Origin of the sequence: Dactylosporangium sp. NPDC005555 (assembly GCF_040605635.1) — a bacterium.
Lineage (GTDB): Bacteria > Actinomycetota > Actinomycetes > Mycobacteriales > Micromonosporaceae > Dactylosporangium.
Genome location: NZ_JBEXDG010000035.1, coordinates 1 through 56,561, shown reverse-complemented (window position 1 = coordinate 56,561; position 56,561 = coordinate 1). Strand labels below are relative to the sequence as shown.

52 protein-coding genes, 3 pseudogenes and 1 riboswitch (1 of these 56 running past the window's edge) are annotated in these 56,561 nt (G+C 71.8%); of the genes and pseudogenes, 30 read left to right on the top strand and 25 right to left on the bottom strand.

Annotated elements, in window-relative coordinates:
* A protein-coding gene (locus tag ABZS58_RS32260; RefSeq protein ID WP_354787018.1) for a nitroreductase crosses the window boundary here: on the top strand, positions 1–146 show its final stretch. The gene continues 832 nt to the left of window position 1, outside the view; the window shows 146 of its 978 coding nt (coding positions 833–978); the start codon falls outside the window, past its left edge; its stop codon occupies positions 144–146.
* A 148-nt stretch (positions 147–294) separates the two neighbouring features.
* Positions 295–768 (top strand): hydrogenase maturation protease, encoded by a 474-nt coding sequence (locus ABZS58_RS32255; RefSeq protein ID WP_354787017.1) that lies wholly within the window; start codon positions 295–297, stop codon positions 766–768.
* A gap of 72 nt (positions 769–840) precedes the next feature.
* On the opposite strand, the gene ABZS58_RS32250 is transcribed toward ABZS58_RS32255, so the two are convergent.
* Positions 841–1,164 carry an STAS domain-containing protein gene (locus ABZS58_RS32250; RefSeq protein WP_354787016.1) on the bottom strand — a complete coding sequence of 108 codons (324 nt, stop codon included), beginning with the start codon at positions 1,162–1,164 and terminating at the stop codon, positions 841–843.
* A 324-nt stretch (positions 1,165–1,488) separates the two neighbouring features.
* Between ABZS58_RS32250 and ABZS58_RS32245 the strand changes: the two genes are divergently transcribed.
* Complete coding sequence (locus ABZS58_RS32245) at positions 1,489–2,055, top strand: CBS domain-containing protein (protein ID WP_354787015.1); 567 nt, start codon at positions 1,489–1,491, stop codon at positions 2,053–2,055.
* A gap of 128 nt (positions 2,056–2,183) precedes the next feature.
* Here the strand turns inward: ABZS58_RS32245 and ABZS58_RS32240 are convergent, their stop codons facing one another.
* Positions 2,184–2,936 carry an STAS/SEC14 domain-containing protein gene (locus tag ABZS58_RS32240; protein ID WP_354787014.1) on the bottom strand — a complete coding sequence of 251 codons (753 nt, stop codon included), beginning with the start codon at positions 2,934–2,936 and terminating at the stop codon, positions 2,184–2,186.
* Positions 2,937–3,326: 390 nt separating this feature from the next.
* Positions 3,327–4,232, bottom strand: coding sequence for a universal stress protein (locus ABZS58_RS32235; RefSeq protein ID WP_354787013.1), 906 nt, complete (start codon positions 4,230–4,232; stop codon positions 3,327–3,329).
* Between ABZS58_RS32235 and ABZS58_RS32230 the strand changes: the two genes are divergently transcribed.
* A complete protein-coding gene (locus ABZS58_RS32230; RefSeq protein ID WP_354787012.1) occupies positions 4,215–6,557 on the top strand; it encodes a CHASE3 domain-containing protein in 2,343 nt (780 codons plus the stop codon). The two genes, ABZS58_RS32235 and ABZS58_RS32230, sit on opposite strands and share 18 nt — an antisense overlap.
* Positions 6,558–6,579: 22 nt before the next feature.
* On the opposite strand, the gene ABZS58_RS32225 is transcribed toward ABZS58_RS32230, so the two are convergent.
* The 8 genes and pseudogenes from ABZS58_RS32225 to ABZS58_RS32190 form a co-directional block, all read right to left on the bottom strand.
* Positions 6,580–8,157 carry a sodium:proton antiporter gene (locus ABZS58_RS32225; protein ID WP_354787011.1) on the bottom strand — a complete coding sequence of 526 codons (1,578 nt, stop codon included), beginning with the start codon at positions 8,155–8,157 and terminating at the stop codon, positions 6,580–6,582.
* 85 nt (positions 8,158–8,242) lie between these two features.
* On the bottom strand, positions 8,243–9,046 hold the full coding sequence (locus ABZS58_RS32220; RefSeq protein ID WP_354787010.1) for an ATP-binding protein: 804 nt from the start codon (positions 9,044–9,046) through the stop codon (positions 8,243–8,245).
* A gap of 321 nt (positions 9,047–9,367) precedes the next feature.
* Entirely contained in the window at positions 9,368–9,994 is a 627-nt protein-coding gene (locus ABZS58_RS32215; protein WP_354787058.1) for a hydrolase, read from the bottom strand.
* Positions 9,995–10,111: 117 nt separating this feature from the next.
* A pseudogene (locus ABZS58_RS32210) lies at positions 10,112–10,732 on the bottom strand (phosphoribosyltransferase family protein); the annotation flags it as partial.
* Positions 10,733–10,803: 71 nt separating this feature from the next.
* Positions 10,804–10,930, bottom strand: a riboswitch (TPP riboswitch).
* A gap of 72 nt (positions 10,931–11,002) precedes the next feature.
* Positions 11,003–12,565 carry a hypothetical protein gene (locus ABZS58_RS32205; RefSeq protein WP_354787009.1) on the bottom strand — a complete coding sequence of 521 codons (1,563 nt, stop codon included), beginning with the start codon at positions 12,563–12,565 and terminating at the stop codon, positions 11,003–11,005.
* A gap of 11 nt (positions 12,566–12,576) precedes the next feature.
* On the bottom strand, positions 12,577–13,833 hold the full coding sequence (locus ABZS58_RS32200) for a glycosyltransferase family 2 protein (protein ID WP_354787008.1): 1,257 nt from the start codon (positions 13,831–13,833) through the stop codon (positions 12,577–12,579).
* The gene (locus tag ABZS58_RS32195) at positions 13,823–14,695 is read right to left on the bottom strand and encodes an NAD(P)-dependent oxidoreductase (RefSeq protein WP_354787007.1); all 873 of its coding nucleotides are present in this window, start codon (positions 14,693–14,695) and stop codon (positions 13,823–13,825) included. Before ABZS58_RS32195 ends, ABZS58_RS32200 begins: the two co-directional genes overlap by 11 nt.
* Positions 14,692–16,329 carry a GMC oxidoreductase gene (locus tag ABZS58_RS32190; RefSeq protein ID WP_354787006.1) on the bottom strand — a complete coding sequence of 546 codons (1,638 nt, stop codon included), beginning with the start codon at positions 16,327–16,329 and terminating at the stop codon, positions 14,692–14,694. The genes ABZS58_RS32195 and ABZS58_RS32190 overlap by 4 nt, the downstream gene beginning before the upstream one ends.
* Positions 16,330–16,436: 107 nt before the next feature.
* Between ABZS58_RS32190 and ABZS58_RS32185 the strand changes: the two genes are divergently transcribed.
* The 5 genes from ABZS58_RS32185 to ABZS58_RS32165 all read left to right on the top strand — a co-directional run bounded on the left by ABZS58_RS32185 (position 16,437) and on the right by ABZS58_RS32165 (position 20,465).
* On the top strand, positions 16,437–16,589 hold the full coding sequence (locus ABZS58_RS32185) for a hypothetical protein (RefSeq protein WP_354787005.1): 153 nt from the start codon (positions 16,437–16,439) through the stop codon (positions 16,587–16,589).
* A gap of 149 nt (positions 16,590–16,738) precedes the next feature.
* Positions 16,739–17,638: a hypothetical protein gene (locus ABZS58_RS32180; RefSeq protein ID WP_354787004.1), complete on the top strand. Its 900-nt coding sequence runs from the start codon at positions 16,739–16,741 to the stop codon at positions 17,636–17,638.
* Positions 17,639–17,683: 45 nt separating this feature from the next.
* The gene (locus ABZS58_RS32175) at positions 17,684–19,057 is read left to right on the top strand and encodes a ferric reductase-like transmembrane domain-containing protein (protein WP_354787003.1); all 1,374 of its coding nucleotides are present in this window, start codon (positions 17,684–17,686) and stop codon (positions 19,055–19,057) included.
* A 9-nt stretch (positions 19,058–19,066) separates the two neighbouring features.
* On the top strand, positions 19,067–19,534 hold the full coding sequence (locus ABZS58_RS32170; RefSeq protein ID WP_354787002.1) for an FMN-binding protein: 468 nt from the start codon (positions 19,067–19,069) through the stop codon (positions 19,532–19,534).
* Positions 19,535–19,700: 166 nt separating this feature from the next.
* Positions 19,701–20,465 (top strand): site-2 protease family protein, encoded by a 765-nt coding sequence (locus ABZS58_RS32165; protein WP_354787001.1) that lies wholly within the window; start codon positions 19,701–19,703, stop codon positions 20,463–20,465.
* A 91-nt stretch (positions 20,466–20,556) separates the two neighbouring features.
* On the opposite strand, the gene ABZS58_RS32160 is transcribed toward ABZS58_RS32165, so the two are convergent.
* Positions 20,557–21,192, bottom strand: a complete 636-nt coding sequence (locus tag ABZS58_RS32160) for a response regulator transcription factor (RefSeq protein ID WP_354787000.1) — start codon at positions 21,190–21,192, stop codon at positions 20,557–20,559.
* Positions 21,193–21,504: 312 nt separating this feature from the next.
* On the opposite strand from ABZS58_RS32160, the gene ABZS58_RS32155 reads away from it, so the two are divergent.
* Positions 21,505–22,146, top strand: coding sequence for a hypothetical protein (locus ABZS58_RS32155; RefSeq protein ID WP_354786999.1), 642 nt, complete (start codon positions 21,505–21,507; stop codon positions 22,144–22,146).
* Positions 22,147–22,527: 381 nt separating this feature from the next.
* Entirely contained in the window at positions 22,528–22,995 is a 468-nt protein-coding gene (locus ABZS58_RS32150; protein ID WP_354786998.1) for a hypothetical protein, read from the top strand.
* Positions 22,996–23,011: 16 nt separating this feature from the next.
* On the opposite strand, the gene ABZS58_RS32145 is transcribed toward ABZS58_RS32150, so the two are convergent.
* The 3 genes from ABZS58_RS32145 to ABZS58_RS32135 form a co-directional block, all read right to left on the bottom strand.
* Complete coding sequence (locus ABZS58_RS32145; RefSeq protein ID WP_354786997.1) at positions 23,012–23,281, bottom strand: DUF1876 domain-containing protein; 270 nt, start codon at positions 23,279–23,281, stop codon at positions 23,012–23,014.
* 320 nt (positions 23,282–23,601) lie between these two features.
* A complete protein-coding gene (locus ABZS58_RS32140) occupies positions 23,602–24,453 on the bottom strand; it encodes a universal stress protein (protein ID WP_354786996.1) in 852 nt (283 codons plus the stop codon).
* Between the two features lie 129 nt (positions 24,454–24,582).
* A complete protein-coding gene (locus ABZS58_RS32135) occupies positions 24,583–25,416 on the bottom strand; it encodes a universal stress protein (protein WP_354786995.1) in 834 nt (277 codons plus the stop codon).
* 398 nt (positions 25,417–25,814) lie between these two features.
* Here ABZS58_RS32135 and ABZS58_RS32130 point away from each other — a divergent pair, with 398 nt between their 5' ends.
* Entirely contained in the window at positions 25,815–26,831 is a 1,017-nt protein-coding gene (locus ABZS58_RS32130; RefSeq protein WP_354786994.1) for a zinc-dependent alcohol dehydrogenase family protein, read from the top strand.
* A 37-nt stretch (positions 26,832–26,868) separates the two neighbouring features.
* Here ABZS58_RS32130 and ABZS58_RS32125 read toward each other — a convergent pair whose 3' ends face one another.
* From ABZS58_RS32125 to ABZS58_RS32115, 3 genes are all read right to left on the bottom strand, one after another.
* On the bottom strand, positions 26,869–27,747 hold the full coding sequence (locus ABZS58_RS32125) for a universal stress protein (protein WP_354786993.1): 879 nt from the start codon (positions 27,745–27,747) through the stop codon (positions 26,869–26,871).
* A gap of 64 nt (positions 27,748–27,811) precedes the next feature.
* A complete protein-coding gene (locus ABZS58_RS32120) occupies positions 27,812–28,693 on the bottom strand; it encodes a universal stress protein (protein ID WP_354786992.1) in 882 nt (293 codons plus the stop codon).
* Positions 28,690–28,815, bottom strand: coding sequence for a hypothetical protein (locus ABZS58_RS32115; RefSeq protein ID WP_354786991.1), 126 nt, complete (start codon positions 28,813–28,815; stop codon positions 28,690–28,692). Before ABZS58_RS32115 ends, ABZS58_RS32120 begins: the two co-directional genes overlap by 4 nt.
* Positions 28,816–29,059: 244 nt before the next feature.
* On the opposite strand from ABZS58_RS32115, the gene ABZS58_RS32110 reads away from it, so the two are divergent.
* The 14 genes and pseudogenes from ABZS58_RS32110 to ABZS58_RS32045 all read left to right on the top strand — a co-directional run bounded on the left by ABZS58_RS32110 (position 29,060) and on the right by ABZS58_RS32045 (position 43,231).
* A complete protein-coding gene (locus ABZS58_RS32110) occupies positions 29,060–29,281 on the top strand; it encodes a DUF1918 domain-containing protein (protein WP_354786990.1) in 222 nt (73 codons plus the stop codon).
* A 189-nt stretch (positions 29,282–29,470) separates the two neighbouring features.
* Positions 29,471–30,379, top strand: a complete 909-nt coding sequence (locus ABZS58_RS32105; RefSeq protein ID WP_354786989.1) for a universal stress protein — start codon at positions 29,471–29,473, stop codon at positions 30,377–30,379.
* Positions 30,380–30,440: 61 nt separating this feature from the next.
* Entirely contained in the window at positions 30,441–31,370 is a 930-nt protein-coding gene (locus tag ABZS58_RS32100; protein ID WP_354786988.1) for a universal stress protein, read from the top strand.
* A gap of 133 nt (positions 31,371–31,503) precedes the next feature.
* Positions 31,504–31,908, top strand: a pseudogene (locus ABZS58_RS32095) (CoA-binding protein); the annotation flags it as partial.
* Positions 31,909–32,032: 124 nt separating this feature from the next.
* On the top strand, positions 32,033–33,085 hold the full coding sequence (locus ABZS58_RS32090) for a nitroreductase (RefSeq protein WP_354786987.1): 1,053 nt from the start codon (positions 32,033–32,035) through the stop codon (positions 33,083–33,085).
* A gap of 63 nt (positions 33,086–33,148) precedes the next feature.
* Positions 33,149–34,105: a universal stress protein gene (locus ABZS58_RS32085; RefSeq protein WP_354786986.1), complete on the top strand. Its 957-nt coding sequence runs from the start codon at positions 33,149–33,151 to the stop codon at positions 34,103–34,105.
* A gap of 73 nt (positions 34,106–34,178) precedes the next feature.
* Positions 34,179–35,645, top strand: a complete 1,467-nt coding sequence (locus ABZS58_RS32080) for an AMP-binding protein (RefSeq protein WP_354786985.1) — start codon at positions 34,179–34,181, stop codon at positions 35,643–35,645.
* Positions 35,642–36,655, top strand: coding sequence for a nitroreductase (locus tag ABZS58_RS32075; RefSeq protein ID WP_354786984.1), 1,014 nt, complete (start codon positions 35,642–35,644; stop codon positions 36,653–36,655). Before ABZS58_RS32080 ends, ABZS58_RS32075 begins: the two co-directional genes overlap by 4 nt.
* A 108-nt stretch (positions 36,656–36,763) precedes the next feature.
* Positions 36,764–38,158: a cytochrome ubiquinol oxidase subunit I gene (locus ABZS58_RS32070; protein ID WP_354786983.1), complete on the top strand. Its 1,395-nt coding sequence runs from the start codon at positions 36,764–36,766 to the stop codon at positions 38,156–38,158.
* Positions 38,159–38,170: 12 nt separating this feature from the next.
* Positions 38,171–39,175 carry a cytochrome d ubiquinol oxidase subunit II gene (gene cydB, locus ABZS58_RS32065; protein WP_354786982.1) on the top strand — a complete coding sequence of 335 codons (1,005 nt, stop codon included), beginning with the start codon at positions 38,171–38,173 and terminating at the stop codon, positions 39,173–39,175.
* Positions 39,172–40,812, top strand: coding sequence for a thiol reductant ABC exporter subunit CydD (gene cydD / locus ABZS58_RS32060; RefSeq protein ID WP_354786981.1), 1,641 nt, complete (start codon positions 39,172–39,174; stop codon positions 40,810–40,812). Before cydB ends, cydD begins: the two co-directional genes overlap by 4 nt.
* Positions 40,809–42,623: a thiol reductant ABC exporter subunit CydC gene (gene cydC, locus ABZS58_RS32055; RefSeq protein ID WP_354786980.1), complete on the top strand. Its 1,815-nt coding sequence runs from the start codon at positions 40,809–40,811 to the stop codon at positions 42,621–42,623. Before cydD ends, cydC begins: the two co-directional genes overlap by 4 nt.
* A gap of 39 nt (positions 42,624–42,662) precedes the next feature.
* Positions 42,663–42,902, top strand: a pseudogene (locus ABZS58_RS32050) (MFS transporter); the annotation flags it as partial.
* Positions 42,899–43,231 (top strand): LuxR family transcriptional regulator, encoded by a 333-nt coding sequence (locus tag ABZS58_RS32045; protein ID WP_354786979.1) that lies wholly within the window; start codon positions 42,899–42,901, stop codon positions 43,229–43,231. The pseudogene ABZS58_RS32050 and the gene ABZS58_RS32045, both read left to right, overlap by 4 nt.
* Before the next feature lie 77 nt (positions 43,232–43,308).
* Here the strand turns inward: ABZS58_RS32045 and ABZS58_RS32040 are convergent, their stop codons facing one another.
* Both ABZS58_RS32040 and ABZS58_RS32035 read right to left on the bottom strand, forming a co-directional pair.
* Positions 43,309–44,502 carry an HDOD domain-containing protein gene (locus tag ABZS58_RS32040; RefSeq protein WP_354786978.1) on the bottom strand — a complete coding sequence of 398 codons (1,194 nt, stop codon included), beginning with the start codon at positions 44,500–44,502 and terminating at the stop codon, positions 43,309–43,311.
* Positions 44,503–44,940: 438 nt separating this feature from the next.
* On the bottom strand, positions 44,941–45,792 hold the full coding sequence (locus tag ABZS58_RS32035; protein WP_354786977.1) for a universal stress protein: 852 nt from the start codon (positions 45,790–45,792) through the stop codon (positions 44,941–44,943).
* A gap of 253 nt (positions 45,793–46,045) precedes the next feature.
* On the opposite strand from ABZS58_RS32035, the gene ABZS58_RS32030 reads away from it, so the two are divergent.
* From ABZS58_RS32030 to pflA, 3 genes are all read left to right on the top strand, one after another.
* Complete coding sequence (locus tag ABZS58_RS32030; RefSeq protein WP_354786976.1) at positions 46,046–46,741, top strand: CBS domain-containing protein; 696 nt, start codon at positions 46,046–46,048, stop codon at positions 46,739–46,741.
* A 109-nt stretch (positions 46,742–46,850) separates the two neighbouring features.
* Entirely contained in the window at positions 46,851–49,109 is a 2,259-nt protein-coding gene (gene pflB / locus ABZS58_RS32025) for a formate C-acetyltransferase (protein WP_354786975.1), read from the top strand.
* Positions 49,106–49,921: a pyruvate formate-lyase-activating protein gene (pflA, locus tag ABZS58_RS32020; RefSeq protein WP_354786974.1), complete on the top strand. Its 816-nt coding sequence runs from the start codon at positions 49,106–49,108 to the stop codon at positions 49,919–49,921. Before pflB ends, pflA begins: the two co-directional genes overlap by 4 nt.
* Before the next feature lie 41 nt (positions 49,922–49,962).
* On the opposite strand, the gene ABZS58_RS32015 is transcribed toward pflA, so the two are convergent.
* The 4 genes from ABZS58_RS32015 to ABZS58_RS32000 are packed head-to-tail and all read right to left on the bottom strand — an operon-like array spanning position 49,963 to position 53,368.
* On the bottom strand, positions 49,963–50,877 hold the full coding sequence (locus ABZS58_RS32015) for a DUF1731 domain-containing protein (RefSeq protein WP_354786973.1): 915 nt from the start codon (positions 50,875–50,877) through the stop codon (positions 49,963–49,965).
* Positions 50,874–51,620: a DUF2071 domain-containing protein gene (locus ABZS58_RS32010; RefSeq protein WP_354786972.1), complete on the bottom strand. Its 747-nt coding sequence runs from the start codon at positions 51,618–51,620 to the stop codon at positions 50,874–50,876. Before ABZS58_RS32010 ends, ABZS58_RS32015 begins: the two co-directional genes overlap by 4 nt.
* Before the next feature lie 59 nt (positions 51,621–51,679).
* Positions 51,680–52,408 (bottom strand): DinB family protein, encoded by a 729-nt coding sequence (locus ABZS58_RS32005; protein ID WP_354786971.1) that lies wholly within the window; start codon positions 52,406–52,408, stop codon positions 51,680–51,682.
* 45 nt (positions 52,409–52,453) lie between these two features.
* On the bottom strand, positions 52,454–53,368 hold the full coding sequence (locus tag ABZS58_RS32000) for a PaeR7I family type II restriction endonuclease (protein WP_354786970.1): 915 nt from the start codon (positions 53,366–53,368) through the stop codon (positions 52,454–52,456).
* Positions 53,369–53,532: 164 nt separating this feature from the next.
* Between ABZS58_RS32000 and ABZS58_RS31995 the strand changes: the two genes are divergently transcribed.
* Positions 53,533–55,212, top strand: a complete 1,680-nt coding sequence (locus ABZS58_RS31995; protein ID WP_354786969.1) for an N-6 DNA methylase — start codon at positions 53,533–53,535, stop codon at positions 55,210–55,212.
* Between the two features lie 12 nt (positions 55,213–55,224).
* On the opposite strand, the gene ABZS58_RS31990 is transcribed toward ABZS58_RS31995, so the two are convergent.
* A complete protein-coding gene (locus tag ABZS58_RS31990) occupies positions 55,225–56,241 on the bottom strand; it encodes a hypothetical protein (protein WP_354786968.1) in 1,017 nt (338 codons plus the stop codon).
* Positions 56,242–56,561: the final 320 nt, after the last annotated feature.

Genomic DNA, 56,561 nt, shown 5'->3' with positions numbered 1-56,561 from the left:
CGCAGCCCGTCGAAGTGCCCGCGGTCCGTGAGCAGCTGCGGCTGGCCCTGCATCGTGCCTACGCCCCGCAGCTCGTCCTGCGGTTCGGATACGCGCCGACGACGTGTTACACGAACCGGCGTCCGGTCGAGGACGTCATCGACTGATGGGTGCCAATGTCAAGTGCGCGGTGATGCTCGCCCATCACCGGCCCGGCCTGCCGGATCACAGCGCCTGCCAGGGAGTGCGAGCCGTGCGGCAACGTCTGTGTCACCGTCGCGAGGGGCACGCCGTGGAGCGGAACGGGCAGTGGCCATGAGACCCGCCGTCGTCATCGGCATCGGCAACCCGTTCCGGCACGACGAGGGTGTCGGGCCCGCGGTCGTGCGTGAACTGCGCGAGCAGGGGTGCCCCGGCGTGACCCTCGCGGAGAGCGACGGCGAGACCGCGGCGCTGATCGCGATGTGGGACCGGCGGCGACTCGCCATCGTGGTCGACGCCATCCACGCCGACCCGGCCCGGCCCGGCCGGATCCACCGCCTCGTCGTGCCCGACCCGCGCGCCGGGCACCGGGCGGGCAGCACCAACGGCGCCGGCCTCGGTGCGGCGGTGGCGCTGAGCCGGCAGCTCGGCCGATCGCCCGAATGGATGGTGGTCTACGGTGTCGAGGCCGCCGACACGAGCTTCGGCGTCGGCCTGAGCGATCCCGTGCGCGCCGCGCTGCCCGGCCTCGTCGCGGCGGTACGCCGCGAACTGCAGGCCGATGTCGATGTCACAGACGTGACGTGAGGTGCATCGCGCTGCCGGGCCGGCTTCCCGCCGTCGACGGGCGGGTCCGCGGCGTCGTCCCGGCCACCTCGGTCATTGCGGTGACTCGCTGAGCCTGAGCACCTCGGTGAGACCGGTGATGTGCAGGCGCTGGTGCAGCGTCTCGCTGATCCCGTCCAGGACGAGGTGGCAGCCGATCTGACGACAACGTTTGTCGGCCGAGACCAGCGCGCCGAGGCCGGCGGAGTCGACGAAGGTGACCTGCCCCAGATCGACGCGCAGGTGTGGCGGATGGGCGGTCAACACGGCGGCGACCGTGTCACGCAGCTGCGCCGCGGTGTTCTGGTCGAGCTCGCCCCACAGGGTGATCACAACCTGTGCGTCGGAGCCGGTGCGGACCTCGACCGATAACGCCACGGCTCACCTCGGATCTCATGTGCGAAAGCCGACAATATCGGCTGCCGTGACAACCGCAACCGTTGCGGTACCGCAACCGTGTGTGGCCGCAGCGGGTCATGGAGTCGCCCCGGGCCGCTGAGGCGGGGGACAAGCGGGTGACGCCGTCACGAACCATGCCCCGCCCGCCCGTCCCGGGATCAGACTGCGCACAGCGGTGGTGCTGCTGCTGGACCGGGTCGAGAGCCCGGCGCGGCAGCGCGCGGCCACGCCGGCCCGGGCGGCTCTGGACGATGCCGGTCTGCCACACGGCGGCTGACCGGGTTCACACTTTGAGGAGGACCGATGCATGCGAAGGACATCATGAGCACCCCGGCCCACACGGTGCATGCCGACGCACCCGTCGGGGACGCGGTGGTGCTGCTGGAACGGCATTCGTTCACGGCGGTGCCGGTCGTCGGTGACGACGACACCCTGATCGGGATGATCAGCGAACGTGATGTGTTACGTCAGATGGCCGCAGGCGGGATGCCGCGGCGCGTCCGTGATGTGATGTCCAGCCTGCCGGTGACGGCCTGGCCGGACGCCGACCTCGCCGACGTCGCCGCTGTCATGGTGCAGCGTGACGCCCACACCGTGCCGGTCGTCGCCGAGGATCACGTCATCGGCGTGGTCAGCCGCAGCGACGTCCTGCGGACCCTGCTGCCGACCGACGACGCCGCACAGCGGGAGGCGCAACGCCGCCTCGACGCCTACGCCGGCGGTCAGCGGCGTTGGCCGGTCGCCGTGCATGACGGGAGCGCCACCGTCGACGGCCGCTTCGATGACGACACGGAAAAGGCGGTCGCCGAGGCACTTGTGCGGACCACACCCGGGATCGCCACCGTCGGCGTCACGGCCAGGGCCGCTTGAGCTCACAGCTCCCGCCCGGTCGGTCCGCCCGCTGATCGTTCCGGCGGCTCCGGCAGGCGGCCCGCAGACACGTCGAGCCCTGGTGCGGTGCCTGAGGTGCAGTGCTTCAGGTTGCAGTGCTTCAGGTCTCAGTGTTTCGGGGGAGCGGCCGAAGCCCAGGCGATCGCGTCATCCAGGTCGTCGTAGCCGAAGTGCCGCAGCTCGGCCCGGACGAAGTGGTTGGCCAGATGCGGTGCGACGTCTGCCACGGCACTGTCTGCGGCCACCGCGACCCGGCCGATCCTGCGGTGGTGGTCGCGGACGAACCGGACGTGTCTCAGCATGCTGCCGAGATTTTCCCAGCCCGGAAAGGTGCGAGCGTGCATGACGATACCGGTGATCCGGTCGTGGGTCGTCAACCAGCCGTCAGCGGTCGCGGCGAGAGCACTGAAATCCTGCGCCCTCAACGGCTCGGTGACCTCGACCACGATGACGCCGGTGCCGGGGATGAGGTGGTGCTCGACGCCGGGTCCTTCGGGCAGTGACTGCAACCAGTCCAGCGCGGCGGTCCGGCCGCGGGAGTCGAACACGTGCACCGGGCACGGCGTCAGGAACGCCAGGAGCCGGGTCGTCTCCCGGATCCAACCCGAGTCGGTCACGACCGCGCAACCTTCGAACGTGCGCGATGACCCGATCCCGACCTTGGCCTCCTCCCATCCGGCGGCGGGTGTGAAGCCCCGGAAGTCGGACCCGAGCTCGAACAGCAGACGGATGCGCCGACCGTCGCGCCGTGCGCTGTCGACCAGCGTCACCACGCTGCGTTCGTAGTCGTCCTTACGGACCAGCCCAGTGGCCCTGACGGCGTCCACCCCGGCCGGTGTGTCCATGAGGTTCTCCAGCATTGTTCGCTCCTTCACCTCTCCTGCGCGTCGGCCCGCGCGGGGATCTGCTCGGCCGGTTCCCCCGGCCACGGTGACTGCGACGGGACCGGGCCTGTCTTCGCCGGCACCCCGGTCGCTCAAACGGGGTCGGCGCTTCGGGGAAAGGACCGTGTCCGATCGTCGTCCGGCAACGAACCGTCGGACGGACGACTCCGTCATCGCATGGTGGTTCCGTGGAACCAGGGTCGGCCCAACCGCAGATGGCATCCACCGGAGTCATCGCCCCCCGCAGCACGGCAGCTGTCGGACCGGCCCTGCACAATGCCTCCGATCCTCTGGCGACCGCCGGGACCGAGGGGACGCCCCGGCGGTCGACGGTCACGCCCGCACGAAGAACAGTGCCGCCGTCGCTCATGCATTCACCCTCTTCGAATGACGGATGACAGCGACCGGGCACGCCGCATGGTGTATGGCGGCCTGTGACACGGAGCCCAGCAGCAGTCCCGAGAAACCGCCCCGGCCGCGGGAGCCGACCACGAGCAGCCGTGCTCCGGCGGACAGGTCGACGAGCACCTCCGCTGCCCGCCCGCGTACCGTCGTCGTGCGAACGTCCACGTCCGGATACCTCTCCCGCCACCCGGCAACCGACCGGGCCAGGATGCGCTGTTCCTCCTCGCGCAGATCGCCGGCACCGTGCGTCAGCGGCAGCAGATCTTCGGTATGTCGCGCGGACCCCGGCCACCGATGCGCCAGCACCGCGGTCAGGCCGATCCCGGCCGATGATGCCTGTTCGAATGCGAACCGCAGTGCGGCGTCGGCGTTGTGAGAGCCGTCGATGCCGATCACGACCCGGTCCGCCTCGGGGCCGGCCGGCTGGTCCGTGTGCCGCACGACCACGACCGGACATGGGGCGTGCGCGGCCACCTGGACGCCGACCGAGCCCAGGATCAGCCCGGCGAAGCCGCTGTGGCCGCGGTTGCCGACCACGACCTCGCAGGCGTGCCCGGCCGCGCGCACGAGCGCCGCCGCGGCCGACTCGACCTGCGTGCCGGTCGTGACGTGGACCTCCGGTGCCGCCTGTCTCGCCCGGTCAGCGGCGTCGGCGACGACGCGCCCGGCGATGGCCTGGAATCCCAGTTCATACGGGGACGGCACCGGCGTGGGGACTGTCGTGTAGACGGGTGGCCATACGAACGCGTACAGGATGTGCAGCGCCAGGCTGCGACGCACCGCATCCTCGGCGGCCCAGGCGACCGCCTCCAGGCTCGGCGGGGAACCGTCGACACCGACGACGACACTGTGCTCCGTAACCATCATGGCCTCCGCGACGCTGGTGACCTGACCGCCGCCACCGCTGAAACCACCGTAGGCACCTGCGACCCGCCGTCGACAAGGCTTTTCCTGTCCCACAACCCGCGTGAGCAGCGTCGACAACAGGTGCTCCGCCGGCCGCGACACGCGGAAGCGGCAGGACGTACGGCGTTATGCTCGTATGGAGCGCCAGGTGTACGGGGAAAGCACACCGCTGCCGGCTGTCATGTGCGTCGGCCGATCTGGCGATCCGCCACGTGGAGATGCACAGTGAACGCGCCCGACTCGAGGTCGGCCAGGCGACCGGCGCGCACGGCGTTCTTCGGCGCCGGCCTCACCCATCAGGTGATCGTCATGTGCCTGGCGTTCACCGCGACCTTGATCGCGGTGCTGGTCGTGATGATGGCCATGACCGCGAATCTGGACGAACGCGTCCGGTCCGCCCGCGGTGCGCAACAGGCGCTTTCCGATGCCGGGCGACTGGAGGGATCACTGCTGGCGGTCGAGAGCAGTGAACGTGGCTTCATCATCACCCGCGATCAACGATTCATGCAGTCCTGGGAGCGGGCCCGTGCCGCGATCCCGCAGCAGGCCGCGCAACTCGCCGTGTCCTCCGCCGGCAACCCGTCGCTGCGGGTCCTCGTCCAGCATCTGAACGGGCAGATCGCCGCCTACCTGAACGAGGACTCGGTGCCGTCGATGCGCGCCTACCTCGCGGGAGGGGCGGGACCCGACGATGCGCGCCTGCTCGACACCCAGAGCCGTCTTGACGCGATCCACGCGGGATTCGCACAGTTCAGCACCATGCAAACCAGGGACGCGGCTCGACAGGCGGCGGCCGAGCACGCCGATATCGTCTGGGCCAGGGCTGTGGCGGTGACCGGGCTCACCGGCTCGATCGTCGTCGTGGTGAGCTTCGCCGTGTTCGTGAACCGCCGGATCGTCCGCCCGGTCCGCGCCGCTGCCGGCACCGCCGACGACCTGGCCAGTCGCACGCTGTCCGCTCGCATGCCCGAGGACGGACCCGGCGAGGTCGGCGTCCTGCAACGGTCCTTCAACGCCATGGCCGTGTCGCTGGAGGATCAGCATCATCGTCTCGGTCGGCTGGTGTCCGAGCAGAGCGCCCTGCGGCGGATCGCAACGCTCGTCGCCTGTGGTACACCGCCGGACGCGGTGTTCACCGCGATCGCCGAGGAGGTCGGATGGCTGCTGCGGGCGGAGGCGACGATGCTCCTGCGCTTCGAGCCGGACGGCCTCGCAACCGTCGTCGCGGCGTGGGGCAGGGGAGACCCTCCCGCGGTGATCGGCACACGGACCGCCCTGCACCCGCACGGCGTCGCCGCGCACGTCTATGCCGAGCAGCGGCCGTGGCTGGCCGCCGTCGGCGACGGCACGCCGCTGACCGACCCGTTTCTGACCGAGCACCGCATCACGACCTCGGTGGGTGCGCCGATCATGGTGCAGGGCATTTCGTGGGGCGCCCTGGTCGTCCTGGCCCGGGACAAGGAACACCTCCGCACAGAGGACGTCGCCCGGACCGCCGACTTCACCGACCTCGCCGGCGTGGCGGTGGCAAACCTGCAAGCTCGCTGCGATCTGGCGGCCGCCAGCGTCCGGATCGCCGATGTCGGCGACGAGGCGCGCCGCAGAATCGAGCGTGACCTCCACGACGGCACGCAGCAACGCCTCCTCGCGTTGCTGCTCGACCTTCGCCGGATTCAGAAGCAGGCGTCCACGGGCTTGGCCGACGTGCCCGCCGAGCTGGCCACGACGAGCGCCGACCTCGCCTGCGCACTGGACGAACTGCGGGAGCTCTCGCACGGCATCCACCCCGCGATCCTGACCGAACGCGGCCTCGGCGCCGCACTCCGGACACTGGCCCGTCGCTCATCGGTGCCGACCGAACTGGACATTCGTCTCCAGGGTCGGCTGCCGGCAAGCATTGAGACCAACGCCTACTACATCATCGCCGAAGCGGTCACCAACGCTGTCAAACACGCCAACGCCTCGTACATCCGCATCGTTGTCGTATCCGATGAGCACACGCTGCGGATATGTGTCGAGGACGACGGTGTCGGCGGCGCCGAACCGAGCGCCGGTTCGGGCATCCGCGGTCTGAGCGACAGGATCGCCGCCCTCGGCGGCAGCAGCCGGCTCATCAGCCTGCCCGGGCACGGCACCACACTGCAGGGCACCATCCCGTTGCCGGAGCGCCCCGCCCCGCAGACCCGCACCGGCCAAGCGGCACCTGCCGTGCACTCCGGTCGCGCCGCGAGCAGGCTCAAGACGACGGCCGATCTGGCGATGCCGTCCGACGCCGCCGCGACCTGACGAGCGTGCCGTTCCCGGACATTCAGAGCCGGGTCCGCAGATCTGTGCTGGCCGCCGCTTCCTCGTAGTCCAGCTGCTGCAGTACGGCGCGCAGCACCTCATCGTCGAGCCTGCCACGGTCCCGTTCGCGGATCAGGGCCCGGCGCTGGTTGGCGAGGATCTGCTGCACGAGTTCGTGAGCGGGCTGCTCGGCCCCACCCACCGTGCCGTACAGACCTGCCAGACAGTGCGGGGTCGCGGTCAGCACATGGGCCATCCGCCGCTCGATCAGCGCCACCGCCGTAGCCTCGATGTCGTCACCGGATGCGGCCGCGCGGGCGGTGACCTCGTGCGCCGCACGGCGTGCGACGCGGAGCGCATGGACCACGTCGGCGTCGGCCCGGCGGCGTTCCGCGGCGTCGCTGAGGCGCAGAACGCGGACCAGCATCGGCAACGTGGCACCCTGCAGCAGGATGGTCAGGACCGCGACGGACAGCGCGACCGCCTGGATCAGGTTGCGGTTCGGGGTCGGCGCGCCGGTGACGGTGACCGCGGGGACCGCCGCCGCGGCTGCCAGGGTCACCACGCCACGCATTCCGGACCACGACAGCACCGCCACCGCCCGCCATTGCAGGCGCCGCCGGGTGATCATCCACATCGTGACGATCCACGCCGGACGCGCCAGGACCACGGCCAGCAGCACGGCCGCGATGATGATCACCAGCCCGGCCGGACCCAGCCCCTCGCCGGTCGCGTCGTGCAGGATGAGGCGGACCTGCAGGCCCATGTAGGCGAAGACGAACGCCTCCAGGATGAGGTCGACGGTACGCCACACCTGCCGGCTCTGCAGACGGGTGGCGAACGCGGCGTCAGCGCTGTGGTGGCCGATCCAGAATCCGGCGGCGACCACCGCAAGGACACCTGAGGCATGCAGGTCGTCCGCGGCGAGGTACGCGACGAACGGCACCACCGCGCCGAACACGGTCTCCAGCGCCGGGTCGTGCAGCCGCGGCCGGATCCAGTGCACGACAACCGCCATGGCGAGCCCGATGCCGACACCGACCGACGCGCTGTAGGCCGCCAGCAGTATCGGTTGCTCGACGAACAGCCGATAGCCGGCATACGCGGAGACTGCGAGCTGGAACGCGACGAGCGCGACCGCGTCGTTGACCAGGCTCTCCCCGGTCAGGATCGTGATCACCCGGCTCGGCAGCCCGGCCCGGCGGCCCAGCGCCACCGCGGCGACCGCATCGGACGGGCCGAGGACCGCGCCAAGGACGAACGCACCCCCGAGGGTCAGCGCCGGTGCCAGCGTGAAGGCGACACAGCCGACCACCACGGCGGAGAACACGACGAGGCCGACCCCGAGCGAGGCGATGGGCAGCAGGTCGCGGCGGAAGCTCACGAACGACAGCTCCAGCGCTGCCGAGTACAGCAAGGGTGGCAGGACGACCGCCAGGATCAGCTGCGGCGGCAGCTCCATTCGCGGCAGGCCAGGCAGCAACGACACCGCTGCCGCGACGGCCACGACGACCAGCGGCCCCGGCCAGCCGCGTCGATTGGCCACCGCGGTCACGGCCACCGCACCGACAACGACCATGAGGAAGCCGACGCCGTTCACCCGCCCGCGCTACCCCCTATCGCCCGAGGGAATCACCGGCAGGTCGCGGTCCAGCACCCGCTGAGGGGGCTCAGTCGATGACGCGCTACCGCTGCAGGTCGTAGAGGGTGGCCCAGACAACCTTGCCGTTCGTGGTGCGGCTGCTGCCCCAGGCGGCGGCCGTGGCGGCGACGATGCGCATGCCGTTGCCGCGCAGAGCCAGCGGTGCGGTGCGGCTACCGGACCAGGTGCGGACCTGGGGCAACTGTGGCGAGCCGTCTTCGACTGCCATGTGCATGAAGGTCGGGCCGCGGAGGGTCAGTGTCACGGTGAACGGGGTTTGGGCGTGTTCGACCGCGTTCGTGGTGAGCTCGGAGACGATCAACCGTGCTGGGTGCAGCCAGTTGGTGAGTGTCCAGGCGCTGCACGTGTCGCCGACGAAGTTGCGGGCTTCGACCGCGGCGAACACGGTCGGCTGCAGCCGTAGCCGGGCGTGCTGCAGCGGTGGCGTCGTCTCGGTCGCTGGTAATGCCGATGCCGCCGACTTCACGTGCACTGGAATCCGCGTCGCCACACCCGTCGAGTGCAGACGCAGTTTTTGCGACTCGTTGACTGCTACGACCAGAGGGACCGGAGGGTTCCTGGCGGCGCTCTGGGCCTCGGCGAGCAGGACCGCCGAGGCGATCGTGGATTCGGCGTCGACGAGCCCGGCCAGATCGAGCAGGACCGCGCGGGGCTGCTGGACGATTGCCTTTCGAACCGCGGTCATGAGATCGGTCCGCAATTTCCACGTCCAGGGGCCGACCGCAACGATGTCGATCGTTGCCAGGTCGACGTTGTGGCGCACGATGATCGGAGTGTCCAGCATTTCGACTCTTTCGGCAGCATCCAGCCAGTCGTTCTCGTCCACGTCGTATGCGTAGCGTGCTGCGGTTGATGGGCCGCTGTCAAGGGCGACGATTCCTCTTCCGGAATCTGGATCGTGGCTGACGACCCTCCCCCGTTCAAATACGCAGCATCCGGCCGCGGACAACCGCCTGCCGTATCAGTGGGCCGTGTCCCTCCAACGGGGTATCAGCGCGCGGGTGAGTTCGTCGCGCTCGGACAGTAAGCATTCGTTTTCGTCGATCTGCATCACTTCGAAATCGACTTTTTCCGCCCTGCGCCGATGTGGCGGCGGGCCGCTTCCCGGTGCCCGGCGGTCGAGGTCGATGGCGAAGCCGGCCTCCGGTCAGGCCGCGGGGCGGTCCGCGTGGGCGGCGTGGCCCAGATGGGTGGTGAACCAGGTGCGGGCGTGGTGGGCGGTCTCGGTCAGGGTGCCGGGCTCTTCGAACAGATGCGTGGCGCCCGGCACGACGACGAGTTCGTTGGGGCACCGCAGCCGGCGCTGTGCGGCCCGGTTGAGCGCCAGCACCTGCGTGTCCATGGCGCCGACGATGAGCATCGTGGGTGCGGTGACGGCGGGCAGCCGCGGTCCGGCGAGGTCCGGGCGGCCGCCGCGGGAGACGATCGCGTCGACGCCGGCGCGCGGCTCGCTCGCGGCCCACAGTGCCGCCGCGGCGCCTGTGCTGGCGCCGAACCATCCGATGCTCAGGTCCCGGCTCCACGGCTGATCGTGCGCCCAGGCGGTGACGCCGGCGAGCCGTCCGGCGATCAGTTCGACGTCGAACACGTTGGCTCTGCTCGCCGCCTCGTCCGGGGTGAGCAGGTCGAAGAGCAGGGTGCCCAGGCCAGCCTGGTTGAGGATGAGCGCCACGTACTGATTGCGCGGGCTGTGGCGGCTGCTGCCGCTGCCGTGCGCGAACAGCACCAGCCCGCTCGCCTTCGGCGGCAGGCTGAGGCGTCCGGTGGAGGTCATGTTGCCGACGCTGACCGCGATCTTCTCGTCGTGGGCGCGGAACCGGCCGACCGGCCGGGCGGCGGTTGCCGGCTCGGTGACCTCCGGACGGGCGGCAGCCCGGGCAAGCAGCCCGCGAACCTCGTCATCGGAGGTGGCGGCGAAGTCGGCGTACCATTCGCCGACCGACGACAGCCGTCGCGGGTCCCGTACGCAGACCACCTCGTCGGCCACGTCCTCCAGCGGCTCGATGAGGCCCGCCGGTACGACGGGGACGGCCAGGACGGTGCGGGCCGCGCCGCGGGCACGGGCCACCTGGCAGGCCGCTCTGGCGGTGGAGCCGGTGGCGACGCCGTCGTCGATGATGACCGCGGTGCGCCCGTCGAGGTCCTGCGCCGGATGGTCCCCGCGCAGCCGCCGGGCACGGCCGGCCAGCGCCGCCCGCTCGGATCCCTCGACCGCCGCCAGCTCGTCGGGGGAGACGCCGACGTGGCGGATCACCCGCGGGTTGAGGATGCGGATGCCGTCTTCGCCGATCGCACCCATGCCGAGCTCGGGTTGCGCCGGAGCGCCGAGCTTCCGTACGACGATCACGTCGAGCGGGGCCCGGAGCGCTTCGGCCACCTGATAGGCGACCGGCACGCCACCCCGCGGCAGGCCCAGCACCACGACGTTCTGTCCGCGCAGATGGGACAGCTTGCCGGCGAGCTGCCGGCCCGCATCGACACGGTCGGCGAAGACCCGGTTGCCCCTGATCATCTTCCCCTCCTGGCGCCACGCTCTCCTGGCGCGCCCTCCGGCACCCAGGCCGCGAGCCGGAGGGCCGCGAGAGACCTACGAGGCGGTTTCCCTTCGCCAGCATTGCCTGGATCAGGTGGTGGGGATCGCCGTCCGGCCGTCCGGTCGTTCAGCCTCTCAGCTCAACTGTCACCCAGCTGGGCTCTCCCGCACGTCTCGTAGGCCTACGTCCCAACCTACGCCGGCGGTGCCCCCAGTGCGGGGTGAGTCATAGGAGCATCCGGCGGCCCGTCAATTGCGGACCGCCCGGGTCCGCGGCGGGTCGGTGGGCGTGCCGGGTGCGGCCTCGACATCGGCGGTGTGCGCCCGTTGCGTCAGGAGACGGTCCGTTCCTGCCGGGACGGCGCCGGCGCGGCCGTGTCGGGCTCGTCCGGAAGGCGTATCGGCGGCCGGCGCGGCGGCGGGGCGGGCTGCGACCCGATGGGCCGCCAGTGCTGCCGCCAGGGGTGCCAGCACCAGCAGCGGCACCGTGAAGCGCAGGTCGATGACCGACAGTGTGACGCCCAGCAACAGGAGGGACAGGCTCATGCCGGCCAGCAGGACGCTGTCGGCGGCCTCCCGGCGGCCGGACCGCCGTCCCTCGGCCCGTCTTCGCCGCGCCGCCGCGGCGAAGACGAACAGGGCGAGCGCGACCAGGGCGGACGGCGGCGTCACGAAGGTCTGCCCGTAGGCCCACAAGGCGCTGTTCAACGTCGTGACCGTGGGCGCGGCGCCGCCGGCGCCCGCCGGCTCGAAGCCGGTGACCATGAGCGTCGCCGTGCAGTCGCTCAGCTCGTTGCCGGATCGTCCGCCGGACGGCATGGTCCACAGGTCCGTGGTGCAGCCGATCCGGACGGGTGCCTGCCAGCCAGGCTGCACGAGGTGCCACGCGTCGGTGGCGATCGCCGTGACGAGGCCGCCCGGTTGCCCGCGGATCGCCTTCACCGCGAAGCCCCGGAAGAGGTCGTCGTTCCCCGGGCCCGGGTAGCGCTGGCCGATGTGCTCGCGGTCCAGGCCCCAGAGGTACACATCGCTGACCTCGCGCTGTCCGAGGGGCTCCGGCGGGCAGATCTGCCGCTCCCGTGCCGTGAAATCCGTCCGTGTGCAGTCGACGAACGTCGTGGTGCGCTGCCACAGGTACCGGCCGGTGTAGCTGTTCAACGCGTATGTGTCGTAATGCCGGTGGTACCACGCCATGTAGCCGGCGATGGGGACGGCCATCGTCACCGTGAACAGCGCGATGCGCTGCCATCCGACCCGCCGCACGACCAGGTAGAGCACCACCATCAAGGCCAGCGGCTGACCGACGGTGCGGGTGACGCCGGCCAGCGCGAAGACCAGACCGCTGAGCCCCGCCAGCCACAACGGGGGATCCTGCGACCACATCAGCAGCATGACGCCGGCGAGCACGAGGAACGAGAACAACGTTTCGGACAGGACGTAGTGCTCGAGCTGGATCTGACGCGCGTCGAGGAGCACCGGCGCCGCCGCGAGGGCCGACCAGGTCCGCCGCACTCCTCGCCTGGTGCACAGCGCGTAGACCGCGACACCCATGGCGAGACCCATGACGTGCTGGACGACGGAGACGGAGACGATGTGCCCGGTCAGCGTGCCGAGCACCTTGAGCATCGCTGAGTATCCGAACGGCCAGATCGGGCTCGGCGTGTCGGAGCTCGCCGCGTCCATGTATCCCCGGGTGTCGTAGAAGTAGCCGAACGCCGGGTAGTAGGCGAGCATCATGCCGATCCGCAGCAGCGCGCCGATCGCGAGAAGACCGGCGAGCAGGCGGTGCTCCCGGAGCCAGGTTTGCGTCATTCGATGCCGGCTCAGACCTGGGAGGTGCGAGGTGCTTCAGCGATCTGGCGTTGCGCCGGGATCTCCGACTCGGCTTCGGCCGCGGCCGGGTGCCCGGGGCCGTTGCGGCCGGTCGGTCGCAACGACAGCAGACTGGCGAACAGTCCGGAGAAGATCAGGATGATGCCCAACGCGATCGCCGTCGCTGACGGCAGCACCACGCGCAGGGTCACCCGAGGGTCCAGGGCGCCGAATCCGGCGGTGCCCCAGTCGGTGACCACGACGACGGTGCTGACCAGTCCGGCGAGCCCGAAGAGCACGCCTGCCAGGACACACCGTTCGAAGCTCAACCATCGCGTCCATCGCACGTGTTTGTCCTCGCGGGTGATGCCCTCCTGGATGCCGTACAGCCGCGCGAAGCCGCCGAACAACAGCAGCTGCGCTCCGACGAGGACGGCCAGGGAGCAGTAGACAAGGGCGCTGACGTCGAAGGAGACGCCGAAGGCGTGCCGCTCTCCGGGGAGCAGACAGGCGGTGCCGAGCAGACCGGCCAGCGCGATGACCAGGCCGGGAACGAGGAGGGTGCGTTTCGGGGCGAAAACCAGCAGGAACCGCAGGTGCCGCCAGCCGTCGCGCCAGGTCCGCAGGTGTGGTGGGCGACTGCGGCCGTCCCGCTGCAGCGTGGTGGGGACCTCGCTGATCGAGTACTTCGCCAGCGCGGCCCGGATGACCAGCTCACTGGCGAACTCCATGCCCGCCATGCAGAGCCCGAGCTCGCGGATCCGGTCGCGGTTGAAGCCGCGCAGGCCGCAGTGGAAGTCGCCGACGCCGGGCAGAGTGAACAGCGTCCGGCCGAGCCAGGACAGGAGGGGATTGCCGAGGTAGCGGTGCAGCGCGGGCATGGCGCCGGCGGTGATGCCGCCTTTGAAGCGGTTGCCCATGACAACGTCCCTGCCGCTGCGCAGGTGGGCGATGAAGGGACCGAGGTTGGCCAGGTCGTAGGAGTCGTCGGCGTCGCCCATGATGACGAACCGGCCGTTGGCGGCCTCGATGCCGCAGATGAGCGCGCCGCCGTAGCCGCGGACCGGGGCGTGGACGACCGTTGCGCCGGCGGCACCGGCGATGGCGGGCGAGCCGTCGGTCGACCCGTTGTCGGAGACGATCACCTCGCCGGTGACGCCGAGGTCGGCCAGTCCTTGCAGCGCCTTCCGGACGCATGTCTCGATGGTCTCCGCCTCATTGAGGCAGGGCAGGACCACGCTCACCTCGACGGCGGCACTATTGGGCATGACAGGTCTTCCCCGCTGTAGAACGGACGAATTCGCGGAACGGGACGCCGATGGAGCGGGTCGGCGAGAAGTCGGGGGACGGATTCTGGTTGAGCACGCTCACGACGCTGTCGCTGCGGAACGGCACGCGGACGCCGAGCAGCTCGGCGGTCTTGAGCGGCAACCAGACCGACCGCCACGGGACCGGCACCACACCGACTGTGCGGCCGTGCCGGGCCGCGAGCTCGAGGAGGATCTCCCGCAGTGTCCAGCCGCGCTCGTGCGCGGCGGTCACCGGCGCGCCAGGCACGACCAGGGCGGGCTGGACCACGAGACGGCGGATCAGGGCGCCGACGTCGTCTTCGTGCGCCGGGTAGAGCACCTGCCGGCCATTGCCGATCAGCGGGACGACCGGCAGCGTGCGCACCAGGGCGTCGAGGGCGCCCACCACGCCGCCCGGCTGGTCGCCGAAGATCAGGCCCGGCCGCACCACCAGGGCTCCCAGCCGGTGCGCCGCCGCCTCCACGGCGAGCTTGGCCCGGCCGTAGTCGCTTCTGCAGCCGGGAAACGCGCTGATGGTGGAGATGAACACGATCGTCTGCACGCCCTCGGCGCGGGCCTGTTCCATCAGCCGGATCGAGCCACCCACGTTGCGTGCCATCAGATCGGTGCGTTTGTGCAGGGTGAAGTCCCAGGCGCAGTGGACCAGCGCGGTGACGCTGTGCCGGCGGAAGAAGCCGGCGCTGGTGCCGCCGCCGAACGTGAACCGGGCGGACGGGATCTTGCGACCCATGCGGGCGACCTGTCCGATGCCGGCCAGCGTCTGACAGAGCCGCGAGCCGAGGTAGCCCGAGGCGCCGGTGACCGCGACCGTCGCGGTCACCGGTGCGCCTCCTGATGGGCGCCGATGCGATATGCGTTCGCCATGACCGTCAACGTGATCGTGCTGGCGGTGATGGTGGGAAACACGCTGGAGTCGACGAGGTGCACGCGTTCGAGGCCGGCCGGGCGGCCCAGCGGGTCGGTCTCGAACTCGGCCGGCTGCCGGCGCATCGGCAGCGTGCCCCCGCAGTGGAAGCCTCGCCCGGGCTCGCCGAGCTTCATCGCCGGGCCCAACGGCACCGCCCTGAGCAGGGAACGGTTGCGGCGCAGCTTCGCGACGAGCTTCTTGAGCACACCGCGGGTGTGCGGGCCGCGCCGGCCCCGCAGATCGAGCACCCCGTCGGGACGCAGCGTAAGGCCGATCTCACCGGACACGTCCGAATGGAGATATCCCTGGATCAGCAGCATCCGTCGCAGGAACGCCGCCGAGATCGGCCGGAATGCCGGATGCGCGGCGCGCAGGGCAGCGGATATCGCCCGTTCATAGAGCTCGTTGTAGGTGTAGATCTGCATGTGCACGCTGTTGGCCGAAAGCTCCGGGTCGAACACTTCGAGGAATGCCTGGGACAGCGTGTGCAACGGTTCCTCGGATACGCCGCGGACGCCCGAATAGCGCAGCATCGGCAGGAGGAAGTACTGACTGTCGCGGACGACGATCTCCCGGTCGTATGCGCCGATCGATTCGAGATAGAGCTTGGTGGTGCACAGCACGCCGGCGGCGACGTAGAGCCGGGAGGCGACATGGCGCACCACCTCGCCGGTACGGCGGTCCCGACCCTCGATGTGCACCGCCCCACCGCGCTCGGTGAATCTCGTGACGACCACGCCGGGCACGTACGTGACCTTGTGTTCCGCGACGAGTTCCTGCAGGGTGCGCGCCGGGTTGTAGATCAGTCCGTACGGGCAGCCGAACATGCACAGGCCGCACCGCTGGCATGGACGCCCGTCGGCGTTGCGGCTGGCGACGGCGAGGCGGGCCCGGCCGAACACGAACCCCTGCCCGTGCAACGCGTCGCGGTTGGAGCGCAGGTCACGCAGCAGCGCCGCGGCCTGGTGGCTCACCGGTAGCGACTCGAGCTGGGGAGCGTACGTCGGAAACCGCTCCGCGAGGTCGTCGTCGGCACCGGACAGGCCGACGAACGACAGGACCTGCTCGTAGTGCGGTCCCAGCCCGCCGGGTCCGGTCGGCCAGGACTCCAGTTCCGCCGGAAGATAGGGCAGCGCCGCCGCGCCCCAGACGTTGCCGAACCCGCCCCGGCCGAACGACGGCACCACGCCGACGTTCGTGGCGCGCGCCGGAAGATGCCGGTCGGCCTCCCGGTACGGGAAGTCGGAGCCGAAACTGACCTTCAGCGGAACACCGTTCGGTCCGGCGCTCATGTTGGCCTTGATCGCCGTCACGTCGTCGGCCGCCCACTGCGCCGGGTGGAGGGCGGCCATCGCCGCGACGGTCGATGCGCGATCCGGCTCCAGCGTCAGACCCGCGTCCAGCACGGTGACGTGAAGGCCCTGCCGCGTCAGGGCGACGGCCGCGGCGGTGCCGGCCGGACCGGATCCGATGACATAGATCATGCCCGGACGGTCCTGGAAGGCGGTGCGGTCGATGACGACGGCGGCCGGGTGCTGAAGCGGCACCCCCGTGGCCTGTCGCCACGAGGGTGCCGCACCGACGGTTCCGTCCGCAACGTCCCCAACGGGCCGCGCGTGGCACGCATGCCATCCCGGCGTCGGACAGTCCCCGGATGAGCATCTTCGATGTCACCGGCACGGTTGCCGCACTGGCGCTGCGCACGGGCGTCGGTCATGGTTCACCTCCGCCAGCAGTCCACCATCGTCCAAGCCCGATCGCGGGTCGCATCGAACCGTCCCACCCGGATCTCACCCGTTGCGGCTGAATGGACCGATGAGCAGGGGCCGCGCCGCCACGGTCAGATCTAGCAATTCGTGTAAATCAGTCATGCATCCGGTGCGCCGGATGGTGGCGTACGGCGAGAGTTGTAAAGACCGGCGCCGGCCGAGGGGGCGTCGAGATCGATTGGGGAGCATGAGCAAGGTGAGGACGGCACAGCGGTTGCCGGCTGCGGCGCTCGCGGTTGCCACGCTGCTCGGATCGTTGACCGTCGTCGCCGCCTCCGGGCACGCGGACGCGGGCACAGACGTGGACGCGCGGGGCGGTGCGGCCGGACGGGGCGCGACGGTGTCGCCGCCGGTCGCGCCGGCCGGTGTCACACCGCAGGGACTGCTGGTCGACATCGCCCAGCACGCCCGGTCGGCAGCGGCCGAAGGACAGCCCGGGGCCGCCGGATGCCTGCACGTTGTCCGCTGGGATCGGACCCCCGGCCGCCCCGCCGTCAGGACGACGTCGATCCGGTGGATCGACCCGGACGGATCCGGGCTCCTGTTGGAGCAGAGCGGGTCCTACCGGCACCCCGCGCCGGCGTCAGCGCTGTTGACGGCAGGCGGACCGCGCCGCCCCGGCACCGATCCGATACCGGCCGACCCGCGCCGGCTCGCCGAGGCCGTCACCGCGATCGCGTCGCCCGGCGGCGGCTCGACGGCTGTTGTCGCCGTCCTGCTCGACCTGACCGGTGTCCGCGCCCTCGGCCTCGCACAACGCGCCGCCGTCGTCCGTGTCCTCGCCATGCTGCCCGGTGTCACGGTGCTCGGGCAGCTGCGCGGCCGTGGTGGCGCAGTCGTGTACGAGTTCCGGTTCTCCGACGGCAGCAGCGCCGACCCGATCGACGTCTACCTCGACCCGGTCACCGCCGAGATCCGCGGCTACCGGCTGGGGAGCCTGACTCCACAGCGGTCGAGCACCACGACGCTGATCATGCGGAGCGTCCATTGCGTCGGCCCACCACCGCTGGAGATCACCTTCGGAGCGGCGCGGCTCCGGCCGGGCCGGCCCGTCGGCGCCCGCACGTTGCTCTTAGGAGATTTTTAGCGTTGCCGGGTGGTGTTCACAGGTTCGTGGCCGATGGTTGCGGACATGACGACGACCCTCGCTGTGCCGGCCCGTGCCGTGCGCGTCACCCCGCGGTGGTGGGTGGACGCCGGTGGGGCCGTCGCGTGGGGGAGCCTGCTCGTGGTCACGGCCCTGTGGGTCGCGGGTGGTGGGGTGCGGGCCACAGCGGAGTCGTGGACGGACCCGCTCGGCCGGTTGACCGGGCTGCTCGCCTCGGATCTGCTGTTGCTGCAGGTGCTGCTCATGGCTCGGGTACCGGTCGTGGAGCGCGCGTTCGGGCAGGACCGGCTGGCCCGCTGGCACCGCTGGACCGGGTTCGCCTCGTTCCATCTGATGCTCGCGCACGTCGTGCTCATCACCGTCGGCTATGCGGGTGCCGCCCACGTGAACGTGCCGGCCGAGCTGTGGGACCTCGTCGTCGACTATCCCGGGATGCTGCTGGCCGCCGCCGGCACGCTCCTGCTCGTGCTGGTCGTGGTGACGTCGATGCGGGCGGCGCGGCGCCGGCTGCGGTACGAGTCGTGGCACCTGCTGCACCTGTACGCCTATCTCGGCGTCGGCCTCGCCCTGCCGCACCAGCTCTGGACCGGCACCGACTTCGTGGGTTCGCCGTGGTCGCGCGTCTACTGGTGGACCCTGTACGTGGCCTCGGCCGGCGCTGTCGTGCTCTACCGCCTCGTCCTGCCGGCCTGGCGCAACTGGCGGCACCGGCTCGTCGTCGACCGGGTCGTCTCCGAGGGCGCCGGCCTGACCTCGGTGTACCTGCGCGGTCAGGCCCTGGACCGGCTCCCGGTGCGGGCCGGGCAGTTCTTCCAGTGGCGGTTCCTGGACGGGCCGGGCTGGTCCCGCGCGCATCCGTTCTCGCTGTCGGCGACCCCGCACACCGGCGTGCTGCGCATCACCGTCAAGGACCTCGGCGACGGCAGCGCCCGCGTCGCCGGGCTGCGGCCGGGCACCCGGGCGCTCATCGAAGGCCCGTACGGCCGGCTCACCGGCGAGCGGTACACCGGCGGCCCGGTCGTCATGCTGGCCTGCGGCATCGGCGTCACCCCGCTGCTGGCCCTGCTCGGCGAGCTGTCTTACGCCCCCGGCCAGGCCACCCTCATCTACCGGGCCCGCAACGAGGCAGAGGTCGCCTTCCGCGCCGAGCTCGACTGGCTGGCCCGTCATCGCGGTGTCCGGATCGTGTACCTGCTCGGCCCCCGCGCCGGCCGTCCGTCGTGGCTGCCGGCCGCCCTCGCCGGGACCGACGATGTCGCGGCACTGCGGCACTACGCGCCGCGGATCGCCGGGTCGCACGTGTACGTGTGCGGCCCTGACGCCTGGACCGCCGCCGCCCGGAACGCGGCCCGGTCCGCCGGCGCCGGCCCCGTCCACACCGAACAGTTCGCCTGGTAGGAGCCTTCTTTGCGTCGCATCACCCTCTGGCTGCTGTCCACGGTCGCCGCCGTCGTGCTCCTGTTCAGCTACCGCACGAGCCTCGGCGCCGCCGGTGGTGCGCAGTCCGCGGCCGCCGGTCCGGCCGCCGGCACCGGCACCGGCACCGGCACCGGCACCGGCACCGCGGACGGCAGCGGCGGCACGGTCACGGCCGCCGGAACGACCTACCGGGGCTCGGTGGCCCCGACCCGGTGGGGCGACGTGCAGGTGAGCATCACCGTCGCCGACGGGAGGATCACCGCCGTGTCGGTGCCCGTCCACCCGAACAGCAACGGCAAGGACAAGCAGATCAACGCCCGCGCTCTGCCGGTCCTGGTGCGGGAGACCATCGCCGCCCAGAGCGCCGACATCGACACCGTCTCCGGCGCCACCGTCACCAGCGACGGCTACAGGACGTCGCTGCAGGCCGCCCTCGACGCCGCACACCTGTCATGAGCACCGCGGCACTCCCACGGCAGCGCATGGGCCTGCCGGTTGTCGTGCACGCCGGGTCCTGAGCCTCTGCCGTCCAGCGCGCCGGCGCGCGAGACTTGATGTGCCGGGCACGGCGGAAACCGCTCCGTGCTGCTCCAAGGCATCGTCCACCGGGGACGGGTGGGACATGAAACAGACGCTGCGGCTCGGGCGCGTCGCGGGATTCGCCGTCGGCGTCCACTGGTCGGTGCTGGTCATCATGGTGCTGCTGGCGCAGAGCCTCGCCACCGGTGTCCTGCCGGCTCGGGCGCCGGGGACCGCCGCTCCGGTCGCCTGGCCGCTCGGTGCCGCCGGTGCGGTGCTGTTCCTGGTGTCGCTGCTCGCCCACGAACTCGCGCACGCCCTGGTGGCCCGGCACTTCGGGGTCCGGGTCCAGCAGGTGACCCTCTGGCTGCTGGGCGGCATGGCCGAGTTCCGCGACGAGCCGCCCAGCGCCCGGGCCGACCTCCTGATGGCCGGTGCCGGCCCGCTGACGAGCGTCGCGGCGGGCGTGGGGTTCGGCTCCGCGGCGGTGCTGCTGTCGGCCGTCCGCGGGCCGGTGGCCGTCGTCGTCGTCCTGCTGTGGCTGGCGATGATCAACCTCATCCTCGCCGGGTTCAACCTGCTGCCCGGTGCCCCGCTCGACGGCGGCCGGATCCTGCGGGCCGCGCTGTGGTGGCGGCACGGAGATCGTGCGCGGGCCGCCCTGACCGCCGCCCGGGCCGGCCACGTGCTGGGCCTGACGCTCGTCCTGGCCGGGCTGGCCGAACTGATGGTCTTCGGTATGCTCGACGGTGTCTGGACGACGCTGGTGGGCTGGTTCCTGGTCGTGGCGGCCGCCGCCGAGGGCACGGCGGCCCGGTCGGCGGGTGGCGCCCAGCGGCGGCAGCCGCGAACCGGCGTGGGGCGGTAGCGGCTCACCGGTCAGCACCGGCCCGGCGACGCCGCCGATCGTCGCGGCGATCGGCGGCGGGCTGACCGGCGTAACGGTCGCCGGCCCCCGGTCAGTGCTTGCCGAGCAGGCGCGAGGCGAGGACGGCTGCCTGGGTGCGCCGCTCCAGCCCGAGCTTCGCCAGCAGGCTGGAAACGTAGTTCTTCACGGTCTTCTCCGCGAGGAACATCCGCTCGGCGATCTCCCGGTTCGTCAGGCCTTCCGCCACGTGCACCAGGATCTTGCGCTCCTGGTCGGTGAGGTCCTTGAGCTCGTCCGGCTGCGCGGGGCCCTTGCGGATGCGCTCCAGCACCCGTGTGGTGACCGCCGGATCCAGCAGCGACTGGCCGGCGGCGACCCGGCGGATGCCGTCGATGAGGTCGGTGCCGTGGATCTGCTTCAGCACGTACCCGGACGCGCCGGCCATGATCGCGGCGAAGAGCGCTTCGTCGTCGTCGTACGAGGTCAGGATGAGTGCCTTGATCGACGGGTCGACGGAGCGGACGTCGCGGCACACGTCGATGCCGCTGCCGTCCGGCAGGCGCCCGTCGAGCACGGCGACATCGGGGCGCAGCGCCGGGATGCGGTGCGTGGCCTCGACGGCGGACCCGGATTCGCCGACCACCTCGATGTCACCCTCGCGCTCCAACATCTCCCGGAGGCCGAACCGGACGACTTCGTGGTCGTCGAGCAGATAAACCCGAATCATGGGTCCATTGTCACCCGGAACGGCCGGCACAGGCAGGCCGAAAGTCCCGGGACGTCCCAGTCGTTCGGCACCGAAGCGCCCTGTTCGACCGGCTCCTCTCCGCGATGGCCGGCCGGGCCCCGCCGCGACAGAGGCCTTGCGCCCGTCACGGCGGGACGGATGCCCCGATCCGTCGCCGCCGCCGGAAGCCCCTGGTGGGGCGGGACGTAGGTCCCGTCGATGCGGGTGGTTGTCCTCTGTGGCCGATCGGCGCGGTGCCAGAGGCTGTTGTCAGCACATCGACGGACCGATCAAGCCCCTGGAGGGCACGCCATGAAGCGCAAGACGCTCGACATCCTCGTCGGTCTCGGCCTCGTCGTCCTGGCCGGGCTGCTGCTGGTCGCCGGCTTCGTCCTGACCAGCAACGCGAACTTCGCCAACGACTACGTCAGGGACCAGCTCGGCCAGCAACAGGTCACGTTCAAACCGGCGGCGACCCTGACGGCGGAGGAGAAGGAGTCCGCCTGCCTGGTCAGGTACGCCGGTCAGCAGCTGACCACCGGCAAGCAGGCGGAGTGCTACGCCAACGAGTTCATCGGCCTGCACCTCAAGTCGATCGCGGGTGGCAAGACGTACGCGCAGATCGGTGACGTCCAGACCGACCTGCGGGCGAAGATCGCCGCGCTGCCGAAGGACGACCCCGCCGCCGCGGACCTGCAGAAGCAGCTGACCGACATCACCACGGCACGCGAGACCGTGTTCAAGGGTGAGACGCTGCGCGGGCTGCTGCTGACCTCGTACGGGTTCAGCGAGTTCGGTGTGAAGGCCGGCCAGGCCGCGCTCGTCGCCTACTTCGCCGCCGGACTGCTGCTCCTGCTCGGCGCCGCCGGTCTCGTCCACGCCGCCGCCACCCCCTCGACCAGGGGCTTCGCGGTCCCCGAGCCGGCCGGGAAGACCCCGGCGAGGGCCTCGTGACCGCCTGACACCCCCGCACCCGAACCGCCGCGACCCGGGCCTCCCAGCGAGCGCCCGGGTCGAGCGCTGGGAGGCCGGACGACCCGCCCGCGGCACGGCGGCCGGAGCGCCGGTCACCCGGACCATCATCACTACGGACGGTGTGACCTCGGCGCCCGTCGGCTGAGATCGTGCCGTGAAGCGTCCAGACCCGACCGTGCCCGACCGCGTCCGACCGTGCCCGACCGCACCCGACCAGGCCGATCGGCCCTGGTCGCGCGGCCGGGAACAGGAGCAGGCTGAAGGTGTCCGACATGCACGCCGCGGCGGCGCACCGGGTGCGCCGTGAGCCGGATCCGCGACACGCAGGCAGCGCGCGGACATGAGACTTGGGAGGACATCGTGGTGCTCGAATCCCCGCGTTGCGAGTCCGCGACAGGGTACCGGCTGCGTGCCGTCGACCTGGAGGCCCGGCCCACGGCGGTGGTCCGCCTGGACGCCGCGTCCGTGGGGACCGGGGCGGGTCTGGCACGCACGCTCCGGCATCTCGACGATGAACTGCGCCGGCAGCGGGTGTCCGCGATCGGGCCGTCGTTCGTCCGGCACCTGGACACCGCGGAGGATGTCCAGGTGGAGGTCGGCTACCTGGTGGGTGAGCCGATCGAGGACGGCGCGGAGGTCGTCGCGTCCGGTCTTCCGGGCGGCCCGGCCATCATGGCGGTGGGGGTGCGCCCCGAGGAGGTCGACGACGCCGTCCGCATGCTGGGGGAGTGGCTGTCCACGCGCGGCTTCCGGCCGGCCGGAGCGGGCTGGCGCCGCGTCCAGGAACTCCCGCTGGTCGACATCGTGCTGCCCTACCGGTGGCGGTGACGCGGCCGGTGTGCGGTCACGCCCGCAGCTGCACGCGTTCGTCCGTCAGGGCCTGGATGTCGGCCACCGCCGCGAGCAGCAGCCGGTGGCCGAGGTCGTTGAGCGCGCGGGCCACGGCGAGCTCGTCACCGATCTCCGGCACGTTCTCGTCCGCCGGGTTGAGGCGGGCCCGGCCGACGCCGAGCAGGTGGGTGTCGTCGCTGGTGTGCAGCCGGGCCTCGGCGTAGGTGCGTCCGTCGGTCTCGCCGATGAACAGATCCACCGTCCAGCGCCTGGTTGTGGCCATGATGTCCTCCAGTCGGGTCGTTGGTCGTGTCGCGTGACGACGCGTCACCTCCGAGGATCCCGCGACCTGGGCCGGACCCCGACGATCCAGCTTCGGCGCCGTCGTTTCGCACCGGTGGCCATGCGATCCCGTCCCGCCGCGGCCCGGTCGTGCACCCGAAGTGTGAGACCGTGCCGTCCACCGGCGACCGACGCGTTGACCGGGAAGCTCCGCGGGCCACTGCTCTGGGTGAAGGCGTGTCCGGTCCAACGGTACCCGCGGGTCTGGCACGGCTGGAGCGTCTCGTCACCGGCGAAGGGTTGCCTGCCGCGACGCCGATGTCAGGAAGCGGGAGGTGCGTGGACGATGAGCACCGGGCATTCGGCGTGGTGCATCAGCTGCAGCCCGACGGAGCCGAGCAGCAGACCCGTGAACCCACCATGACCTCGGCTGCCCACGACGACGAGTTCGGCGGTGCGGGACGCCTCCAGCAGCACCTGCGCCGGGCGGCCGTCGGCGAGCCGTGTCTCCAGCGTGACGTCGGAGTACTTCTCCTTCCATCCGGCCACCGACGCCTCCAGCATCTGCCGTTCAGTTGTCTCGATCATGGTGTACGGCAGTGCGGTGACCGTGGGTCGCGTGTAGGTGCGGACGGCGCGTACCCAGGTGCCGCGCAGCAGCGCCGCCTCGAACGCGATGCCCAGCGCGGCGTCGGAGCTGGGGGACCCGTCGACGCCGGCCACCACGGGGCCGCCGGCCGTGGCCTGGCCGCGTACGACGACGACCGGGGCACGTGCGTGGGTGGCGACCTGCTGGCTCACCGACCCGAGCAGCAGGTGGGTGAGCCCGCCGCGGCCGCGGTTGCCCACGACGATCAGGCGGGCGCCCGCGTCGCCGAGGTCGATCAGCGTCGGTGCGGGCGCGGCGTGGACCGCGGTGCCGGCGACCCTGACGCCGGTGCCGCGTCTTCGCAGCTGCTCGACGATCTCCGCGATGAGTGCGTCGCCGCGATCCTGCGCCTCGGCGGTCAGCTCCTCGACCGGTCCGTCGTACTCCGCGCCTGGCCAGGCGAGCTGGTAGGCGTGGACGACGTTCAGCTCGGAGCCGGTACGTCCGGCCTCGATCGCGGCCCAGTCGACGGCGTTACGAGCCTCGACCGATCCGTCATATCCGACGACGATCCGTGCGTCCATCGCAATCCTCCTTCTGGGCGGTCCGGCTGCGGTCCGGCTGCGGCGTGCGACGGTCCACGCCGGTCGGACAGGACCGCCGTCTCCCCGCCGACGGGAGTTCCGAACCGCCGGCCGCGGCGCGTGCGGCTGTCAGTGCCTGACGACGAGCACCGGCGTGTCCGCGTGCTCGAGCACGTGCTGGGTGACCGCGCCGAGCCGCATGCCGGTGAGGCCGCTGAGACCGTGGGCGCCGAGCACGATCATCAGCGCGTCCCGCGCCTCGTACAGCAGCACCGGCACCGTCGCGCCCTGCCGCACCCGGATCTCGACCTCGACGGCGGGGTCCTTCGCCCGAAGCCGCTCCAGGTCGGCGTCGAGCTCGGCGGCCAGGTTGTCCGGGTCGGTCCGGCGGACCAGCCGGCTCGACGGCGGCTGCCACACCCGCACCGCGACCAGCGGCACCCGGCGCGCCGACGCCTCGCCGAACGCCGCTTCCATCACCGTCAGGGCGCCGGCGGACCCGTCGGCGCCGACGACGACCGGCGGGCCGGACGGCAGCTGGGACTCCGGCCCCGCCCAGCGTTCGGCGTGGTGCACGACCAGGACGGGGCACTGCGCGTGCCGGGCGAGGTGCATGCCGACGGAGCCGACGAACAGCGAGTGGAGGCCGCCGTGCCCGCGGCTGCCGACGACGACCAGTTCAGCGTGCCGGGACTGCTCACGCAGCACGTGCGCGGGCCGCCCGTACCACGTCGACGTCGTCACCCGCAGGCCCGGATACCAGTGCCGGGCCTCGACCGCGGCGTTCAGGACCAGCCCTTGCTCGTCGGTGATCTCCTCGGAAGGGCCGGGGACACCGAGAGCGTGCGTGACGCGCAGCGGGCGGCGGAGCCGGACCGCCTCGTCGGCGGCCCAGCGGACGGCTCCGAGCGCGGCCGGTGAACCGTCGACGCCCACGATCACCGGCCGTTCGATGATGGCCATGACGGCCTCCCTTCACGTCGTACCGGGGCGGTGCACCTTCCACAGTCGTCCGGCGCCGCGCGGACCGGAAGGGGCCGATGGTCCCGGGGCGCAGGTCCGCGCGGCGGCCGCTCAGGCGTGCCCCGCCGATGTGCCGGCCGACGCACACGGGCTCCTGTGCCGTCGTCGGGACGCGATCACGCGAGCGGGTCCGGGTGAGCGTCGCGGGCGGCACGCGCGGCCACCGTCGTCCCCACCACCAACCATCCCCGTCCCGTCGGAGGTCAGCCAGGTCCGACGGGCACGGCGGCACGGGACGTAGGTCCCGTCGGCGGGCCATGCACGCCCAGCCCCCGCGGACCCGGGCGTGCCTGTGCCTGGGCGTGCATGGTGTGCGCCCGGGAGGGCAGGAGGGCCGGATGACCCAACGGATGACCGCGTGGCGGGTCGAGCGCCCGGGCCCCATCGGGCAGCGCCCGCTGCGGATGACGTCGGTGCCGGTGCCCGAGCCGGGGCCGGGCGAGGTCCTGGTGCGGGTCCGTGCGTGCGCGGTCTGCCGCACCGATCTGCACCTGGCCGAAGGTGACCTTCCGCCGTACCGGACCGGCGTGGTGCCCGGCCACGAGGTCGTCGGCGACGTCGAGCGGCTGGGACCGGACGCCGGCGACCTGCGGGTGGGGGAGCGGGTGGGAGTGGCGTGGCTGCGCCACACCTGCGGTGCCTGCGCCTACTGCCGCGCCGGGTCGGAGAACCTGTGCCCGTCCTCGCGGTACACCGGCTGGCACGCCGACGGCGGCTTCGCCGAGCACTGCGTCGCACCGGCGGCGTTCGTGTACAGGCTGCCACCGGGCTACGACGACGCCCACGCCGCCCCGCTGCTGTGCGCCGGGATCATCGGCTTCAGGGCCCTGCGCCGGGCGGAGCTTCCGGCGGGAGGAAGCCTGGGCCTCTACGGCTTCGGTGCGTCGGCGCACCTGGCGGCGCAGGTCGCGATCGCACAGGGCGCGAGGGTTCACGTGCTGACCCGCTCGGCCCAGGCCAGACTGCTGGCGCTCCGGCTCGGCGCCGCGTCCGCGGGTGACGCCGCCGACGCACCACCGGAGCCGCTGGACGCCGCGATCCTGTTCGCCCCCGTCGGCGATCTGGTGCCGGTGGCGTTGTCGGCGCTCGACCGTGGCGGCACCCTCGCCGTGGCCGGTATCCACCTCACGGACATTCCGGTGCTGCGCTACACCGACCATCTGTTCCAGGAACGAACGCTGCGCAGCGTCACCGCCAACACCCGCCAGGACGGCCGGGACTTCCTGGCGTTCGCGCAGGAGCACCCGCTGCGGGTGAGCATCACGCCGTACCCACTGTCGGCGGCGGACGAGGCACTCGCCGACCTCGCCGACGACCGGGTCCGGGGTGCCGCCGTCCTGATCCCGCCGACCTGATCGCCGCGACGGACGGCGGCACCCCACGCCCGCCGGGCTACCGCACCACCGCGACCGGGCAGGCGGCGTGGTGGAGCAGCGCCTGGCTGACCGAGCCCAGCAGCAGCCCGGTGAAGCCGCCCATACCCCGGGAGCCGACGACCATCAGCTCGGCGCCGTGCGAGAGGCGCTTGAGGACCATCGCGGCACCGCCGCGCACCGTGCGGCGGCGCACGTCGACGTCCGGGTACTTGTCGGCCCAGCCGCAGATGGACTCGGCCAACGCCCGTCGTTCGTCGTCGAGCAGGTCGTCGGTGTCGTAGACGAGCGGCAGCATGTCGCCGGGGCCGGTGGCGTCGGGCCAGATGTAGGTGTGGACCGCGGTCAGCCCGACACCGCGGAAGGACGCCTGCTCGAACGCGAACCGCATCGCGCGGTCGGCGTCGTGGGACCCGTCGACGCCGACGACGACACGGTCCGCCTCGCCGGCGTCGGTGGTGTCGCCCGGGCGGACCACGACGACCGGGCAGGCGGCGTGCGTGGCCACCTGCACACCGACGGATCCGAGCAGCAGGCCGCTGAACCCACCCAGGCCACGGTTGCCGACCACAACGGTGCCGGCCCACTCGGAGGCGTGCACCAGCGCGGCACCGGCCGGCTCGAACGGTGTCGCGGTGGTGATCGGCAACTGGGACGCGACGGTGCGCGCGCGGGCGACGGCGGCGCCGACGACGGTCTCGGCGGCGTCCCGGACGACCTTGTCCAGCGCGGGTGTCCGGTAGGCGGCGAGCGGTGGGTAGACGACGGGCCACGCATACGCGTGGAGGATGTGCAGCCGGCGGCCTCGCCGCGCGGCGTCCCAGGCGGCCCAGTCCACGGCCGCCAGGCTCTCCGGTGAGCCGTCGACACCGACGACCACGTCGTGCTTGTGCTCCATCACGGAACTCCTTCCAGGGTTGTGCGGGTGGGTGACCGATCGGGTGCCGCTGTCCCAGCCGGCCTCAGCGCGCCGAGCTCTCGGGAACGATCTCCACCACGCCGTCGGCGTGCTCGGCGAACTCCCTGCTCACCGAGCCCAGCCGGAGCACCGCGGGCCGTGGCCGGCCGTGCCGTCCGAGGACCAGCAGCGCGGCTCCGGCGGCGGCACGGCGCAGCCCGGTCACCGGGTCGCCGCCGTAGACGCCGCGTTTCACGGCGACCGTGGGGTGCCGGGTCATCAGCGGCTCCACCTGGCCCGCGAGCGACTCCAGCGGTGCGGGCACCGTGGCGAAGTGCGTTTCCAGGAACCGGTCGTCGACCCAGTAGTCGTCGCCGGCCGGGCGGCCGTCGACCTCGACCACGGCCAGGGGCACGTGGTGCAGCTCGGCGTGGGCGAACCCGGCACGCAGCGCCGCCGCGGACGCCGCGGAACCGTCGGTGCCGACCACGACGTGACCGGCGAAGGGGCCGCCGCGGTGGCCGGGTGCCGGGCGTACGACCACCACCGGGCAGGCCGCCCGGGCGGCGAGCCTGGTCGGCACCGCGTGGTGCAGCGGGTCACCGCGGTCGTGCGCGCCGACGACGAGCAGGTCCACCCGGCAGGACAGGTCGAGCAGCGCCTCCACCGTGTCGCCGTGCGGCAGCCACACGGTGGAGCGGTTGTCGAGGCGTTGCCGCGCGGCCCTGATGTGCCGGGCCAGCGCGGGGTCCGTCAGTTCGAGCTCGGCGAGGCCGGGCGCCGCGCCGTGCGGGTCGCCGCCGTGCCGCACATGGCAGACGGTCAGCGTCGCACCGCGGGTCGCGGTCTCCTCGACCGCCCACGACAGGGCGGCGAGGCCACCCGGCGACTCCGCGAACCCGACGCCGATCCGGCAGGCCGCCTGAAGCCGTTCCTCGGCGTTCATGGCGGGTTCTCCTTCCCCGGGCCGGACGGTCCGACCAGCACGAGGAACCCGTGGTCCGCCTGCGGCGGCACGTCATCGGCGGCGGGCAGCTTGCTCACCTGGTTGAACTCCACCTCGGCCATCGCCGTCGACCTCCTCCGTTACGCGCGAGCGCCGTCCGGACCCGGAGGGCCTCACCTCCACCATCCCGCCGCACGGGCGGCGGTGCCAGGGCCGCAGGACCCTGAGGAGGGTGCCGTGATTCATCCCCGGGCAGGGCCTGAAGACCCTGGCATCGGCACGGCCGGCGGCGCACGGTTGACCAAGAGAACAACACGACGAACCCGCGGCGGTCGCCTGCGGGTGTGAGCAGAGGAGGAACCGATCATGCGGGCCAACATCGGAGACCGGCTGATCGTCGAGAGTGCTCACCTGGGCGCCGGCCGTCGAGTCGGTGTCATCACCGAGATCAGCCACGCCGACCACACCCCGCCGTACAGGGTGCACTGGCTCGACACGGGCCACGATGCGCTCGTCTTCCCGGGACCCGACGCCCACGTGCGTCCCCGGGCCGACGACGAGAACCCGGTGGGCGGGCCGGTGTCCTGAGGTCCCGCGGCGGGACCACCCGATCGGCGAGGCGTCACGGCCGGACCCGTTCGCGGGGTCGGGGCACAACAAACGCGCAGCTCACCCGGCGCGGGTGATTTGCCGTGCCGCGCTGGCACGGCCGGTGCCGGCGGATCAGGCTGGATCTGAACGCGGTCGCAGCACCGTACGCGTCGCCTGTGGTACGGCATGCGGAAGCGTGAACCCTCTTGTACGAAGCGGGGGAGCGGCGTGGAGTGCGCGGCGATCGTTGTCGGAGTGGACGGCGCGGAACCGTCGTTGGCAGCCGTCAGATGGGCGGCGGCCGAGGCCGATCGGCGCCGCGTGCCGCTGCGCATGGTGATGGCCTGTCACCGGCCGGCCCCGTTGACGGCATTCACATCCGAACCAGCGCGGAAAGTCGCCGATGACGTACTGCGGGTCGCGGCGCGGGAAGCCACGACCGCGGCGCCAGGTGTCGTCGTGGAAGCCACCGCGACGCCGGATCGCCCCGCGGCCGCCCTGCTGCGCGCCGGTGCCGGGGCCGGCATGCTGGTCGTCGGCACCCGCGGCCGGCACGCCGCCACGGCGGTCGTCCTCGGTTCGGTCAGCCGGCAGGTCGCCACGCAGGCGACGTGTCCGGTCACTGTCGTCCGCGGCAGCGTCCATCCAGCCGGCGGCGTGCTCGTCGGCGTCGACAGTGACCCGCGGGCAGCGCAGGTGGTGACCGCGGCGTTCGCCGAGGCGCGGCAGCGCGGCTGCCCGCTGCTGGCGGTGCGGGTGATCGAGACCCCACCGACACCGTCCGCGATCGGCACGCCACCGTTGATGTACGACGTGGCCGAGGTCCGCCGGTCGCTGACCGATGAGGCGACCCGCCTTGTCGCCGCGGTCGGCGACCGCTTTCCGGACGTGCGGTGGGAGCTTCACGGCGTCGACGGCGACGCGGGCAGGGTGCTCGCGCACCGGTCCGAGGACGCGCAACTGGTCGTCGTCGGCAGCCGCGGGCACGGCGGGCTCAGCGGGTTGCTGCTCGGCTCGGTCGGCCTGCATCTGCTGCACCGTGCGGCGTGCCCGGTGCTCATCCACCACGAGGACACGCATGTACATCTCGCCTGACCGTTCAGCGACCGCATGGATCTGAGCGGACGGACCTGACGGAAGAGGAGGGAGAGCCGGCATGGGTTACCAGTACGGACCCGTAGTCGTCGGCGTGGACGGATCCGCGGAGAGCATCGGTGCGCTGCGATGGGCGGCGGACGAAGCCTGCCAGCACACCCGGGAACTGCTCGCCGTCCATGCGTTCGACCCCGCGCTGCCGACCGGCGACGCGCCGGCGGAGCGTGCCGACATCGCCGTTCGGGCGGCGAACGAGGCGGTGCGGTGGCGGCCCGGCGTCTGCGCGACCGGCGTGACGGAGACCGGCGCCCCGGCGGACGTGCTGCGCCGCTACGCGGAGCACGCCCGGCTGGTCGTCGTGGCGAGCCACGGCCGCGACAAGAACGCGGCAGCGCCGCTCGGCTCCGTGTGTGCCGCGCTCTGTGTGCGCGCGGAGTGTCCGGTGCTGGTGGTCCACGGGGCACAACGCTGGGCCGACCCGTTCGCGGTGCTGCCCCGGACCGGTCCCGTGGTCGTCGGATTCGACGGCTCCGACTCGGCTCACCGGGCGCTTCGACTCGCGTTCGAGGAGGCGGCCAACCGCAGCCGGCGACTGGTCGTCATCCAGGCCTGGCAGCACCCGCAGCTGTGGCTTCCGGGCCGGCACCCGGGCGACGGCCAGCACCACGGCCCCGATCTGACCGCTGACGAGGCAGCCGTGCACGAGGCGCTGATGGCGGCAGCCGAACCATGGCGTGCGCGCCACCCAGCCGTCGAGATGGAGCTGCGCAGCGAGCCGGGCGACCCGGTCGAAGGTCTGAGCACCGCCTCACAGTGGGCGATGCTCATGGTGCTCGGCACCCGATGCCCCACCGACGCGGTCCAGCCTCCCAAGCCCTCGGTCATGCACCGCGTGCTGCGCGCGATCGTCTGTCCCGCCCTCATCGCGCACGGCACCGTCCGGCCGCGCAGCCGCCGCGATCCCCGCACCGCGCATTGGGCGGCGGCATGACGGCCGTCCGCCGGCCACCCGGCCGTGCCGCTCACCTGCCACCGATCCGGGACTTCCGGCACTGAACAACGCGCCGGCGTCGTGTCACATTTGGAGTGTCGCTGATCATGTTCACGGCGAGGAGTTGAGTGCGATGCGCACACCACGACAGGTGCTTGCCGACGCCCACACGATCGCGGTGGTGGGAGCCTCCCGCGACCCGCAGAAGCCCGCTCACTGGGTGCCGATGATGCTGCAGGAGCAGGGTTGGCGGGTCGTCCCGATCAATCCGCACGCCCAGCAGCTGTTCGGTGAGCACGCCTATGCGCGGCTGGCGGACGTCCCGGAACAGGTCGATGTGGTGGAGGTCTTCCGGCCGGCCGAGGAAGCCGAGGAACTGGTCCGGGAAGCTGCCGCTGTCGGCGCCAGAGCGATCTGGCTGCAGCTGGGCATCACCAACCACCGGGCACGGGAGCTCGCGGGCGAGCTCGGTCTCGACTTCGTCGAAGACACCTGCATGGGGATGGTGCGGGCGCTGGCTGACATGGTGCACGGCGGGGGTACGCCGCCCTGCCCGGTGTATCACGGCATCGAACCGGAACTGGAGCCGTCGCTGGCACCCGTCCAATCGCCATAGAACCCGGGACCGGGTCCGGGCAGACACTCCGGGAGGGACATTCCTCATGGCAGCGATCCGACACACCGACCCCGCCGCGGCGATCCAGGTGGAACCGGTCAGCCGCATCCTCGCGCGCGCGGCCGTGACCGCCCTGCGGGCACCGTCGATCTGGAACACCCAACCCTGGCATTGGCGCATCGAGCACGACACCGCCGAGCTCCGCGCGGACCGGCGCCGGCAGCTGAGCCCGGTCGACCCCGAGGGGCGGCTGCTGACCGTCAGCTGCGGGGTCGCCCTCCACCATGCCCGTGTCGCGCTGTCCGCCGACGGCGTCGGCGTGGCCGTCGACCGGCTTCCCCGTGCCGACGACCCCGACCTGCTGGCGACGCTGCGCTGCACCGGCCCTCAGGAATGGTCACCGGACGCGCAACGGCTCCGGCGGGCCCTCATGGTCCGGCGCACCGACCGGCGGCCGTTCGCCGACACCAGGATCCCGGAGCGGACCCTTGACCGCCTCCGCGCCGCCGCATCCGGTGCGGGCGCGCACCTGCAGCTCATCGGGCCGCAGGACCGCACCACCATGACCGTCGCCGCCGGTCACGCCGCCGCCGCCGAGCGCGCCGACCCCGCGTACCGCGCCCAGCTCGCCGCCTGGACGGGGGTCCGGATCGACGTCGGCGACGGCGTGCCGCTGGACACGATGGCGGCACTGGGTGCCCGGCCGGTGCCGATCCGCGACTTCACCGGCGCCGACGTCGGCCCCAGCATCTACAGCGGTGCCGAGCCGGTGGACCGCGGCGCCACCTACGGGCTGATCGTCACCGACATGGACGAGCCGGCGGGCTGGCTGGTGGCTGGTGAGGCGCTGTCCGCGGTCCTGCTGACAGCGACCACCGAGCGGTTGGCGACATCCGCGATGAGTGACCTCGTCGAGGTTCGCACCGCGCGGCTGCTGCTGCGACGCATGTTGGGCAACGTGGGCTATCCCGCCGTCGGCGTCCGGATCGGTGTCCCCGAGCCGGGTGCCGCGCCGCGGAGGGCGCCGAGGCGGGCGGCCGTGGAGGTCGTCGAAGTCGTCGGCGAGCCGGTGGAGCCACCCGGAGCGGCCGGCGACTGAGGTGGAGGCCCGCACACCCGACGGCCCGCGCGACCGCGCCAGGACTGGATGGAGGACGTCGCCATGAACCTCCCGTCGATCGAACCCGGAAGCGTCGTCGTCGGGGTCGGCGGCGCACCGGGCAGCGCTCTGGCCGTGCGGTGGGCGGCGGCTGACGCCGGACGCCGGGACCGGCGCCTGTATCTGTTGCACGCCGAGTTCGACTGGCAACAGTTCGCCTACCCGCGGCAGTTCACCGGCCAGGTGGAGAACGACAGCTACCTGCAGCAGGCGAGGCAGGTGTCGCAACAGGTCCTCGTCGAGGCGACGGAGCAGGCACTCGAGGTGCGGCCCGACCTTCGCGTCACCAACGTGACGGCGCTCCAGCCGGCCGTCCCGGCGCTGCTGGACGCCGCCCGGCAGGCCGCGCTGATCGTCGTCGGCAGCCACGGCGTCGGCGGCTTCGGCGCGCTGCTCGTCGGCTCCACCGTCACGCAGCTCGCCGCGCACGCCGACTGCCCGGTGCTGGTGGTTCGCGGGCTGCTACCACCGGGCAGCCGGGGCGGGCGGGACGGACCGAACGCCGGCCGGGTGGTCGTGGGGATCGACGGATCCCGCTCCGGTGAGGATGCGCTCGCGTTCGGGTTCGAGCAGGCCGCTGCCTGCGAGGCCGGCCTCACCGTCGTGCACGTCCACCGGCACCCGGAGGCGGGTGAACCCGGCGACACGACGCCGCCGGGGGACGACCCGGACGACCTGCACCACGCGGACCGGTGCGTGCTCGCCGGGTCACTCGCCGGCTGGCGGAAGCGGTATCCCGGCGTCGACACCCGCTTCGAGACGGTCTCCGGCCGGGTGAGCAGAGCACTCATCGACGCTTCGGCCGGTGCCCAGGTGCTCGCCGTCGGTGCACATGGCCGAGGCGGGCTCAGCAGGCTGATCCTCGGCTCCGTGAGCCGGGCCCTGGTCCACCACGCCATCTGTCCGGTCGCGGTCGTTCACCAGGCATCGCGAAGCATCACGGCGTCGCGCGGCCCGTAGCGGCCGACGCCACGGCCTGCGGCAGGGCACCGCCGCCACGGTTTCATCGGTTCGTCGAGGGGAAGCAGCCCGGATGGCGTACACACCGATCACCAAGACCGCGACCGTCGTGGCCCGCGCCAATCTCAGCGACTATCGGTGGGTACGGCACGACTTCACCTGGTCGGCGGCAAAACGCTGGCTGGCCGGCAGGCCCGACGGACAGGGCCTGAACATCGGCCGCGAAACGGTCGACAGGCACGTTCAGGACGGTCGCGCGGAGGCCGTGGCGTTGCGCTGTCTCGACCGTCGCGGCGGACATCGGGACGTGACCTACGGCGAGCTGATGCGACAGACCAACCGCTTCGCCAACGCGCTCGCCGCCCTCGGCGTCGCACCCGGCGAACGCGTGTTCGCACTCCTGGATCCCGGGCCGGAGCTGTACGTCGCGGCGCTGGGCACCCTGAAGTACACCGCGGTGCTGTCGCCGCTGTCCTGCGCGCTGGCGCCGGAGCAGATCCGGCGGCGGATGGTGCTGGGCGACGCGACCACGCTCGTCACGACCGCCGACCTGTACGAGCGGAAGGTGGCACCCGTCCGCGCGGAGATGCCGGCGCTGCGCCACGTGCTGGTCGAAGGGGACCGGCCGCCCGCCGGCAGCATCAGCCTGGAGCAGGCCACGGCAGCGGCGGACGACCGGTTCACCGTGCCGCCCACCGGTGCCCAGCAGACGGCGATGCTGCAGTTCACCCGCGGCACCACGGGAGCGCCCAAGGGCGTGTTCCACGCACACGAGGCGGTGGCCGCGCACCACGCGACCGCGCTCTACGCCCTCGACCTCCGACCGGACGACGTCTTCTGGTGCACCGCCGATCCGGGGGAGATGACCGGAACGTCCTACGGCATCATCGCCCCGTTGACCCACGGCGTCACCGTCCTGGTCGACGCCGGTGACCTCGACGCCGACCGGTGGCACACCAACGTGTCCCGGCACCGGGTCACTGTCTGCTACACCTCGCCCTCCACGGTGCGGACGCTGATGCGTCACGGCACCGAGCCGGCCGCGCGGCGCGATCCGTCAGCACTACGGTTCATCGCCTCGGGCGGCGAGCCGCTCGGCCCCGAGGCCGTGCTGTGGGGAACGCGGGCGCTCGGACAACCCGTCCACGACACGTGGTGGCAGACCGAGACGGGCGCCATCATGATCAGCAACTTCGCCGGCGTGGACATCCGGCCCGGCGCCATGGGACTGCCTGTGCCGGGCGTCGAGGTCGGCCTGCTGCACCCCGAAGGAGGTGGGCGCCCGCGGGTGCGGGACGGCGCCGTCACCGTGATCGATCGGCCCGACGCGGTCGGCGAGCTCGCCCTACGGTCCGGCTGGCCGTCGATGTTCCGCGGCTACCTGCACGACGACGCCCGCTACGAACAGTGCTTCGCCGATGGCTGGTACCGCACCGGCGACCTGGCCAGCCGCGACAGCGACGGATACTACTGGTTCGCCGGCCGGATCGACGCCGCCATCGGGCTGCCCACCCCGTCGACTCTGGAGGCCCCGCCATGACGACGACACACGAGAACGCGGCGTTTCCGACGCAGACAACGGCACTGCACCGAGCCGCCGAGGAAGCCGGCCACGCGCCGTCGATCCTGAACACCCAGCCCTGGCGGTGGCACATCCACGACGATGCCCTCGACCTGTACGCGGACACGACCCGGCAGCTCGGCGCGACAGACCCCCAGGGGCGGCTGCTGACGCTCAGCTGCGGCGCCGCCCTGCACCACGCCCGGGTGACCCTGGCGGCCAACGGGTTCGAACCTGTTACAGATCGCCTGCCCGACCCCGATCATCCGGCCCTCCTCGCCCGGATACGAGCCGGTCGGCCACAACCGGCCGGCCCTGACGACGCGAGCGCGTACCGGGCGATACGACGGCGACACAGCGACCGGCGCCGGTTCAGCTCCACCCGCGCGGTGAACGCCGGCGAACTGGCCGTGCTGCGCGCGGCGGCCGAAGCCGAACACGCCCGCCTGTACCGGATGACCCCCGATGACATCGAGTTTCTGGCACATGCCACCCAGCGCGCTCGGGTCATCGGCGCGAAGGACGAGCGGCGCGTCGTCGAACAGTACGCGTGGACGCACCGCGAGCCGGGCAGCGCGGACGGCGTCCCGGGCGACACCGTCCCGGCAGCCGCTGCCCGGCCCGTGCCGGTGCGTGACTTCGACCTCGGCGGCGAGGCGACCCTCGATCCGGGCTCGGAGGACGACCGCAACACCGAGTACCTGATCATCGTCACGGACCACGACCGTCGCGCGGACTGGCTCGCCGCAGGCGAAGCGACCAGCGCGGTGTGGCTGGCCGCCACCGCCCAGGGGCTGGCCGCGTCGCCGATGAGCAGCGCCGTCGAGATCCCCGGCGCCCGGGCACTGCTCGCCGGCCTCGTCGATCCCGCGGGCCATCCGCAACTCGTGCTCCGCGCCGGGATCGGCCCCGAACCGGCCCCGCTCCCGCCGAGCCCCCGCCGCCCGTCCCGCGACGTCATCGACACCGGGGAACCACCGGGTCGGTGAGCCGCGCTGCCGCGTCAGGGTCCGTCGCGCGGGCACGGGCCCGACGGTCCCGCCCGGACGTGCCGTTCGGCCCTGATGCGGCACCTGCCGGCTCATGAGAATCGGGGCATGGACGCGCTGGATCTCGCGCGGTGGCAGTTCGCGATCACCACCGTGTACCACTACCTCTTCGTGCCGATGACCATCGGCCTGTCGGCGCTCGTCGCCGGGCTGCAGACCGCCTGGGTGCGGACCGGACGCCCGGAGTACCTGCGCGCGACGAAATTCTGGGGAAAGCTGTTCCTGATCAACTTCGCGATGGGCGTCGTCACCGGCATCGTGCAGGAGTTCCAGTTCGGCATGAACTGGAGCGCCTATTCGCGGTTCGTCGGGGACATCTTCGGCGCCCCGCTGGCCATCGAAGGTCTCCTGGCGTTCTTCCTCGAGTCGACGTTCCTCGGGCTGTGGATCTTCGGCTGGGACCGGCTGCCGAAACGCGTCCACCTGGCGGCGATCTGGCTCGCGTCGATCGGCACCATGCTCTCGGCGTACTTCATCCTCGCCGCCAACTCCTGGATGCAGCATCCCGTCGGGTACACGCTCAACGCCGAACGCGGCCGGGCGGAGCTCACCGACATCGGTGCCGTCCTGACGAACTCGACGACCCTCGTGACGTTTCCGCACACCGTCACCGCATGCTTCCTCACCGCCGGGGCGTTCATGCTGGCCGTGAGCGCCTGGCACCTGCGCCGCCGCAACCAGGCCGACGTGTTCCGGCCGGCACTACGACTCGGCGCCTGGGTGGTGCTCGTCGCCGGCGTCGGTGTCCTCATCACCGGTGACCTGCAGGCGCGGGTGATGACCGAGCAGCAGCCGATGAAGATGGCCGCGGCCGAGGCGCTGTACCAGACGGACAAGCCCGCCTCGTTCTCGATCTTCACCATCGGCTCGCTCGACGGGCGCGAGGAGGTCGCGAGCGTACGCATCCCGTCGCTGCTGTCGTTCATGGCGACCGGCAGCCCCGGCGGCGAGGTGGAGGGGATCAACGACCTGCAGCGGCAGTACGCCGAACGCTACGGCGACGGCGACTACGTGCCCTACGTGCCGGTCACCTACTGGTCGTTCCGCCTCATGATCGGGTTCGGCGTCCTCGCCATGGCCGTCGCCGCGGTCGCGTTGTGGCGCACCCGCAAGGGGCGGCTGCCTGACAGCCGCTGGCTGTGGGCCTCGGCCGTCGCGACCGTCGCCATGCCCCTGCTCGCCAACTCGTTCGGCTGGATCTTCACCGAGGTCGGCCGCCAGCCATGGACCGTCTTCGGCATCTTCAAGACCTCGCAGAGCGTGTCGCCGGCGGTCTCCGCGAGCACCGTCGCGACGTCGCTCATCGTGTTCACGCTCCTGTACGGCGCGCTCGCCGTCGTCGAACTGATGCTGATGCTGCGGTACGCCCGGGCCGGAGCACCCGAAATCGTCGTACCTCACGACGAAGATGACGAAGACCGTCCGCTGGCGTTCGCGTACTAGAGGGAAACGACAATGGAACTCACCACCGTCTGGTTCGCGCTCATCGCTGTGCTCTGGTCCGGCTACTTCCTCCTGGAAGGGTTCGACTTCGGCGTGGGCATGCTGCTGCCGGTGCTCTCCCGCGACGAGCGGGAGCGGCGCCTGCTCATCAACACCATCGGCCCCGTCTGGGACGGCAACGAGGTCTGGCTCCTCGTCGCCGGCGGCGCGACCTTCGCCGCGTTCCCGGAGTGGTATGCCACGCTGTTCTCCGGCTTCTACCTGCCGTTGCTGATCATCCTCGTCGCGCTCATCCTGCGCGGGCTCGCCTTCGAATACCGCGGGAAAATCGACAACCCGCGATGGAGGAGCCGCTGGGACCTGTGCATCATCGTCGGAAGCCTCGTCCCGGCACTCCTGTGGGGCGTCGCGTTCGGCAACATCGTCCGAGGCGTGCCCATCAACGCCGAGCACGAGTACGTCGGCACGTTCTTCACCCTCCTCAATCCCTACGCACTGCTCGGCGGCCTCACGACCCTGTCGCTGTTCGCGCTGCACGGCGCCGTGTTCCTGGCGTTGAAGACCGACGGAGACGTCCGGGCCAGGGCCGGACGCCTCGCGTTCCGGCTCAGCCTGCCCGCCGTGCTCGTCGCCGCCGCATTCCTGCTGTGGACACAGCTGACCCACGACGACGCGTGGGGCTGGGCGCTGTCCGCCGCGGCCGCCGCGACGCTGATCGGTGCGGTCCTCGCCACACGGGCCCGCAAGGAAGGATGGGCGTTCCTGGCCACCGGGGCGACCCTCGTCCTCGCCGTCGCCGCCCTGTTCGTCACGCTGTTCCCCGACGTCATGCCGACCACCCTCACCAGCGGCGACAGCCTCACCGTGACCAACGCGTCCTCCACGCCCTACACCTTGAAGGTCATGACCTGGGTCGCGGTCTGCTTCACGCCGATCGTGCTGGGCTACCAGTCGTGGACCTACTGGGTGTTCCGCCGGCGGCTGCGGGTCGAGCACATCCCGGCGGCCCGCCCGTGAGGCCCCTGGACCCGCGTCTGCTGCGCCACGCCCGGGCGACCCGCACCTACCTGGCACTGTCCGTCGTCCTCGGCCTCGCCCTCGCCGCGCTGGTCGTGGCGCAGGCGACCCTCCTCGCCGACGGCATCACCGCCGTCTACCTGCACGGCGCCGACGTGGCCCGGATCGCGCCGACCCTCGCGTGGCTGGCCGCCGTCGTCGTGCTGCGGGCGGGGGTCGCCTGGGCGCAGGAGGTCTCCGCCGCCCGGTCGGCGGCCGCCGTGAAGCGCCAGCTGCGGTCGCGGCTCCTCACCCACGTCGCGGCCCTGGGGCCGGGCGCCGCCGGCACCGGCACCGGCGAGGTCGCCACCCTCGCCACACGAGGGCTGGACGCGCTGGACGCCTACTTCGCCCGGTATCTGCCGCACCTCGTCCTCGCCGCCCTGGTGCCGGTCGTCGTGCTCGCCCGTATCGCGCCCGCGGATCTCGTCGCCGCCGGCACGATCGCTGTCACCCTGCCGCTCATCCCGGTCTTCATGGCCCTGGTCGGGATGCACACCGAAACGGCGAACCGGCGCCAGTTCCGGCTCCTGGCCCGGCTGTCGCACCACTTCCTCGACGTCGTCGCCGGCCTGCCGACCCTGCGGATCTTCGGACGCGCCAAACGGCAGGCCGGGATCATCGCCCGCATCAGCGCCGAGCAGCGCGCCACCACCATGCGCACACTCCGGGTCGCGTTCCTGTCATCGCTCGTCCTGGAGCTGCTCGCGACGCTGTCCGTGGCGCTCGTCGCGGTCGGCATCGGGCTGCGCCTCGTCGACGGCAGCCTCGGCCTCGCCACGGCGCTGCTCGTGCTGATCCTCGCCCCCGAGGCCTACCTGCCGTTGCGCCAGGTCGGCGCCAACTACCACGCCAGCGCCGAAGGACTCGCCGCCGCCACGTCGGTGTTCGAGATACTCGAACAGCCGCTGCCGCCGCGCGGGACCGCACCCCCACCGGCCGGCACCATGCGGTTCGAGAACGTCGTCGTCCGCCACGAGGGCCGGTCCGACGCGTCGCTGCCGTCGTTCACCGCCGAGATCCACCCCGGCGAGGTGGTCGCACTGACCGGTCCCAGCGGCTGCGGCAAGTCCACGGCCCTGGCCGTGCTGCTCGGATTCGCCGCCCCGGGCACCGGCAGCGTCACCGTCGGCGGTCACGACCTGACGACCGTCGACCCCGACGAGTGGCGGCGAGGGGTCGCGTGGCTGCCGCAGCGGCCCTGGCTCAGCACCGGCACCATCGCCGACAACATCCGCCTCGGCGCACCCGGCGCCACAGCGGAGTCGCTGCGGCGTGCGGCGGCGCAGGCCGGCGCGCTGGAGTTCATCGACGCGCTGCCGGAGGGGATGTCGACCAGGCTCGGCGACGACGGCGCCGGCCTGTCCGCCGGGCAGCGCCAGCGCATCGCGCTGGCCCGCGTGTTCCTGCGGGACGCCCCGTTGGTCCTGCTCGACGAGCCGACCGCCAACCTCGACGCGGAGACGGAGGCGGGCATCCTCGCCGCGATCCGCACCCACGCCGCCGGCAGGACCGTCATCATGGCGGCCCACCGGCCGGCGCTCATCGCCGTCGCCGACCGCAGCATCCCGGTCGGACGCACGGCGGTGGCGGCATGACCACCGTCGACCGCGCGGGCCGCGCCGAAACGCCGACCGGCAGGGCACCTCGCAACGGCGCCCGGGTGTCCCGCCGGCACCGCAGCGGTCACGCCACCGGTGCCGCGGGCCGTCAGGAAAGCGGCGGCCATGCCGGCCTCATCACCGGTGTGCTGCGGCTGTGCCGGCCTGCCGCCGGTCAGCTCGGCCTGGCCCTGCTCGCCGGGGTCGGTGCGGCCGGTGCCGGGGTCGGGCTGATGGCGACCTCGGCGTGGCTCATCTCGCGCGCCGCCCAGCACCCGCCGGTGCTGCACCTCATGGTGGCCATCGTCGCCGTCCGGGCGTTCGGCATCGGCCGCGGCGTGCTGCGCTATGTCGAACGGATCGCCGGCCACGACGCCGCGCTCCGCGTACTGGGCGGGCTGCGGGTCCGCACGTACCGGCGGCTGGAGCGCCTCGCGCCGGCCGGCCTCACCGCGTTCCGCCGCGGCGACCTCGTCGCCCGCCTCGTCGACGACGTCGAGTCGGTGCTCGACGTCATCGCGCGCGTGCTGCTGCCCATCGCCGTCGCGGCCGTCACCGGCGCCGCCACGGTGCTGCTCATCGGCAACCTGCTGCCGGTCGCGGGCGCGGCACTCGCCGCGAGCCTGCTCGCCGTCGCGGTCGGGGTGCCGCTGGTGCAGGCGGCGGCCGTCCGTCGTGCCGACGCCCGGCTCGCGCCGCTGCGTGGTGCGCTGGCCGCCGGCACCGTCGATCTGCTGCAGGGGCTGCCCGACCTCATCGCGCACGGCGCCGTCGGGCGCGCGCTGACCGCGCTGGACCGCACCGACCGGCAACTGCTCACCGCTGCCCGCCGCTCCGGCGCCGCCGCCGGCGTGTCGGCGGCGGTCACCGCATCATGCACCGGGCTGAGCGTCCTGGCAGGCCTCGCCGCCGGTGCCGTCGCGGTCCGGGCCGGCGCTCTGCCGGGCGAGCTGCTCGCCGTCGTCGTGCTGACCCCGCTCGCCGTCTTCGAGACCGTCGGCACGATCCCCGCCGCCGCGCAGCGCCTCGCCGCGGCCCGCTCCGCGTTGGGGCGGCTCGCCGAGATCGCCGTCGCCGCGGACCCGGCGCCCGACCCTGCCGCGCCGGTGCCGCTGCCGGACGGCCCGCCGACCGTCCGCCTGGAGGGGGTGTCCGCCGGTTGGACGCCGGGACAGGTCGTGCTCCGCGACGTGTCCCTCACGCTTCGCCCGGGCCGCCGGGTCGCGCTCGTGGGACCGAGCGGCGCGGGCAAGAGCACGGTTGCGGCACTGTTGCTGCGATGGCTCGATCCGCTCACCGGGCGGGTGACGCTCAACGACGTCGACATCCGCGACCTGCGCGGCGACGACGTGCGTCGCACCGTCGGATACCTGGGCGACGACGTGTATCTGTTCGACACGACCATCGAGGAGAACCTGCGCGTCGGCCGCCCCGCCGCGACCGCGGCCGAGCTCGAGACGGCCCTGGCCGCCGCGCGGCTGCTGGACTGGGTCCGGACCCTCCCCGCCGGACTCGGCACGCCCGTGGGTGAGCACGGTGTCACGTTGTCCGGCGGCCAGCGCCGCCGGCTCGCGCTCGCCCGCGTGCTGCTGGCCGACTTCCCGGTCCTGATCCTCGACGAGCCGACAGAACACCTCGACGACGGCACCGCCGCCGAACTGACCCGCGACCTGCTCGCCGCGTCCGGGGCCCGGGCGGTCCTGCTCATCACCCACCGCACGGACGGCCTCGACGACGTCGACGAGGTCGTCACGCTGCTGCCGGCCCGCCAGGACGGATCGCGCGCGTCCACAGCGAAGCACGGCTGATCACCGAGGGGTATGTGCCGTGCCGGGGCCGGCGGCGCCGTCTTCGCCCTCGTCGGCAAGGTCGCGCCCGCGGACAAGGTCGGCGCCGTCACCGGCGTCGTCGGTGCCGCGGGCGGGCTCGGCGGGTTCGTCCCTCCGCTCATCATGGGCTGGGTGTACGGGGTGGAAGGCTCGTACTCGATCGGCCTGATGCTGCTGTCGGACGTGGCCCTCGCCGCCGCCGTGTACACCGCCGTCAAGATGAGCACCCTCGCCCGCCGAGTACAGGAGCCCGCATGAACCCGTCATCGTTGCCGTCCCTCGTCGAGCAGCACCTGACCACCGCCCGCGGCGCCGCCGGCGGGCGTAGCGCCCAGACCCTGTACGGCGGCCACGGCAGCGCCCTGCACCAGACGCTCATCGCCCTGGCCGCCGGGCGGCGGCTCGACGAGCACGAGAACCCGGGCGAGGCGACGCTGCACGTGCTGCACGGCCGGGTCCGGCTCGCCAGCGCCGCCGGCAGCGCCGAGGGCGGCGCCGGGGACCTGCTCGTGATCCCCGACGCCCGGCACAGCCTGGAAGCCCTCGAGGACGCCGCCGTCCTGCTCACCGTCGCCAAGCCCCGCTGACGGTCGCCGCTTCGCGCGGCCGCTGACCGCGGCGGCGCACCGGTGTCTGCCGGGCGGGCCGCCCGGGCCGGTGGGTCTCAGTTGGAGCGGATCGCCTGCGCCGTCCGGGTGGCCCAGGCCAGGGCCGCCAAGTGCTGGCCGAGGATGTCGCCGTCCGAGCCGGCCGGCGGCGGGGTCCCGTGGGCGTGGGCCTGGACGGTGGCGAGGACGTGGCCCAGGGGACCGGTGCCGTGCAGGAGCGCATCGCTGACGGCGGGCGCCAGGGGCAGCGAGCCGGCGAGGGCGCTGACCGGCATGCCGAGCAGCCCGGCGACGGCGTCGAGCAGGCCCGCGGTGAACGCCTCGTCGCCGGCGAGGCCGGCGCTCTCGGCGATCAGCCGGCACAGCTGCGCCTGGACGAGGATGTCGGCGGTCTGCTCCTCCCCGGCCTCGGTGAGGTCGCCGATGAGCATGAGGGTCACCCAGTTGCGGATCTGGGCGGCGCCGAGCATGACGACGGCCTCGTGCACCGATGACACCCGGTGCGCGGTGCCGGCCGCGGCGGTGTTGACCGCCTTCAGCATCCGGTAGCTCAGCGCCGGGTCGCCGGACACGATGGACACGATCCGGTCCAGGCCCACGTCCGGCGCCATGAGCAGGCCGAGCAGGTGCACGCAGCGCAGCCGCGACGCGCTCAGCGTGCGGGCCGACACGACCGCCGGGCGGCTCAGGGCGTACCCCTGGAACAGCTCGAACCCGAGGGCGTGCGCCTCGGCGACGTCGTCGGCGGTCTCCAGGCGCTCGGCGACGAACCGCAGGTGCGGGTGCGCGGCCCGCACGTCGAGGATCGCCTGCCGCTGCTCGGCGGTCGTGCCGAGGAAGTCGACCTTCACGTAGCTCGCCAGGCCGAACAGGCGCTCGTGCCCGGAGCCGGACACGAAGTCGTCGAGGGCGATGACGTAGCCGCGGTCTACCAGGGCGGCGACGCCCTGCACGATCCGGTCGTCGACGTCGACCGTCTCCAGGACCTCCAGCACGGCGTGCTCGGGCGCGAACGGCACGGGCAGCTCGCCGAGGAGGAAGTCCGCGGTCAGGTTGATGAAGCACGGCCGGCTGCCAGCGAGCTCGTCCAGGCCGACGGTGGTGAACGCGGCGACCATCACCTGGCTCGTGGCGAGGGCGCCGCCGTTCGTCGCGGAGCTGGCCCCCGGCGCGTTGCGGAACAGCAGCTCGTACGCGGCGATGTCGCCCTGCCGGTCGTAGATCGCCTGCCGGCCGACGTGGACATCCATGACCTCAGGTATGACGTTCGACATTCGCTTCCCGATCGGTATCCGGCAGAACACTCTGTGTCACCAATAGTGTCTGGTCCGGCCCGGCAGCGGCGACCGCCGAACGTCCACGCCCGCCGCCGACCGGTGTCCACCGGTCGGCGGGCCAGGTGCCCGCGATCGGAGGACTTTCGGCCCGTGTGCCGAGACCGGCGCCGGATCAGGGTCCATGAGGAGCTTGTGCGGGTGGCGCCCGGGGTCGACGTGCAGACGATGATCGGGCCACGGGCCACGGGCCACGGGCCACGGGCCGCGGGCCGCGGGGTGCGGGGTGCGTTGCCGTGGTCGTCATGATTCGACCGGGGCGCCACCGGTGGCCTGCGCAGTGGCGAAGGTCCCGCCGTGGCGGGACCTTGCCGTTCGCCCGGTGGCGGTCGCGTGCCGCCGGGCGCGGACGGTTCACCTGGCCGCGGGCGTGTGGGCGATCAGCACCGGGCATTCCGAGTGCTGCATCAGCTGCTGCCCGACCGAGCCCAGCAGCAGTCCCGTGAAGCCGCCGTGCCCGCGGCTGCCGACCACGACGAGCTGCGCCGTGTGTGAGGCGCCGATGAGCACCTTCGCGGCCCTGCCGGCGGTCACGAGCGCTTGCACCTTGACGCCGGGGTACTGCTCCCGCCACCCGTCGAGGGACGACTCGAGCGCGGCCCGCTCCACCTCCGCGGCGGCGTCCCGTGGGACGAGCACCGTCGACGGCGGCTCGTAGGCGCGGATCGCGACGACCTCGGTGCTCCGCCGCGCGGCGGCGTCGAACGCGAGCCGCAGCGCCACCTCCGCTGACGCTGAACCGTCCACCCCGACGACGACCGGCCCGGTGACCGCGTCGCAGTGCCCGCGCACGACGACGACCGGCGTGCGGGCGTGCGTCGCGACCTGCTGGCTCACCGAGCCCAGGAACAGGTTGCTGACGCCGCCGGCACCGCGGTTGCCGACGACGAGCAGCGCGGCGGTCTCGCTCACGCCGAGCAGGCCCGCCGCGCCCGGCGCCTCGATCGCGACGCCGACGACGTCGAGGCCGTCGTGGTGTTCGCGGACACGCGCGGCGGCGTCGGCGACGAGTTGCTCGCCGGCCCGCTCCACGGCCTCGATCAGTTCGGCCGTGACGTCGTAGTACACGCCGGGCCATGAGACGTGGTAGCCGTGCACGATCTGCAGCTGCGCCCGCGTCCGAGCGGCCTCGTCGGCGGCCCAGTCCACCGCTCTGCCCGCCTCATCGGATCCGTCGTAGCCGACGACGATGCGTTGTGTGTTCATGATGCCCTTCCTTGTCGGGGTCGACGGCTGCCGGAGCCGGTCGCGGAGACCGCGGATCTGTCGCAGCGCACCTCCAAAGGGTCCGATTCGATGCTAGGCACGGGTTTCCGGCCGCGGACAGGGTCGAAGGACCCGGCTGCGCGGGCCGGTCGAACGGCACCCGCGGAGGTGCCGTTGTGCCCTGCTGCCGGGTGTCCGGCGAGCCGTACGGTCGGGTCAGCAGACAGCGGTGGAAGTGAGCAGGAGGCGGGCAATGGGACGCTGGAATGTCGCCGACGTGATGACGATCGGCGCGATATCGGTGCAGGAGGACACGCCGTTCAAGGAGATCGTCGACCTCCTGGAGGCGCATGAGATCAACGCCGTGCCGGTGGTCGACGGGCACGACCGGGTCGTCGGTGTGGTGTCGTCGGCCGACCTCGTGCCGAAGATCGAGTTCGCCGGCGACGACGACCATCTGCGACTGTTCGAGAACCGGCACACCCGCCAGGCCCGCGGCAAGGCGCACGCGACCGCCGCGGGCGAGCTGATGAACGCCCCCGCCGTCACCGTCATGAGCACCACATCCGTGGTCGCGGCCGCACGGATCATGGAGGGCGCGGAGCTCAAACGCCTCCCGGTCGTCGACGGCCTCGGCCGCCTCATCGGCATGGTGACCCGGCGGGACCTGCTGAAGGTGTTCCTGCGCACCGACGCCGAGATCCGCGGCGAGATCCTCGCAGAGGCCGTCGACGACCTTGTCGGAGTCGACCGGTCACAGCTCCGCGTCGAGGTCGACGACGGCATCGTCACCCTGCTGGGGCAGGTGGAGCGCGGGTCGCTGGTCCCGGCGCTCGTCCGGCGGATCGAGCGGGTCGACGGTGTCGTGGACGTCGTCAGCCACCTGTCGTTCGATGTGGACGACACCGGCGACCAGCCGCAGGGCTACCGGGCACCGGTCATGTTCTGACCGGTGCCACGTGACCGGTGTCCCGGGGCGGCGGGACTTCCGGCCCTGCCGCCTCCGTCCGCGCCCGGCAAGGCTTGCACCGCAGCGGGAAAGAGCTTTGGAGGATCCGATGACCACCATCAGCGCCGAAACCACTGCCGGGCTCGCCGCCTGGCGTGGCTTCCGTGGCGGCTCGTGGCGTGACCAGGTCGACGTGGCGGGGTTCGTGCGGGCCAACGTCCGCCCGTATGACGGCGACGAGGGGTTCCTGGCCGGCCCGACACCGCGGACCACCCACATCTGGGGGCTGCTGACCGCGATGTTCCCGCAGGAACGCGAACGCGGCATCCACGACGTCGACGTGCACACCCCGGCGTCGATCACGGCCCACGCGCCCGGCTACATCGACCGTGAGTGCGAGCTCATCGTCGGCCTGCAGACCGACGCCCCGCTGCGCAGGGCGATCATGCCGTCCGGCGGGCTGCGGATGGTGGAGAACGGCCTGAAGGCATACGGCTACGAGCTCGACCCGCTCGTCAGGGAGATCTTCACCAGGTACCGCAAGACGCACAACGCGGCCGTGTTCGACGCGTACACGCCGCAGATCCTCGCCGCCCGCAGGGCGGGCATCATCACGGGCCTCCCGGACGCGTACGGGCGGGGACGCATCATCGGCGACTACCGCCGGGTCCCGCTGTACGGCGTCGACTTCCTCATCGCCGAGAAGCGCCGCGACAAGGCGTCGCTGGACGAGCACGCCGCGACCGCCGACGTCATCCGTGACCGGGAGGAGCTCGCCGAGCAGCTGCGCGCCATGGAGGAGCTCAAGAGCATGGCCGCCGGCTACGGCCACGACATCGCCGGCCCCGCCCGCACCGCGCGGGAGGCCGTGCAATGGCTGTACTTCGCCTATCTCGCCGCCGCCAAGGAGCAGAACGGCGCGGCGATGTCACTCGGCCGCACCTCGACGTTCCTCGACGTGTACCTGGAGCGGGACCTCGCCGAAGGAGCGCTGACCGAGTCCGGCGCGCAGGAGCTCGTCGACGACTTCGTCATGAAGCTGCGCATCATCCGGTTCCTGCGGACCCCCGAATACGACCAGCTGTTCTCCGGCGACCCGACGTGGGTCACCGAGTCGATCGGCGGGATGTCCGCTGACGGGCGGACCCTCGTCACCAGGACGTCGCTGCGCTATCTGCAGACGCTGTACAACCTGGGTCCGGCACCCGAGCCGAACCTGACCGTCCTGTGGTCGCCGGCGCTGCCCGAGCCGTTCAAACTGTTCTGCGCGAAGGTGTCGATGGACACCAGCGCCATCCAGTACGAGAACGACGACCTGCTGCGCCGCTACAGCGACGACGACACCGCCATCGCCTGCTGCGTGTCGGCGATGCGCGTCGGCAAGGACATGCAGTTCTTCGGCGCGCGGGTCAACATCGCCAAGGCGCTGCTGTACGCCGTCAACGGCGGCCGCGACGAGATGAGCGGCATCCAGGTGGCACCCGCGAGCCCGCCCGTCACCGGGGACGTCCTGCGCTACGACGACGTCCTCGCCGCGTTCGACCGGACACTGGACTGGCTGGCCCGCACCTACGTCGACGCGCTCAACATCATTCATTGCATGCACGACAAGTACGCCTACGAGCGGATCGAGATGGCGCTGCACGACTATCCGGTGCGCCGGTTCCTGGCCTGCGGCATCGCCGGGCTCTCCGTCGCCGCCGACAGCCTCGCCGCGATCCGGTACGCGAAGGTCACGCCGGTCCGCGACGCCACCGGCCTGGTCGTCGACTACGTCGTCGACGGGGAGTATCCGGCCTTCGGCAACGGCGACGACCGCGCCGACAGCATCGCGGTGTGGCTGGTCGAGACCTTCATGGACAAGGTCCGTGCCAATCCCAGCTACCGCGACGCGATCCACACCCAGTCGGTGCTCACGATCACCTCGAACGTCGTGTACGGCAAGCACACCGGCAACACGCCCGACGGCCGCCGTGCCGGTGAGCCGTTCGCGCCCGGCGCCAACCCGATGAACGGCCGCGACACGCACGGCATGGTCGCCTCGGCGCTGTCGGTGGCGAAGCTGCCCTACCCGGCGGCCCGCGACGGGATCTCGCTCACCAGCACGGTCACCCCCGACGGTCTCGGTCGCGCCGACGCCGAACGGGTCGTCAACCTGGCCCGCATCCTCGACGCCTACACCGGCGCCGGCGGGTTCCACCTCAACGTCAACGTGCTCGACCGGGCGACACTGCTGGACGCGATGGAGCACCCCGAGCGGTACCCGCAGCTGACGGTCAGGGTCTCCGGGTACGCGGTCAACTTCGTCAGGTTGACCCGCGAACAGCAGCGCGACGTCGTCAACCGCACCTTCCACGGTTCGGCATGAACCATGTGACCGCCCCGTCCTCTGCCCCCCGGGACGGGACGACCCGGCCGGACGCCGCCACCGCTCCCCCCGGCTGGTGGCGTCCGGTCCCGGGCCGGCTGCACTCATGGGACGTCTCCACCGGCGTCGACGGGCCGGGCACCCGTTTCGTGGCGTTCCTCGCCGGGTGCCCGCTGCGGTGCCTGTACTGCCAGAACCCCGACACCTGGCGCATGCGCGACGGCACCGCGACCACCGCCGGCACGGTCATGGGACAGGTCGAACGGTTCGTCGCGTTCGTCCTGACCACCGGCGGCGGCATGACCGTCAGCGGCGGTGAGCCGTTGCTGCAGCCCGCGTTCACCCGTGCGCTCTTCACCGGGGCGAAGGAGCTCGGCCTGCACACCGCCCTGGACACCTCCGGCGCGCTCGGCGCGCGGGCCGGCGACGACCTGCTCGCCGTCACCGACCTCGTCCTGCTGGACATCAAGTCGTGGGACCCGGCCCACTACCGTCGCCTCACCGGTGGTCCCATCGGGCCGACCCTGGACTTCGCGCGGCGCCTCGCCGTCCGCGGCACCAGGGTCTGGCTCAGATATGTGCTCGTCCCCGGACTCACCGACGACCCGGCCGACGTGGACGGCGTCGCCGGGTTCGCCGCGGGGCTGGGCAATGTGGAACGCGTCGACGTCCTGCCGTTCCACCGGCTCGGCGCCGCCAAGTACGACAGGCTCGGCGTCTCGTTCGCGCTCCGCGACACCCCGCCCCCTGACGGCGCTCTCCTGACCCGGGTCCGCGACACCTTCACCGCTGCCGGACTCACCGTGTACTGACGACCGTGCCCGCCACGGCCGACCACGAGGGCTCCGGGCGCTCAGCCGCGAGTGGCCGGGCGCGTGGTGAGCAGGTCGGCCACCGCGCCGCCGAGCTCGGGGTGGGCGAATTCGAAGCCTGACCGCAGCAGCCGGGCCGGGACGCAGCGACGGCCGGTGAGTGCCAGGGCCGGATCGGTGCGCAGCACGCGGGCGCCGAGCCGGACCAGCGGCGCGGGCGTCGGCGGCGCGGGCGGGCGGTGCAGTGCCCGCCGGAGCGTGGCCATGAGCTCGGCGTTGCGCACCGGCCGCGGCGACGTCGCGTGGACGACACCGCCCAGCGCACCGTCGTCGAGGCAGCGGCGCACGATCGCGAGCATGTCGGTGACGTGCAGCCAGCTGACCCACTGCCGTCCGTCGCCGACCCTGCCGCCCAGCCCCCAGCGCGCGAGGCCCGTCAGGCGCCGCATCGCCGGGGTGCCGGACTCCAGGACGATCCCCGTGCGCAGGACGACCCGGCGGCCCGCGGGCGCGTCCGCCGCCGCCTCCTCCCAGGCGGTCGCGACCCCGGCCATCTGCGGCGGCCCGGCGGCCACGGGCGCGGCCTCGTCGAGGACCGCGTCGCCGGCGTCGCCGTAGATGGCGAGGGTGCTCATCTGTATCCACACCGGCACCTCGACAAGGGCGGCGGCGCGGACGAGCGCCCGGGTCGGGTCGACGCGGGACCTGGTCAGCAGCGCGACGTTCGCCGGGGTCGGCGGCCGGTCGACCAGGGCACCGCACAGGTTGACGAGCGCGGCGCCGGCGAGCTCACCGGCCCAGTCGCCCACGGTCCCGCCGTCCCAGCGCACCCACCGGCCGGAGCCGGGCGCGGCCGGCGACCGGCTCAGCACGACGACCTCGTGTCCGCGGCCGGTCAGGTCCCGCGAGACGGCCCGCCCGAGCCCGCCGGACCCGCCCGCGACGACGACCTTCACGCCGCCACCCGCATTGCCGCCACCCGCATCGAGGGCAGCGGGTCCCATACGACCGGCACGTCCCGCATGAGCAGCGCGCAGTCCAGCGTCGCCGTGCCGGCCGGGAAGCGGGCCCGGTCGTCGAAGAAACTCGACGCCGCATCGAGCACCTCGACCGGCTCGACGCTCCACGCGTCGGTCCCCAGCCGCAGCCCCTCCAGGCGGCGTGCGTCGCCGGTGGCGGAGTAGCCGTCGGTGTCCTGGCGGAAGAACTCGGACGCTTCGCCGAGGTCCGCGAACAGCTCGCCGCCCGTCCAGCCCGCTGCCGCCCTGACCCGCACGTCCGCGTGGGCCGTCGCGTCGGTGCTGGCGAACGCCACCCGCAGGTCTGACGCCGTCTCCTGGGTGTCGAACCGGGCGCGGTGGTGCTCGCCGGGGAAGAGCCGCCCGCCGAGCGCCGCGTTGGCGAGGGAGCCCGTGTCCCGGCGGGGGATGTAGACCCCGCTCCGGGTCCCGGCGCCGGTGTCCCACTCCACGGCGATGCGGTGCGCGGCGTTCTCGCTGCGCAGCCCCACCACCGCCGGCATGTGCCGGGGCCGCAGCCGCCCGAGGCGGATCAGGCAGATGCCCGCCACCGCCCAGCCGTTGACCAGCCGGGGCCGCAGCGGCGCCGGCAGCAGCCGGGCGGTGGTGTCCGGGTCGGTCCGGTAGTTGACCAGCAGGCGCCGCTCGACGACGCCGGTCAGGGGAGGTGGTTGCAGCATGACGCCTCCAGGTGTTGAGCGATCGCTCAACTGGAGTCTGCCATGTTTTGAGCAACTGCTCAAGAAGTGACGGCGTCCAGGTCACGGACGGCGTACCGGTGGTGCTCCCACTCCTCCTCGAGGATCACGTGCAGGCAGTGCAGCACCGTCTCCTCGCGCTCGGGCGCGTGCGGGTTGCGGCGCGGCTCGGCGAGCACCTCGGGCGTGACGGTGGCGAGGAACTCGCCGACCATCGCCATGCGGCCGGCCCGGACCTCCAGGACCTCGGCGTAGGACGGTGTGACGGGCGGGAGGGAAAACTCGGCGCCCGAATACAGCAGGCCGATCGGATGCATGGGCTCGTCGAGGTCCAGGACCGCCTTGCCGAGCCACAGGTCCGTGGCGAGGACCAGGTGCCGCAGCGTCTGCGCGAACGACCACTCGCCGTCCACCGGCCGGTCGACCGTGCCGTCGGGCATTGCCGCGACCCGCTCGACGGTCGCCGCCCACGTCGACCCGACGGCCGCCCAGGCCGCCCGCAGCCCGTCCGGATCGCCCGCCTGCCGTTCGGCGCGGCCGGGGAATCGGCGGTTGAGCTCGGCCTCGACGAACGGCAGCACGTCGACGCCGTTGACGAGCAGGACGTTGCCGCCCTCGAACAGCCACGGCGAGTCGAGCTCCACCCGTTGCAGCTCGACGCCGCGCAGCATCGCGCCGGACAGATCCGAACCAGTGAAGCGGGCACCTCGTAGGTCCGCGTCGGTGAAGCGGGCGTCCCGTAGGTCGTCGGAAGGGCCGAATGTCGTCATGGCCCAGTGTCTCAGGCCCACGACCTGCCGTAGGTGCGAGGTGTGTCAGAACAACTTGGGTTCGGACACAATCACCGTGTCGCCGGGGGAGTAGAAGGCTCCGACCTGTTCTGCCAATGCTGCCGCGAAATTGGCGTGTCCGAGGTTGGTGGTGTCGAGCTCGTACCAGGCGAATTCGTGTGCATGGTCCGGTGCCGAAAGACCCTCTATGGGGAGGGGGTCGTCTCGGTATTTCGATTTCAGCTGCGGACACCTGGTCGGCTTCTCGGGAGTGCCGGGGCAGTCGGGCCGGCTTGTCGCGACTGCCCACGCAGCACCGTAGTAGCCGTCCGCGACCAGTCTTGTGCACAAAAGCCGGACCCGGTCGACGTAGGACCAGTGCTCGTACACAGAGTCCCGCGGGTACATCGAACTCTCGGTCGACCCGCCGCGCCGCCGGGAGGTCAAATCATCTTCGATGACATACACGTAGCCAAGCCATGGACGCCCCGGGATGAGGAGTGCATCGCAGGCCCGCTTCAGGTCGACGGCGCTGCCGATCGCCTCCTCGACCCGATTGTTTGCATTGTTGCTGTAGGAGGGGCCATTCTGGCTCTTCAGCTCGACAGCAACGATCGGCCGCTCTCTGTGGTAGACGACCAGGTCCCACTCTTTGGTCGGCCGGAAGTAACCAGGAAAAGTGATCGCTGTTCTGCCGGACAGTCGCCTGCGGGGGCGACCGGCCGCTCGCGCGCCCTGCGGCGTTCTGTAGAACACCTGGTCCGCGGGTGCGCCGGCAGTGATGCAGACCTGTGCGAGATGGGCGGCAAGGCTGTCCAGGTGAACTCCGGAGGTTGCGGTGGAGCGCTCCCCCGTGTCGTCGATCAAGCCGTCCTGCTGCTGCTTCTCCTTGGCGGCGCGCCTGCTGGCCCAGTAGTCCTTCAAGGCCGTCTCGATTGCCTTGTGCTGCTCGGGAGTCACGGTCCTGCCCAGCGGCTAAGCATCCCGGCACTTTACTGTGCCGCCACAAGCCCATGCAGTCGTCCGGCCGCCAGACAGTCTCGCCTCGTCGCTTACCGCGCCGGTTCGGTGACGCAGACCGCATGCTGCCGGGAGTTGCCGTCGTATTGGACTACGGTGGCCGTGTGGCGATCACGACGGAGGGCCCGGCCGTAGCACCCGGGGTTCAAGCAGGCGCTTTACCGCAGCATGGCGAGGTGTTCACGCGTCGCTGGGTGGTGGAGCTGATCCTCGACCTGTCGGACTACACCGTCGAGAAAGATCTTGCCGCACTGACCCTTCTGGACCCGGCCGTCGGCGGTGGCGCGTTTCTCATGGTCGCGCTCGAGCGTCTGCTTGCCTCCCGCGCCATTCATCGTCAAACGAACCCATGGTCGACGCTGCGAAACGCGATCGTGGCTGTCGACGTCCAGCCGCGTCATGTCGCCTCCTGTCAGGAGGCCGTCATCGCCCGCCTGCGTGACGAGGGCTGCCCGGAGTCCGCCGCGCGGCACCTCGCGTCGACATGGATCAGACGCGCGGACTTCCTCTTGGATGACGTGACCGACGGTCCAGTCCACGTCGTGGTTGGCAACCCACCCTACGTGCGTATCGAGGATCTTCCAGGCGAGACGCTTACGGCATACCGCAAGGCGTGCCCAACCATGACGGGCAGGGCAGACCTGTACATCGGCTTCTTCGAGCGGGCTCTGGACCTGCTGGCGCCCGATGGGCGACTCGGGTACATCTGCGCCGATCGGTGGATGCGCAACCAATACGGCCGAGCGCTGCGCAAGAAGGTCGTCACAGGCGAGTTCGCCATCGACACCTGTCTGATCATGCACGGCGTCGCCGCATTCGAGGAGGACGTCTCGGCCTATCCGGCGGTGACGATCATCCGACGGGGCGTCCAGGGTGAGGTTGTCGCGGGCGACGCGGGCGACGACTTCAACGAGGACGGCGCCGCCCAGTTCATGAAGTGGGCGGCGAAACGCAACGACGCGACACCGTTCGCGACACGCTCTGCCGTCGCTGCTCGCCTTCCGCACTGGCACACCACGACCGAATCGTGGCCTGATGGCAGTCCTGCGACACTGGCATGGTTGGAAGATCTCGGCGACCGGCTCCCAGTGCTGGAGGACGAGGAGACAGGCACACGGATCCGGATCGGAGTGGCCACCGGCGCGGACGCGGTGTATGTGACCCAGGACGCCACAGCTGCGGAACCGGAGCGGATGCTGCAACTGGCCATGCCTGCCGACATCAAGTCGGGCACCTTCGCGTGGACCGGACACTATCTCGTCAACCCTTGGGACGAGGACGGACTGGTCGACCTCGAAGCATGGCCGAAGCTTGAGGAGTATCTGCGCCGTCATGGGACCGCAGTTCGTGGCCGTGCGGTCGCCAAGAACAACAAGCAACGTTGGTATCGCACGATCGACCGGGTCACGATGTCGGTGACCAAGAAGCCCAAACTGCTTCTGGAAGACCTCAAGGCCAGGGCCAGTCCCGTGCTGGAGCCCGGCGGCCACTACCCGCACCACAACCTCTACTACCTGGTGTCCGACGGTTGGGATCTGGAGGTGCTGGGAGGGCTGCTGCTGTCCGAAGTCGTTGAGCGACAGGTAGCCGCATACTGTGTGAAAATGCGTGGCCGTACCCTACGGTTCCAGGCCCAATACCTTCGGCGGGTTCGGGCACCTCGACCCGGAGACATCGGCGACGACGTCAAGGATGCGCTCAGGAAGGCGTTCGCCGACCGCGACCGCGGTGCCGCGACGGCTGCAGCGTTGAGCGCCTACGGCATGGACACGATGCCGCAGTAGAAATCCGTGGCGCTACCGTTCGCCGTCGGCCGATGCGGCTTTCAGTCGCTGCCTGGCTTCGACATGGAACGTGATCGGGCTGCTTTTCAGTACACGACGGACCATGACGTCGAAGAAGCGTGCCGGGTCGAGTTCTGGGGGCACGTGGTCGAAACGCAGTTGTACCGCAGGCAGGCTGGAAAGCTGTGTGTCAAGGTCATTTTCCCGCATGTCCGCCGCCTCGCCGGCGTCGACCGGTGCCCGCTGGACACCTGCGGCGACCAGCGGGTCCGCGGAGCCGTCGTCGGCGGAGTCGGCATCCGGTGCGGCCTCCCACTCGGGAACGATCAGACCGACGGCGTGGTAAGCGTCGTCCTCCTGGCCGAGCTTTGTCAGTAGGTCAACGAGCCACTCCGCCTTTTCCGGCTCGAGGGTGAACGCCGTTGCCCGCAGCCCGTACAGGAAACCGAGTGCGGCTTGCGGATAGCGCAACCGAAGATTCTTGGCGTCGCCGTAGCTCTCCTCCACGCGATTTGCCGCGTTCTTCCCGAATGACGAGTCCATCCGTTTCGTGGAGATCAGCAGTTCAGGTCCGGTGTTCCAGGCGCTGACGACAACGTCGACCTGCTTGACATAGTTCTTGCCAAGAATGTTCGCGCTTGCGCTGCCTACGCCTCTGCCCGCGGCGACGTGTGCTGCGAGCTCGGTTCTGAGAGCGCCCGGCAGATCTCTGGCTCGCAACAATGCCTGGATCTCCGTAGGAAGCACCCGAGGGGCCTGCGCCCGGGGCCATACTGCGTCCGCTTCAAGTCCGCAGCGTCTGAGCTCGAACGCCACCCATACGTCCAGCGCAAGAGCTGGAACACCGGACTGACTGTTCGCCGACAACATCAGCGGCACGCCCAGCAGGCGCCGGAGCGTGCCGTAGTCCGGCATGTATTGCGCCGGAGCGTCCGGTCGGGCGTGCCAGGGCGTCGCGTATCCGTCCTCGGAGGCTGTAGCGACGATTCTGTCGAACAGCGCCCATGCACGCGCACGAACCGAGGTCATGTCTCTCCTGCAGGTGGCGACGGCAGCAAGCGGTGGTCGTATGAGACCTGCCCGGATGACGGCTGCCACAGCATAGCCGCGCGACCTCACAGGTACCTGCGCGACATCCGCAATCAGTCGCGCCGGGGTCGCTGCCAAGGTGTCGGCGCTCTCGGCGCAATGCCTCGTTCGCCGAGCCGAGTGCGGACGGGGTGCGGTGCGGCCCGTCAATGCGACACGGTGCCACTAGCCCGGGTCTTTCGTTAAGGGCTGCCCATATGCTGGGTCGAATGGGAACAGGTGCCGTCTGAGCTGGGAAGATAGGACTTGTCGAGGGTCCT

Coding starts and splice junctions, on each gene's coding strand:
- ABZS58_RS32255 (WP_354787017.1), top strand. CDS start 295: ATGAGACCCGCCGTCGTCATCGGCATCGGCAACCCGTTCCGGCACGAC.
- ABZS58_RS32245 (WP_354787015.1), top strand. CDS start 1,489: ATGCATGCGAAGGACATCATGAGCACCCCGGCCCACACGGTGCATGCC.
- ABZS58_RS32240 (WP_354787014.1), bottom strand. CDS start 2,936: ATGCTGGAGAACCTCATGGACACACCGGCCGGGGTGGACGCCGTCAGG.
- ABZS58_RS32235 (WP_354787013.1), bottom strand. CDS start 4,232: ATGATGGTTACGGAGCACAGTGTCGTCGTCGGTGTCGACGGTTCCCCG.
- ABZS58_RS32215 (WP_354787058.1), bottom strand. CDS start 9,994: ATGACCTCCACCGGACGCCTCAGCCTGCCGCCGAAGGCGAGCGGGCTG.
- ABZS58_RS32205 (WP_354787009.1), bottom strand. CDS start 12,565: ATGACGCAAACCTGGCTCCGGGAGCACCGCCTGCTCGCCGGTCTTCTC.
- ABZS58_RS32200 (WP_354787008.1), bottom strand. CDS start 13,833: ATGCCCAATAGTGCCGCCGTCGAGGTGAGCGTGGTCCTGCCCTGCCTC.
- ABZS58_RS32185 (WP_354787005.1), top strand. CDS start 16,437: ATGAGCATCTTCGATGTCACCGGCACGGTTGCCGCACTGGCGCTGCGC.
- ABZS58_RS32180 (WP_354787004.1), top strand. CDS start 16,739: ATGAGCAAGGTGAGGACGGCACAGCGGTTGCCGGCTGCGGCGCTCGCG.
- ABZS58_RS32175 (WP_354787003.1), top strand. CDS start 17,684: ATGACGACGACCCTCGCTGTGCCGGCCCGTGCCGTGCGCGTCACCCCG.
- ABZS58_RS32165 (WP_354787001.1), top strand. CDS start 19,701: ATGAAACAGACGCTGCGGCTCGGGCGCGTCGCGGGATTCGCCGTCGGC.
- ABZS58_RS32160 (WP_354787000.1), bottom strand. CDS start 21,192: ATGATTCGGGTTTATCTGCTCGACGACCACGAAGTCGTCCGGTTCGGC.
- ABZS58_RS32155 (WP_354786999.1), top strand. CDS start 21,505: ATGAAGCGCAAGACGCTCGACATCCTCGTCGGTCTCGGCCTCGTCGTC.
- ABZS58_RS32145 (WP_354786997.1), bottom strand. CDS start 23,281: ATGGCCACAACCAGGCGCTGGACGGTGGATCTGTTCATCGGCGAGACC.
- ABZS58_RS32140 (WP_354786996.1), bottom strand. CDS start 24,453: ATGGACGCACGGATCGTCGTCGGATATGACGGATCGGTCGAGGCTCGT.
- ABZS58_RS32135 (WP_354786995.1), bottom strand. CDS start 25,416: ATGGCCATCATCGAACGGCCGGTGATCGTGGGCGTCGACGGTTCACCG.
- ABZS58_RS32130 (WP_354786994.1), top strand. CDS start 25,815: ATGACCCAACGGATGACCGCGTGGCGGGTCGAGCGCCCGGGCCCCATC.
- ABZS58_RS32125 (WP_354786993.1), bottom strand. CDS start 27,747: ATGGAGCACAAGCACGACGTGGTCGTCGGTGTCGACGGCTCACCGGAG.
- ABZS58_RS32120 (WP_354786992.1), bottom strand. CDS start 28,693: ATGAACGCCGAGGAACGGCTTCAGGCGGCCTGCCGGATCGGCGTCGGG.
- ABZS58_RS32115 (WP_354786991.1), bottom strand. CDS start 28,815: ATGGCCGAGGTGGAGTTCAACCAGGTGAGCAAGCTGCCCGCCGCCGAT.
- ABZS58_RS32110 (WP_354786990.1), top strand. CDS start 29,060: ATGCGGGCCAACATCGGAGACCGGCTGATCGTCGAGAGTGCTCACCTG.
- ABZS58_RS32105 (WP_354786989.1), top strand. CDS start 29,471: ATGCGGAAGCGTGAACCCTCTTGTACGAAGCGGGGGAGCGGCGTGGAG.
- ABZS58_RS32100 (WP_354786988.1), top strand. CDS start 30,441: ATGGGTTACCAGTACGGACCCGTAGTCGTCGGCGTGGACGGATCCGCG.
- ABZS58_RS32090 (WP_354786987.1), top strand. CDS start 32,033: ATGGCAGCGATCCGACACACCGACCCCGCCGCGGCGATCCAGGTGGAA.
- ABZS58_RS32085 (WP_354786986.1), top strand. CDS start 33,149: ATGAACCTCCCGTCGATCGAACCCGGAAGCGTCGTCGTCGGGGTCGGC.
- ABZS58_RS32080 (WP_354786985.1), top strand. CDS start 34,179: ATGGCGTACACACCGATCACCAAGACCGCGACCGTCGTGGCCCGCGCC.
- ABZS58_RS32075 (WP_354786984.1), top strand. CDS start 35,642: ATGACGACGACACACGAGAACGCGGCGTTTCCGACGCAGACAACGGCA.
- ABZS58_RS32070 (WP_354786983.1), top strand. CDS start 36,764: ATGGACGCGCTGGATCTCGCGCGGTGGCAGTTCGCGATCACCACCGTG.
- cydB (WP_354786982.1), top strand. CDS start 38,171: ATGGAACTCACCACCGTCTGGTTCGCGCTCATCGCTGTGCTCTGGTCC.
- cydC (WP_354786980.1), top strand. CDS start 40,809: ATGACCACCGTCGACCGCGCGGGCCGCGCCGAAACGCCGACCGGCAGG.
- ABZS58_RS32045 (WP_354786979.1), top strand. CDS start 42,899: ATGAACCCGTCATCGTTGCCGTCCCTCGTCGAGCAGCACCTGACCACC.
- ABZS58_RS32040 (WP_354786978.1), bottom strand. CDS start 44,502: ATGGATGTCCACGTCGGCCGGCAGGCGATCTACGACCGGCAGGGCGAC.
- ABZS58_RS32035 (WP_354786977.1), bottom strand. CDS start 45,792: ATGAACACACAACGCATCGTCGTCGGCTACGACGGATCCGATGAGGCG.
- ABZS58_RS32030 (WP_354786976.1), top strand. CDS start 46,046: ATGGGACGCTGGAATGTCGCCGACGTGATGACGATCGGCGCGATATCG.
- pflB (WP_354786975.1), top strand. CDS start 46,851: ATGACCACCATCAGCGCCGAAACCACTGCCGGGCTCGCCGCCTGGCGT.
- pflA (WP_354786974.1), top strand. CDS start 49,106: ATGAACCATGTGACCGCCCCGTCCTCTGCCCCCCGGGACGGGACGACC.
- ABZS58_RS32010 (WP_354786972.1), bottom strand. CDS start 51,620: ATGCTGCAACCACCTCCCCTGACCGGCGTCGTCGAGCGGCGCCTGCTG.
- ABZS58_RS32005 (WP_354786971.1), bottom strand. CDS start 52,408: ATGACGACATTCGGCCCTTCCGACGACCTACGGGACGCCCGCTTCACC.
- ABZS58_RS31990 (WP_354786968.1), bottom strand. CDS start 56,241: ATGACCTCGGTTCGTGCGCGTGCATGGGCGCTGTTCGACAGAATCGTC.